The 55,761-nt window shown below is 64.9% G+C and carries 54 protein-coding genes, 1 tRNA gene and 2 pseudogenes (2 of these 57 cut by a window edge); 39 read left to right on the forward strand and 18 right to left on the reverse strand.

Features of this window, described 5'->3' with window-relative positions; genetic code table 11:
- The 13 genes from NDN01_RS15480 to NDN01_RS15540 form a co-directional block, all read left to right on the forward strand.
- Positions 1-1,413, forward strand: partial view of a GGDEF domain-containing protein gene (locus NDN01_RS15480; RefSeq protein ID WP_272622637.1) — the 3' portion only. It extends 288 nt beyond the left edge of the window; only the last 1,413 of its 1,701 coding nucleotides appear in the window; its start codon lies beyond the left edge, outside the window; it ends in the stop codon at positions 1,411-1,413.
- 55 nt (positions 1,414-1,468) lie between these two features.
- The gene (locus NDN01_RS15485) at positions 1,469-1,666 is read left to right on the forward strand and encodes a hypothetical protein (RefSeq protein ID WP_272622639.1); all 198 of its coding nucleotides are present in this window, start codon (positions 1,469-1,471) and stop codon (positions 1,664-1,666) included.
- Positions 1,667-1,706: 40 nt separating this feature from the next.
- Positions 1,707-3,413 carry a long-chain-fatty-acid--CoA ligase gene (locus NDN01_RS15490; protein ID WP_272622641.1) on the forward strand — a complete coding sequence of 569 codons (1,707 nt, stop codon included), beginning with the start codon at positions 1,707-1,709 and terminating at the stop codon, positions 3,411-3,413.
- A gap of 137 nt (positions 3,414-3,550) precedes the next feature.
- Positions 3,551-3,790 (forward strand): exodeoxyribonuclease VII small subunit, encoded by a 240-nt coding sequence (locus NDN01_RS15495; protein ID WP_272628239.1) that lies wholly within the window; start codon positions 3,551-3,553, stop codon positions 3,788-3,790.
- 4 nt (positions 3,791-3,794) lie between these two features.
- Positions 3,795-4,694, forward strand: a complete 900-nt coding sequence (locus tag NDN01_RS15500; protein ID WP_272622643.1) for a polyprenyl synthetase family protein — start codon at positions 3,795-3,797, stop codon at positions 4,692-4,694.
- Positions 4,695-4,822: 128 nt separating this feature from the next.
- Complete coding sequence (locus tag NDN01_RS15505; protein WP_272622645.1) at positions 4,823-5,374, forward strand: GH25 family lysozyme; 552 nt, start codon at positions 4,823-4,825, stop codon at positions 5,372-5,374.
- 64 nt (positions 5,375-5,438) lie between these two features.
- Complete coding sequence (gene coaD / locus NDN01_RS15510; protein ID WP_272628240.1) at positions 5,439-5,939, forward strand: pantetheine-phosphate adenylyltransferase; 501 nt, start codon at positions 5,439-5,441, stop codon at positions 5,937-5,939.
- Positions 5,940-6,117: 178 nt separating this feature from the next.
- Positions 6,118-6,858: a peptidylprolyl isomerase gene (locus tag NDN01_RS15515; RefSeq protein ID WP_272628242.1), complete on the forward strand. Its 741-nt coding sequence runs from the start codon at positions 6,118-6,120 to the stop codon at positions 6,856-6,858.
- Positions 6,859-6,895: 37 nt separating this feature from the next.
- Complete coding sequence (queA, locus tag NDN01_RS15520; RefSeq protein ID WP_272622647.1) at positions 6,896-7,921, forward strand: tRNA preQ1(34) S-adenosylmethionine ribosyltransferase-isomerase QueA; 1,026 nt, start codon at positions 6,896-6,898, stop codon at positions 7,919-7,921.
- Positions 7,922-8,130: 209 nt separating this feature from the next.
- The gene (locus NDN01_RS15525; protein WP_443025126.1) at positions 8,131-8,664 is read left to right on the forward strand and encodes an EF-hand domain-containing protein; all 534 of its coding nucleotides are present in this window, start codon (positions 8,131-8,133) and stop codon (positions 8,662-8,664) included.
- A 13-nt stretch (positions 8,665-8,677) separates the two neighbouring features.
- A complete protein-coding gene (locus NDN01_RS15530; RefSeq protein WP_272622649.1) occupies positions 8,678-9,388 on the forward strand; it encodes an HAD hydrolase-like protein in 711 nt (236 codons plus the stop codon).
- A 3-nt stretch (positions 9,389-9,391) separates the two neighbouring features.
- Positions 9,392-10,195: a nucleotidyltransferase domain-containing protein gene (locus NDN01_RS15535; protein ID WP_272622651.1), complete on the forward strand. Its 804-nt coding sequence runs from the start codon at positions 9,392-9,394 to the stop codon at positions 10,193-10,195.
- A 42-nt stretch (positions 10,196-10,237) separates the two neighbouring features.
- Entirely contained in the window at positions 10,238-11,143 is a 906-nt protein-coding gene (locus NDN01_RS15540) for a bifunctional helix-turn-helix transcriptional regulator/GNAT family N-acetyltransferase (protein WP_272622653.1), read from the forward strand.
- A gap of 141 nt (positions 11,144-11,284) precedes the next feature.
- On the opposite strand, the pseudogene NDN01_RS15550 reads toward NDN01_RS15540, so the two are convergent.
- A pseudogene (locus tag NDN01_RS15550) lies at positions 11,285-11,431 on the reverse strand (IS630 family transposase); the annotation flags it as partial.
- Positions 11,432-11,450: 19 nt separating this feature from the next.
- Between NDN01_RS15550 and NDN01_RS15555 the strand changes: the two are divergent.
- The 3 genes from NDN01_RS15555 (at position 11,451) to NDN01_RS15565 (ending at position 12,745) form a co-directional block, all read left to right on the forward strand.
- A complete protein-coding gene (locus NDN01_RS15555) occupies positions 11,451-11,666 on the forward strand; it encodes a hypothetical protein (RefSeq protein ID WP_272622655.1) in 216 nt (71 codons plus the stop codon).
- A 314-nt stretch (positions 11,667-11,980) separates the two neighbouring features.
- Positions 11,981-12,298, forward strand: a complete 318-nt coding sequence (locus NDN01_RS15560) for a hypothetical protein (RefSeq protein ID WP_272622657.1) — start codon at positions 11,981-11,983, stop codon at positions 12,296-12,298.
- 48 nt (positions 12,299-12,346) lie between these two features.
- Positions 12,347-12,745, forward strand: a complete 399-nt coding sequence (locus NDN01_RS15565; RefSeq protein ID WP_272622659.1) for a hypothetical protein — start codon at positions 12,347-12,349, stop codon at positions 12,743-12,745.
- Positions 12,746-12,802: 57 nt separating this feature from the next.
- On the opposite strand, the gene NDN01_RS15570 is transcribed toward NDN01_RS15565, so the two are convergent.
- Complete coding sequence (locus tag NDN01_RS15570; protein WP_272622661.1) at positions 12,803-13,306, reverse strand: winged helix-turn-helix transcriptional regulator; 504 nt, start codon at positions 13,304-13,306, stop codon at positions 12,803-12,805.
- A 48-nt stretch (positions 13,307-13,354) separates the two neighbouring features.
- A complete protein-coding gene (locus tag NDN01_RS15575; RefSeq protein ID WP_336298304.1) occupies positions 13,355-13,621 on the reverse strand; it encodes a hypothetical protein in 267 nt (88 codons plus the stop codon).
- Positions 13,622-13,837: 216 nt separating this feature from the next.
- Between NDN01_RS15575 and NDN01_RS15580 the strand changes: the two genes are divergently transcribed.
- Together NDN01_RS15580 and NDN01_RS15585 are read left to right on the forward strand one after the other, a co-directional pair.
- Positions 13,838-15,106, forward strand: coding sequence for a hypothetical protein (locus NDN01_RS15580; RefSeq protein ID WP_272622663.1), 1,269 nt, complete (start codon positions 13,838-13,840; stop codon positions 15,104-15,106).
- 59 nt (positions 15,107-15,165) lie between these two features.
- A pseudogene (locus NDN01_RS15585) lies at positions 15,166-15,258 on the forward strand (IS5/IS1182 family transposase); the annotation flags it as partial.
- 173 nt (positions 15,259-15,431) lie between these two features.
- Here the strand turns inward: NDN01_RS15585 and NDN01_RS15590 are convergent.
- A complete protein-coding gene (locus NDN01_RS15590; protein ID WP_272622665.1) occupies positions 15,432-16,079 on the reverse strand; it encodes a hypothetical protein in 648 nt (215 codons plus the stop codon).
- A gap of 72 nt (positions 16,080-16,151) precedes the next feature.
- On the opposite strand from NDN01_RS15590, the gene tgt reads away from it, so the two are divergent.
- Positions 16,152-17,291 (forward strand): tRNA guanosine(34) transglycosylase Tgt, encoded by a 1,140-nt coding sequence (gene tgt / locus NDN01_RS15595; RefSeq protein WP_272622666.1) that lies wholly within the window; start codon positions 16,152-16,154, stop codon positions 17,289-17,291.
- A gap of 1 nt (position 17,292) precedes the next feature.
- Complete coding sequence (locus NDN01_RS15600; protein WP_272622668.1) at positions 17,293-17,493, forward strand: hypothetical protein; 201 nt, start codon at positions 17,293-17,295, stop codon at positions 17,491-17,493.
- A gap of 16 nt (positions 17,494-17,509) precedes the next feature.
- Here the strand turns inward: NDN01_RS15600 and NDN01_RS15605 are convergent, their stop codons facing one another.
- Both NDN01_RS15605 and NDN01_RS15610 read right to left on the reverse strand, forming a co-directional pair.
- Positions 17,510-18,331 (reverse strand): TIGR04222 domain-containing membrane protein, encoded by an 822-nt coding sequence (locus NDN01_RS15605; RefSeq protein ID WP_272622669.1) that lies wholly within the window; start codon positions 18,329-18,331, stop codon positions 17,510-17,512.
- 12 nt (positions 18,332-18,343) lie between these two features.
- Positions 18,344-18,922: a glycine-rich domain-containing protein gene (locus NDN01_RS15610; RefSeq protein ID WP_272622671.1), complete on the reverse strand. Its 579-nt coding sequence runs from the start codon at positions 18,920-18,922 to the stop codon at positions 18,344-18,346.
- Between the two features lie 169 nt (positions 18,923-19,091).
- Between NDN01_RS15610 and NDN01_RS15615 the strand changes: the two genes are divergently transcribed.
- The 4 genes from NDN01_RS15615 to NDN01_RS15630 all read left to right on the forward strand — a co-directional run bounded on the left by NDN01_RS15615 (position 19,092) and on the right by NDN01_RS15630 (position 24,576).
- Positions 19,092-19,595 carry an EF-hand domain-containing protein gene (locus NDN01_RS15615; RefSeq protein WP_272622673.1) on the forward strand — a complete coding sequence of 168 codons (504 nt, stop codon included), beginning with the start codon at positions 19,092-19,094 and terminating at the stop codon, positions 19,593-19,595.
- 72 nt (positions 19,596-19,667) lie between these two features.
- Positions 19,668-20,342: a hypothetical protein gene (locus NDN01_RS15620; protein ID WP_272622675.1), complete on the forward strand. Its 675-nt coding sequence runs from the start codon at positions 19,668-19,670 to the stop codon at positions 20,340-20,342.
- A 120-nt stretch (positions 20,343-20,462) separates the two neighbouring features.
- Entirely contained in the window at positions 20,463-23,300 is a 2,838-nt protein-coding gene (locus tag NDN01_RS15625; protein ID WP_272622677.1) for a M16 family metallopeptidase, read from the forward strand.
- A 253-nt stretch (positions 23,301-23,553) separates the two neighbouring features.
- The gene (locus tag NDN01_RS15630) at positions 23,554-24,576 is read left to right on the forward strand and encodes a cell wall hydrolase (protein WP_272622678.1); all 1,023 of its coding nucleotides are present in this window, start codon (positions 23,554-23,556) and stop codon (positions 24,574-24,576) included.
- A 33-nt stretch (positions 24,577-24,609) separates the two neighbouring features.
- On the opposite strand, the gene NDN01_RS15635 is transcribed toward NDN01_RS15630, so the two are convergent.
- Complete coding sequence (locus NDN01_RS15635; RefSeq protein ID WP_443025127.1) at positions 24,610-26,523, reverse strand: prolyl oligopeptidase family serine peptidase; 1,914 nt, start codon at positions 26,521-26,523, stop codon at positions 24,610-24,612.
- A 175-nt stretch (positions 26,524-26,698) separates the two neighbouring features.
- On the opposite strand from NDN01_RS15635, the gene NDN01_RS15640 reads away from it, so the two are divergent.
- The gene (locus tag NDN01_RS15640) at positions 26,699-27,883 is read left to right on the forward strand and encodes a Yip1 family protein (RefSeq protein ID WP_272622680.1); all 1,185 of its coding nucleotides are present in this window, start codon (positions 26,699-26,701) and stop codon (positions 27,881-27,883) included.
- A 78-nt stretch (positions 27,884-27,961) separates the two neighbouring features.
- On the opposite strand, the gene NDN01_RS15645 is transcribed toward NDN01_RS15640, so the two are convergent.
- Positions 27,962-28,954 carry a cupin domain-containing protein gene (locus tag NDN01_RS15645; RefSeq protein WP_272622682.1) on the reverse strand — a complete coding sequence of 331 codons (993 nt, stop codon included), beginning with the start codon at positions 28,952-28,954 and terminating at the stop codon, positions 27,962-27,964.
- A 224-nt stretch (positions 28,955-29,178) separates the two neighbouring features.
- On the opposite strand from NDN01_RS15645, the gene NDN01_RS15650 reads away from it, so the two are divergent.
- Together NDN01_RS15650 and NDN01_RS15655 are read left to right on the forward strand one after the other, a co-directional pair.
- Positions 29,179-29,622, forward strand: coding sequence for a hypothetical protein (locus NDN01_RS15650; RefSeq protein WP_272622683.1), 444 nt, complete (start codon positions 29,179-29,181; stop codon positions 29,620-29,622).
- A gap of 57 nt (positions 29,623-29,679) precedes the next feature.
- The gene (locus NDN01_RS15655) at positions 29,680-30,084 is read left to right on the forward strand and encodes a nuclear transport factor 2 family protein (RefSeq protein WP_272622685.1); all 405 of its coding nucleotides are present in this window, start codon (positions 29,680-29,682) and stop codon (positions 30,082-30,084) included.
- A gap of 144 nt (positions 30,085-30,228) precedes the next feature.
- Here NDN01_RS15655 and NDN01_RS15660 read toward each other — a convergent pair whose 3' ends face one another.
- From NDN01_RS15660 to NDN01_RS15685, 6 genes are all read right to left on the reverse strand, one after another.
- Positions 30,229-31,356, reverse strand: coding sequence for a DNA adenine methylase (locus NDN01_RS15660; protein ID WP_272628248.1), 1,128 nt, complete (start codon positions 31,354-31,356; stop codon positions 30,229-30,231).
- A 5-nt stretch (positions 31,357-31,361) separates the two neighbouring features.
- Complete coding sequence (locus NDN01_RS15665) at positions 31,362-32,576, reverse strand: hypothetical protein (RefSeq protein WP_272622687.1); 1,215 nt, start codon at positions 32,574-32,576, stop codon at positions 31,362-31,364.
- 46 nt (positions 32,577-32,622) lie between these two features.
- Positions 32,623-34,134 carry a DGQHR domain-containing protein gene (locus NDN01_RS15670; RefSeq protein ID WP_272622689.1) on the reverse strand — a complete coding sequence of 504 codons (1,512 nt, stop codon included), beginning with the start codon at positions 34,132-34,134 and terminating at the stop codon, positions 32,623-32,625.
- Positions 34,135-34,562: 428 nt separating this feature from the next.
- Positions 34,563-34,639, reverse strand: a tRNA-Pro gene (locus NDN01_RS15675).
- A gap of 608 nt (positions 34,640-35,247) precedes the next feature.
- On the reverse strand, positions 35,248-35,922 hold the full coding sequence (locus NDN01_RS15680) for a hypothetical protein (protein WP_272622692.1): 675 nt from the start codon (positions 35,920-35,922) through the stop codon (positions 35,248-35,250).
- Between the two features lie 72 nt (positions 35,923-35,994).
- Positions 35,995-36,306, reverse strand: a complete 312-nt coding sequence (locus NDN01_RS15685; protein ID WP_272622693.1) for a putative quinol monooxygenase — start codon at positions 36,304-36,306, stop codon at positions 35,995-35,997.
- Positions 36,307-36,450: 144 nt separating this feature from the next.
- On the opposite strand from NDN01_RS15685, the gene yajC reads away from it, so the two are divergent.
- The 5 genes from yajC (at position 36,451) to NDN01_RS15710 (ending at position 41,028) form a co-directional block, all read left to right on the forward strand.
- A complete protein-coding gene (gene yajC, locus NDN01_RS15690; protein WP_272622694.1) occupies positions 36,451-36,780 on the forward strand; it encodes a preprotein translocase subunit YajC in 330 nt (109 codons plus the stop codon).
- 4 nt (positions 36,781-36,784) lie between these two features.
- Positions 36,785-38,383, forward strand: a complete 1,599-nt coding sequence (gene secD / locus NDN01_RS15695; protein WP_272622695.1) for a protein translocase subunit SecD — start codon at positions 36,785-36,787, stop codon at positions 38,381-38,383.
- Positions 38,384-38,397: 14 nt separating this feature from the next.
- Positions 38,398-39,366 carry a protein translocase subunit SecF gene (gene secF / locus NDN01_RS15700; protein WP_272622696.1) on the forward strand — a complete coding sequence of 323 codons (969 nt, stop codon included), beginning with the start codon at positions 38,398-38,400 and terminating at the stop codon, positions 39,364-39,366.
- Between the two features lie 32 nt (positions 39,367-39,398).
- Positions 39,399-39,770 (forward strand): MTH938/NDUFAF3 family protein, encoded by a 372-nt coding sequence (locus NDN01_RS15705; protein ID WP_272622697.1) that lies wholly within the window; start codon positions 39,399-39,401, stop codon positions 39,768-39,770.
- Between the two features lie 70 nt (positions 39,771-39,840).
- Positions 39,841-41,028, forward strand: a complete 1,188-nt coding sequence (locus tag NDN01_RS15710) for a DUF3089 domain-containing protein (protein WP_272622698.1) — start codon at positions 39,841-39,843, stop codon at positions 41,026-41,028.
- Here NDN01_RS15710 and NDN01_RS15715 read toward each other — a convergent pair.
- Positions 41,007-42,188 carry a glycosyltransferase gene (locus NDN01_RS15715; protein WP_272622699.1) on the reverse strand — a complete coding sequence of 394 codons (1,182 nt, stop codon included), beginning with the start codon at positions 42,186-42,188 and terminating at the stop codon, positions 41,007-41,009. The genes NDN01_RS15710 and NDN01_RS15715 overlap by 22 nt on opposite strands.
- Positions 42,189-42,241: 53 nt before the next feature.
- Positions 42,242-43,066: a class I mannose-6-phosphate isomerase gene (locus tag NDN01_RS15720; protein ID WP_272622700.1), complete on the reverse strand. Its 825-nt coding sequence runs from the start codon at positions 43,064-43,066 to the stop codon at positions 42,242-42,244.
- Between the two features lie 121 nt (positions 43,067-43,187).
- Here NDN01_RS15720 and NDN01_RS15725 point away from each other — a divergent pair, with 121 nt between their 5' ends.
- A complete protein-coding gene (locus NDN01_RS15725; RefSeq protein ID WP_272622702.1) occupies positions 43,188-44,012 on the forward strand; it encodes an outer membrane protein assembly factor BamD in 825 nt (274 codons plus the stop codon).
- Between the two features lie 33 nt (positions 44,013-44,045).
- The gene (gene recN, locus NDN01_RS15730) at positions 44,046-45,710 is read left to right on the forward strand and encodes a DNA repair protein RecN (RefSeq protein WP_272622704.1); all 1,665 of its coding nucleotides are present in this window, start codon (positions 44,046-44,048) and stop codon (positions 45,708-45,710) included.
- Between the two features lie 7 nt (positions 45,711-45,717).
- On the opposite strand, the gene NDN01_RS15735 is transcribed toward recN, so the two are convergent.
- The gene (locus tag NDN01_RS15735; RefSeq protein WP_272622705.1) at positions 45,718-46,029 is read right to left on the reverse strand and encodes a hypothetical protein; all 312 of its coding nucleotides are present in this window, start codon (positions 46,027-46,029) and stop codon (positions 45,718-45,720) included.
- 352 nt (positions 46,030-46,381) lie between these two features.
- On the opposite strand from NDN01_RS15735, the gene NDN01_RS15740 reads away from it, so the two are divergent.
- From NDN01_RS15740 to NDN01_RS15750, 3 genes are all read left to right on the forward strand, one after another.
- On the forward strand, positions 46,382-46,588 hold the full coding sequence (locus NDN01_RS15740; RefSeq protein ID WP_034159288.1) for a cold-shock protein: 207 nt from the start codon (positions 46,382-46,384) through the stop codon (positions 46,586-46,588).
- Between the two features lie 612 nt (positions 46,589-47,200).
- On the forward strand, positions 47,201-49,297 hold the full coding sequence (gene ligA, locus NDN01_RS15745) for an NAD-dependent DNA ligase LigA (RefSeq protein ID WP_272622706.1): 2,097 nt from the start codon (positions 47,201-47,203) through the stop codon (positions 49,295-49,297).
- A gap of 142 nt (positions 49,298-49,439) precedes the next feature.
- Complete coding sequence (locus NDN01_RS15750; RefSeq protein WP_272622707.1) at positions 49,440-52,820, forward strand: TonB-dependent receptor; 3,381 nt, start codon at positions 49,440-49,442, stop codon at positions 52,818-52,820.
- Positions 52,821-53,612: 792 nt separating this feature from the next.
- On the opposite strand, the gene NDN01_RS15755 is transcribed toward NDN01_RS15750, so the two are convergent.
- Positions 53,613-54,203 carry an HD domain-containing protein gene (locus NDN01_RS15755; protein WP_272622708.1) on the reverse strand — a complete coding sequence of 197 codons (591 nt, stop codon included), beginning with the start codon at positions 54,201-54,203 and terminating at the stop codon, positions 53,613-53,615.
- Positions 54,204-54,563: 360 nt separating this feature from the next.
- Here NDN01_RS15755 and NDN01_RS15760 point away from each other — a divergent pair, with 360 nt between their 5' ends.
- Together NDN01_RS15760 and NDN01_RS15765 are read left to right on the forward strand one after the other, a co-directional pair.
- A complete protein-coding gene (locus NDN01_RS15760) occupies positions 54,564-55,670 on the forward strand; it encodes a sensor histidine kinase (RefSeq protein ID WP_272622709.1) in 1,107 nt (368 codons plus the stop codon).
- Positions 55,667-55,761, forward strand: the 5' portion of a protein-coding gene (locus NDN01_RS15765; protein ID WP_272622710.1) for a LytR/AlgR family response regulator transcription factor. The gene runs 706 nt beyond the window's last position; only the first 95 of its 801 coding nucleotides appear in the window; it begins with the start codon at positions 55,667-55,669; its stop codon lies beyond the right edge, outside the window. Before NDN01_RS15760 ends, NDN01_RS15765 begins: the two co-directional genes overlap by 4 nt.

The following is a 55,761-nucleotide window of genomic DNA, read 5'->3' on the forward strand; positions in this document are numbered from 1 at the left end:
CAGGAGCGGGTGACGCTCCATGCGCTCTACGCGGACGGCGCGATCCTGTCCGCGGTGACCGACGGCCGGTCGGCGACCCGCCACCTGCAGCTCGGCGCTATCATCGAACGCGGGCTGCCCGAACGCAGCGCCCCGCTGGTCAGGCTGCTATGGCATGTGGAGGGCGCCGCAAATCTGCGCGGCATCCTGGTCGGCGCGCGGATCGCGACGCCGGCGGAAAGCGCCAGGGCCAATCTGCTGATGGGCGCGGTCTATGCCGGATTCGCCGGGCTGTGCATCGCCCTGTTCATCTACAATCTCGCGTTGTGGGGCGCGCTGCGCCATCGCTTCCAGCTCGCTTATTGCGCCATGCTGCTGGCGCTGATGGTCTATGCGACCTCCTCGTCGGGTGCGCTGGCCTGGGCCTGGCCGGACATCCTCAACAACGACCGCCTGCGGATCAACTATGTGTCCGTCGGCCTGGCGGCGGCGGCGGCGATGCTGTTCGCGCGCAGCTTCTTCGAGCCACGCGTGTTCGCCGGGTGGCTGGCAAAGGCGAGCAACGGGGTCTGCGGGCTGATGCTGGTGACCGTTGCCCTGCTGGCGACGCTGGCCCCGTGGCAGATCACGCTGCTCGACCGGTTCTTCTCGTTCGTGTTCATTGCCCAGCTCGGTATCGTGGTGCCGATTCTGTGGCGCGGCTGGCGCGCGCGCAGCAACTATCTGTGGATGTTCGCGATCGCCTGGGCCTCCCCGATCGTGCTCGCCTGTCTGCGCGTCGCGAGTTCGCTCAACCTGATCGGCTGGAATTTCTGGCTCGACAATTCGACGATCCTGACGATGACGGTCGAGGCGCTCTTCTCCAGCCTTGCCATCGCCTATCGCATCCGCCTGCTCAGCCGCGAGCGCGACGAGGCCCGCGAGCAGGAGATCGCGGCGCGGCTGCTGGCCGATACCGATCCGCTGACCGGCCTGTTCAACCGCCGCGCCTTCCTGCGACACGCGATCGGACGCGAGGAAGACCAGATCCTGCTGCTGGCCGACATCGACCATTTCAAGCGAGTCAACGAGACGATCGGCCATGACGGCGGCGACGAGGTGCTGCGCGTCTTCGCCCGCACGCTGCGCCTGTCGGTGCCGCCGGAAGCGCTGGTCGCGCGGATCGGCGGCGAGGAGTTCGCGATCGTCACGCCTGCTGGCCTGGCGGTCGAGGCCGAGGACATATTGGCGCGGCTTCGCGCCGCACGGATGCCCTATGACTTGTCGGTCACGGCAAGCATTGGCACCTGCACTGGCCCGCTGGCCAGGGAAACCGACTGGAAAGCTTTGTATCGCGGTGCCGATCGCGCCCTGTTCGAGGCAAAGGCAGCGGGCCGCGACCGGGTGCGCCGTACCCACGCCGAAACCCAGATCAGGGGCCGAATCGCGGCCTGACCTCGCTTGCCCCGCCCGCACCCCGCGCTTATGGTGCCCGGCACGGGAGTAACCAATGCGTCGTCGTCGAACAGGGCTGATCATTGCGGGCGCTGCCCTGCTGATCATGGCCGCGCGGCATCCATCCGCCGATCTGCGCATCCTCACGCATGACCGGACCGACAGGGCGCCACAGAGCTTCCAGGCAGCGATCGATTTCGGCCTGGTGGCGATATCGGTGCTTGTTACCTGGACCGCGAAACGCATCGCCTGACCGCTTGCACCTTGCGCGGCCGTTGCTTACACCCTTGTCAATGAGCGATCCCGAGAGCGCCTGGCGCGATTCCTATCGTCACCCAACGCGCTGGGACAGCGCCTATCCGCCGCAATCCATGGTCGACTTCTTCGACGAGGCGGCGACGCGCGGCGGCGGAGCGCCGCTGATCGATTTCCTCGGACGGCACTACAGCTATGCCGAGACGCTTGACGGGGCGAATCGGGTGGCCGCCGGCCTGAAGGCGCTTGGCTACGGCCCGGGCGACCGGATCGGCCTGTTCCTGCCCAATGTGCCGCACTATCTCGCGGCCTATTACGGCATCCTCAAGCTGGGCGCGACGGTGGTGAATTTCTCGCCGCTCTACACGCCCGCCGAGCTAGAGCATCAGGTCGCCGATTCGGGCACGAAACTGCTGTTCACCCTGTCGGCCAGCGCGCTGTTGCCGACGGCGCTCAAGGTGCTTGACGGCAGCAGCCTCGAACGGCTGATCGTCGGATCGGTCGCGGGCGCACTGCCGGCGACGAAGTCGGTGCTCTACCGGCTGTTCAAGCGCGGCGAAGTGACGAAACGGCCGGACGATCCCAGGATCATGGCCTTTTCGAAGCTGATCGCGAACGACGGCGTCCATTCGCCCGCAGCGATCGACCCGGTCAACGACGTCGCGCTGATCCAATATACCGGCGGCACCACCGGCACGCCGAAGGGCGCAATGCTGACTCACCAGAATCTGAGCGCCAATGCGCGCCAGGTGATGGGTCTGGACCCCCATCCCAAGATGCACGACCGGATCCTCGGCGTGCTGCCGCTGTTCCACGTCTTCGCCAATACCTGCGTGCTCAACCGCACCGTGCTCAACGGCGGATGCATCGTGATGCTGCCGCGCTTCGAGGCCGGCCAGGTGCTGGCGGCGATCGACCGGACCAAGGCGACCGCCCTGCCCGGCGTGCCGACCATGTACCAGGCGCTGCTCGACCATCCGAAGCTGGCCTCGACCGATTTCTCGTCGCTCCGCGTCTGCATTTCGGGCGGGGCACCGCTGCCGGCCACGCTGAAGGCCAAGTTCGAGGCAGCGACCGGTTCAGCCGTGGTCGAGGGCTATGGCCTGTCCGAAAGCTCGGGCGTGATCTCCGCCAATCCTTATGAAGGCGAAGGCAAGTCAGGCACGATCGGGCAGCCGATCCCGGGCACGCATGTGAAGCTGGTCGACAAGGGCGATCCGGCCCAGCCTGCCCCGGAGGGCGAACCGGGCGAGATCGTCGCGGCGGGCCCGCAGATCATGAAGGGCTATTGGAATCGCCCCGACGCCGATGCCGATGTGTTCGTGGCCGATGCGGCCGGGCGGACATGGCTTCGCACCGGAGATGTCGGCACGATCGATTCGGACGGTTTCATCAAGATCGTCGACCGGCTCAAGGACATGATCGCGGTCTCGGGCTTCAAGGTGTTCCCGAGCCAGATCGAGGCGGTGCTGCATCGCCATCCGGCGGTGAAGGAGGCGATGGTGATCGGCCTGCCCGATCCCTATCGCGGCGAGCATCCCCGCGCCTATGTCACGCTGAACGACGGCGCCGTCATCAGCGGCGAGGACCTGCGCGACTGGTTGAACCCGCAGATTGGACGCCACGAGCGGGTGGACCAGGTCGTCATCCGGCTGACCATGCCGAAGACGATGATCGGCAAGCTCAGCCGCAAGGACCTTGTGGCGGAAGTGATGGCGGAGACCAATTCCTCCCCAGCCGTTTAGCGGGATAGGTCGGGAAAGGGCCGTCAATATCACTGCGTCCTGAAAGACACATTCTCTCCTGCCCTACTCGCAAGCAGGAGGGGAATCGCCTCACCCTGTCCTTGACCCTCATCGCCCGCCTGCCGCATAGCGGCGTGATGGAGAAACCGATCGAAGAGCTGTCGTTCGAGGACGCGCTGAAAGAGCTTGAGACGATCGTCTCGAGGCTCGAAACCGGCGAGGCCCCACTCGACCAGGCAATCAGCCTGTACGAACGCGGCGACAAGCTGCGGCGCCGCTGCGCCAACCGGCTCGATGCGGCGCAGGCCCGGATCGAATCGATCCGGCTCGACAGCGAGGGCCGGGCCGCCGGCACCCAGCCCTTTGCCGCCGGCTGAACCGATGTCCGCCACGCCCCTGTCGCTGCAGGCAGCGCTCACCCAGGTCGGCGCCGATGTGGACCGGCGACTCGATGTCCTGCTCGCCCTCCCGGACGATCCGCGCCACGATCTCTATCGGGCGATGCGGCATGCCGCGATCGGCGGGGGCAAGAGATTGCGGCCGCTGCTGGTGTTCGCCACCGCGCGCCTGTTCGGGGTCGACCGCGATTGCGCCGGGCGTGCCGCGACCGCGATCGAATGCATCCATGTCTATTCGCTGATCCATGACGATCTGCCGGCGATGGATGATGACGACATGCGCCGCGGCAAGCCCACCGTGCACAAGATGTTCGGCGAGGCGACCGCGATTCTCGCCGGCGACTGCCTGCATGCGCTGGCGTTCGAAATCCTTGGCGACCCCGCGACTCACCCCGATCCCTTTGTCCGCAGCGAGCTTGTCCTCGATCTCGCCCGCGCGGCCGGCCCCTCGGGCATGGCAGGCGGCCAGATGATGGACCTAGAGGCGGAGAAGGCCAGCTTCGACCTGCCGACCGTCACCCGGCTGCAGGCAATGAAGACCGGCGCGCTGATCGCCTGCTCGGTCGAGGCGGGGGCGATCCTCGGCCGTATCCCGCCCGAAGGACGCACCTCGCTGCGCGGCTATGCGCGCGACCTCGGCCTTGCCTTCCAGATCGCCGACGACCTGCTCGACGTCGAGGGCGACGAGGCGGCCGCCGGCAAGAAGCTGCGCAAGGACGGCGAGGCGGGCAAGGAGACCTTCCTGTCGCTGCTCGGCATCGCCCGCGCGCGCGAACAGGCCCGCATGCTGGTCGATCAGGCAGTGCAGCATCTCCAGGGCTTCGGCCCCGAGGCCGACCTGCTGCGCGCGATCGCCCGCTTCACGCTGGAGCGCGATCGATAGCGGCCCTGCGCCGGCTCGCCTGGACGGCGATCGCGCTCACGGGGGTCGCGGCGATCGGCATCGGCGGCTGGCATTATGCGCTGCACTGGCGGCCATCGACGCTGGACTATCCCCGCCAGGGCATCGACGTGTCACACCACCAAGGCGCGATCGACTGGTCCGTGCTGCCGGCGCAGGGCGTGGACTTCGCCTATATCAAGGCAACCGAGGGCGGCGATCGTCGCGACAGCCGGTTCGCCGAGAACTGGGCCGGTGCCGGTCGCGCCGGGCTAGCGCGCGGGGCCTATCACTTCTTCACCCTCTGCCGCCCCGGGGCTGACCAGGCGGACAATTTCATCGCCACCGTGCCGCCCGATCCCGCGATGCTGCCGCCCGTCATCGACCTGGAATTCGGCGGCAACTGCGCCGCGCGTCCATCGTCGCAGGCGCTGATCGCCGAGCTCGCCGCTTTCATCCACCCGGTCGAGGCACGGTTCGGCAAGCCGGTGACGCTCTACCTCACCCGCGAATTCGACATCGCCTACGCGCTCAGCGCGCAGGTACACCGTCCGCTCTGGCTGCGCCGTCTGGTACTTGAACCACATTGGGGCGCCCGCCCCTGGTCGATCTGGCAGGCGTCGAGCTTTCGCCGCGTTCGCGGCATCACTGGCCGGGTCGACTGGAACGTGATGCGGCCTTGACACCCGCGCGCCGCGCCAGCAGTCCCCAATTCTTGCGTGCTTGGCAGAGGCAGTCGACATGACCATCCGTACCGGCGTCTATCCCGGCACTTTCGATCCCGTCACGCTCGGGCACATGGACATCATCCGGCGCGGCGCGAAGCTGGTCGACCGGCTCGTCATCGGCGTGACCACCAATCCTTCCAAGTCGCCGATGTTCGACCTCGACGAGCGGATGGCGATGGTCCAGCGCGAGGTGGCGGGGATCGGCGGCGAGATCCATGTCGTCAGCTTCGATTCGCTGCTGATGGATTTTGCGGAGCGCGAGGGCGCGAAGGTCATCGTGCGCGGCCTGCGTGCCGTCGCCGATTTCGAATATGAATATCAGATGGCGGGGATGAACCAGCAGATCAATCCGCGCGTCGAGACGGTATTCCTGATGGCCGACGTCTCGCTTCAGCCGATCGCGAGCCGCCTGGTCAAGGAGATCGCGCTGTATGGCGGGCCGATCGACCGGTTCGTGTCGCCCGCCGTCGCCCGCGATGTCGCGGCCCGGGTCGAGAAGATCGGGCGGAAGGGCAGCTGACGCGATTTCCTGCGACAGCCGCCACACGAGCGCCACGGTTGCATCGGATGAAGGCGGTTTGCAGCGGTTCAGATTGGCGCAAGCAGGGATTTGCTCTAAGCGCGCTGCAAGGCCCGAGACCAGCGGGTGAACGCCTTACGGGTCGAGAGTACAAGGCCCAGGATGTTACGGGGATATGATGCGTTTTATTGCCAGCCTGATCGCGTGTGTATCCGCCCTTCTCCTCGCGGGTACGGCGACCGCCCAGCAGACCATTGATACGCCGATTGCCGGGCGCCCGGCGCTCCCGACCAAGGACCCGGCGAATCTGTGGTATCTCGACCTGTCGACCGGCGGCCGTGTGGTCATCTGGTTGCGGCCCGATGCCGCCCCGAAGATGGTCGACCGGATCAAGGAACTCACGCGCGCCCATTTCTATGACGGGCTGGCCTTCCATCGCGTGATCGACGGCTTCATGGCGCAGGGCGGCGATCCGAAAGGCGACGGCAGCAGCGGATCGAAGCTGCCGGACATGAAGGCCGAGTTCAATTTCCTCCCGCATGTGCGCGGCGCGGTGTCGGCGGCCCGTACCGCCGACAATGAGGACAGCGCGAACAGCCAGTTCTTCATCGTCTTCCAGCCGCGCCTGACGCTCGACCACAAATATACGGTGTTCGGCCGGGTGATCGAAGGCATGGAATATGTCGACGCGATCCAGCGCGGCGAGCCGCCGGTGAACCCGACAAGGATCTTCCACGCCTATATCGGCTCGGACAATCCTCCGCCTTACTCCGCACCGCCGCCGGCGCCGGTGGTAGCGGCGCCGAGCCTGACGCTGCCGCCCGACGCCCCCGTAGCGCCCACGGGAGCGAAGGCGCCGATGGCACCCGCGAAGAAGCCAGCGCCGACGGCCCCCGCACCAAAGGCCAAAGCCAAATAAGCAGCGCCGGTACCGGGCGGGCAACGAGGCCGCTCCCATGAAGGTCGACCTGTTCGATTTCGATCTGCCGCCCGAGCGGATCGCACTGCGGCCGGCCAGCCCGCGCGATTCGTCGCGCCTGCTCGTGCTCGACGGCGAGGCAACGCGCGACCTGGCCGTGACCGACCTGCCCGGGCAGCTTCGCGCCGGCGACCTGCTCGTCTTCAACGACACGCGCGTGATCCCGGCCCAGTTGCAGGGCACCAGGGGCGACGCCCGAATCGGCGCCACGCTGCACAAACGCGAGGGACCGCGCCGCTGGCGGGCCTTCATCCGCAACGCACGACGACTACGCGAGGGCGACAGCATCGATTTCGGCGCCGGCGTCAGCGCGATCGCGAGCGACCGTGCGGAGGATGGCAGCCTCGCGCTGACCTTTGCCGGGGACGAGCCGGTCGAGTTGCTGCTCGAGCGCGCCGGGCGGATGCCGCTGCCGCCCTATATCGCCGCGCGCCGCGCCGCCGACGCCCGCGATGCCGAGGACTACCAGACGATGTTCGCGGCGGAGAAGGGCGCGGTCGCCGCGCCGACCGCGGCGCTTCACTTCACGCCCGAATTGATGGCGCACTTCGCCGAAGCCGGCATCGGCCATGCCACGCTGACGCTGCATGTCGGCGCGGGCACCTTCCTGCCGGTCAAGGCGGAGGATACGGACGCGCACAGGATGCACGCCGAATGGGGCCGCATCGACGCGCCGACGGCCGACCGGCTCAACCAGGTGCGCCGCGACGGCGGTCGGGTGATCGCGGTGGGCACGACGAGCCTGCGCCTGATCGAGAGCGCGACGGGCGAGGACAAGGTGATCCGCCCGTTCGAGGGCGACACCGCGATCTTCATCACCCCCGGCTATCGCTTCAGGGGCGTTGACGGTCTCGTCACCAATTTCCATTTGCCCAGATCGACGCTGTTCATGCTGGTGTCGGCGCTGATGGGGCGGGATCGGATGCAGGCGGCCTATGCCCATGCCATCGAGAAGGGCTACCGCTTCTACTCTTACGGGGATTCTTCGCTGCTTCTGCCATAGGCGATGGCCCCATCGGTATTCGGCGGGCGATGATCAAACGGTCGGCCGCAGGCGGGCTCGAGTCATTCCTGAACTTCCTGGCCGGATCTTTCCGGACCGGGAACGCGCGAAAGCACTCGCACGGCCTATCGCCACGCGACCGAATCCGGCTATCGGTTCTGTCACCATGGTTGCGACAGCCCGTTGATTCCGTGAAAGGCCTTCCCGAAATGCGCCTGCAGATCGTTGCCATCGCGCTTGCCGCCTTGGGTGTTCAGGGCGCATCCGCTTCGGCGCAGCAGGCGGCACCTGTCGTCCCGACACTCCCAGGCGGCGGGCCGAACGGCCAGCCGCCGGCAACGATCGTCGCCGAACCGGTGGCACTGATGATCGCGGCCTGCGACGCCGATGGCGACGCGAAGGTGACTCGCGCCGAGCTGGACGCGTGCGTGAAACGGAGCTTCGCCAGCGTCGATCCGGGCGGCGCCGGATCGATCGGCTATATCGGTTACAGCGACTGGGCGCTTCAATGGCTGGGGGATCGCAACGCCCTGCCCAGCCCCTTCACCGTCGACGCCAATGGCGACAACCGAATCACGCTGGCCGAGCTTGAGGCGCAGTTCGCGACGCTGTTCGCCCGCTTCGACACGAACAAGGATGGAATACTCACCCGCGCAGAGTTGCTGACGATCAGGGCCAGGGCCGTCGACGACCGCCCGGCGGACGCGCGTGGACGACGCGGCGGAAAATCCGCGAAACCGTGACGAGGCCTTCCACATGAGCCCCGCCGATCGCGACATGACCACCACCGGACCCGGGTGGCCGCGACGCTATCGGCTCGTCATCTTCGATTTCGACGGCACCCTGGCCGACAGCGGCGACTGGTTCCTGTCGATTGCCGACCATCTCGCCGAACGCTTCGGCTTTCGCCGGGTGACGCCGGAAGAGGTCGAGACGCTGCGAGGGCACACCACGCGCGAGGTGCTGCGCTATCTGCGCATCCCGCGTTGGAAGCTCCCGGCGATCGGGCGCTATCTTCATGCGCTGCTGGCCGAACAGACCAGCCGCATCATGCTGTTCGACGGTGTCGATTCGCTGATCGGGGACCTTGCCGATGCGGGAATGAAGATCGCGCTCGTCACCTCGAATTCGGAGGCGAACGCGCGGGCCATATTGGGGCCGGCCAATGTCGCCCGGATCGACTGGTTCGAATGCGGCGCCTCTTTGCTCGGCAAGGCGCCACGCTATCGCCGGGTGCTGCGCCGCAGCTATATCGAGGCCTATGAGGCGATCGCGATCGGCGACGAGACGCGCGATATCGCCGCCGCCCGCAAGGCAGGGGTGACGGCCGGAGCCGTCATGTGGGGCTATGCCCACCGCGACGCGCTGATCCGGGCGGCGCCCGACAAGGTCTTCGAGCATCCCGACGAGATTGCCCGGCTCCTGCTCGGCGAATCACACGAACGCGACGAGCGGCGGCGGGCCTGAGACATGCGATCGATTCCGGCCGATTTCGACGCCGCGACCGTCGAGGCGATCGACGCCCGTCTCGAGGCGATCACAAAGGACGATCGCGTCGCGATGCCGCTCGCGATCGAAAGCGGCAGCCGCGCCTGGGGCTTTGCCTCGCCGGACAGCGACTATGACTGCCGTTTTCTCTTCGTCCGGCGGCGGCAGGATTACCTGACCCTCTGGCCACGGCGCGACGTGATCGAGACACCGCTCGACGGGCTGCTCGACGTCAACGGATGGGATGTTGCCAAGGCCTTGCGATTGATCGTCAAGGGCAATGCGGTCGCCATCGAATGGCTGCGCTCGCCGATCGTCTATCGCGGCGACCCCGCCTTTCGCGATGCCCTGTCCGCCTTTGCCGACGCCCATGCGCCGCTTGCGCTGATCCGTCGCCACTATCTTCATCTCGGCATGCAGCAACGCGACCGCGCGAATGAAGGGGAAGGCATCGCGATCAAGCGGCTGTTCTACATCCTGCGCCCCGCCGCGGTGCTGCGCTGGATGCGGTATCATCCAGGCGCCACGCCGCCGATGCACTTCCCCACATTGATCGCCGAATGCGATCCGCCGCCGCAGGTTCGGGCGGCCATCGCCGAGTTGATCGCCCGGAAGGCGGAGACGCGCGAGCTTGGCCTGGCCCCGATGCCCACCGAGATCGAGACGTTCGTCCAGGCTGAATATGCCATCGTCGCGGTCGAGCCGAAGGGCATGGTCGATGACCGGTCGCACGCTGCGGCTGACGCGGCATTCCACGAAATGCTGGAACGCTTCGCGCCGCGCTGACCATTAGTTGACATCGTCAAGTAATCCACGCATTCTGCCGCCATGGACTCGACCATCCCCGCGCTGCGCGCCTTCAACCGCTTTCACACGAAATTCTCCGGCGCCCTCGATCAGCATTTCCTCGGCAGTGCCCTGTCGCTGGCCGAGGGACGCCTGCTTTACGAGATCGCGACGCGCGACCAGCCCGTTGCGATCGACCTGCAACAGGTGATCGGGCTCGATGCGGGCTATGCCAGCCGGATGCTGCGCAAGTTCGAGGCGAATGGATGGATCGAGCGCGGACGCGGCGAGGACGCCAGGCGCCGCCCGATCGCCCTGACGGCAGCCGGGCGGGAGATGTTCGCCGATCTCGACAAGCGCCAGCGCGACCTGCTTGAGCAGCGTATCGCGCCACTGCCCGAGGCCGACCGCCGCGTGCTGGTCACCGCGCTCGACACGGCGCGCGGGCTGCTCTCCGCGGGGGAGGCCGCCGGCTATACCGTCCGCACCTTCGGCCCGGGCGACATGGGCATGATCACCGCACGCCAGGCGATTCTCTACAACGAGAGCCATGGCTGGGCGGCACCGATGGAGGTGCTGCTCGGGGACGTCACCTCGGCTTTCCTGCGCGATTATCAGGCTGGCCGCGAGCAATGCTGGGTCGCCGAAAGCGGTGGCGTGATGGCGGGATCGATCTTCGTGGTCGATGCCGGCGACGGCGTCGCCCAGTTGCGATTGCTCTATGTCGAGCCATGGGCGCGCGGCATGGGCATCGGCGGCGACCTGGTCGGCCGGTGCGTCGCCTTTGCGCGGGAAGCGGGCTATTCGATGCTTCGGCTATGGACCCACAGCGTGCTGCTGAGCGCGCGGCGGATCTATGCGGCCGAGGGCTTCGTGATCGTGAAGACCGAAATCCACCATGAATTCGGCAAACCGGAACAGGGCGAGATCTGGGAACTGGCGCTCTAGGGTCAGGACCTTGATCACAGCCAGAAGATGACGGTGGCCGCGGGAGCGATGCCGGGGAAGAAGGCGGCAGGGCATCGGTCATGGCGGGTGTCGACGCGGGGCCAGTCTTTGAGGTTCATGCCATCCTAGAGTCGGATGACATCAGCTTGATCCATAGCCGGCGTTGAGCAGGTAATTGCGGCATTCGGCGGGGCTGAAGGTATCGAGCAGGGAACCGATGCGTCGCCATGTTGCGTCGTGGGTGCGCTCGGCGGCCTTGCGCATCAGATGCTTGAGTTTGGCGAAGATGCACGACTTGCGGCGCACCATGGCCACGGGATGCGCTGAGCTGAAGATTCCGCTCGAGCATTCCGAGGCAGTACTCAACCACATATCTGGAACGCAGGGCGGGATCGCGGGAACCTACCACCTCTACCGCTACGCCAAGGAGAAGCGCGTGGCGCTGCAGCGTTGGGCGGACCGTGTAGAAGCAATCTGCGGCGGCATCCCGCTCTTCGGACCGCAGAAGAGTGAGTTGGCTTAGGGTAGGCGGCAATATCGAAGCGCCGCACGCTTCAGACCTCGCAAGGCGAGTTATGGCTGACCGACAGTTTCGCACTGGCACCCGCCCGGCCGACCGGACGGTTCGCTTTCGCTGGCGTTAGGGGCACTTCAATCGTGGCACAGTTCGCCCGGTGCGATTTCAAGGGCGTGGTCCGAGAGCCGCATCGAAACGAGCCGACGCCGTCGTTCGATAGCCCGAGCACTTAAGGCACGTAGGCCAACTGGTTGCATCATTGAACCAAGTAGCCTACCAATGTCAGTGCGACCGATCGGGTCGCTGCGAAGGAGACTTCCGTGACAACATGCAGGTGCCTGGTCCAGGAAGGCCAGATTTCCCCGGAACAGCGAGCGGGCCTCGAGGCCAAGCTGAAGGACTTCTCGACGAAGCTGGGCGCACCAGCTGAAGTCCGGTGGGGCGAGATCGCGAGCGGCAGTGGATACACTGCGACGAAGCCGTCGACGACGTCGGTCGTCGTGCTGACGGCTGACGCCGCGCTTGAGCAGCCCGCCCGCGTAGAACTGCTCCACGAACTGGTCGATTTCTGGACCAAGGGCTCTGGCTGCACGGTCGACGAGATCACGGCCGTGATCGGAGATCCGGTCCCCGCCTGAGCTTGCTGATCCCCCCTTCTAGAAACGGAGAGCGTTATGCCCCTCTACATGACGAACGGCGCCGCTGGCGCACTGACTGACGATGCGAAGAAGAAGATCGCCGACGACATCACTCGCATCCATTGCGACATCACCGGCGCGCCGCCGATCTTCGTGCATGCCTTTTTCGGCGAAGGCATCCCGGACATGCCGCTCGGTGACAAGTCCGTGCTCACGTTCGGGAACATTCGCTCGGGCCGCACCGATGCGCAGAAGGACGATATCAAGGGTCAGGTCCGCGAGGCGATCAGCGGCCACACCGGACTGCCCCTCGATGCGGTCGGCGTGATGATCTTCGATACCCCCGCCCACTGGGCCATGGAAGGTGGCGAGATCATGCCGGAGCCTGGTCAGGAAGCCGCCTGGTTGGCGGCGCACTCGCACAAGTCAGACGCTCCAGTCGCCTAGGCGACTGCAGGCCGCGAAGCGCATTCCCCTCGCTTCGCGGCCGACTTCCTTCAATCCTCAATCCCATTTCAACGGGGGCGCGTCGTCTGCCCGACGCATGCTGATCTGACGGAGGGGCAATTTCTCGCCATCGAGGGCCCTCGGCCAGATCTGCGAAAGAGGCTTGCCACTCCGGACGTCGATGATCTCGGTCGATGACCCCTTCGCATGCGGTACCCACTTGTCGCCCCACTGCGACAGCGCGATCATCACCGGAGCAAGCTCACGGCCCTGCTCGGTCAGGACGTACTCATCGAAGGCGGAGCCGTCCGAGCCCGCGACACGATCGAGGATTCCGGCATCGATCAGGTCGTTGAGGCGACTCGTCAGAGTGTTTTTGGAAATCCCCAGCGACTTCTCGAAATGCTTGAAGCGGCGCGCGCCCATCATGGCGTCGCGGATGATCAACAGCGCCCACCACGAGCCCACCAGTTCGAGTGTGCGGGCGATCGAACAACGCATGTCCGAGAACGATTTCGGCTTCATCGCCGACGCATAGCCGATTCCTGCCGCCGACGTCATACCCGAGTTGGCGGCTTCTCATCGGCCCCCCGAGCGAGACCGAGAGCCTCAAGCTACCAATGATCCGCCCTTCTGAGTCAGGCCGGCCAAGCGGTCGTGTATGATCATGTCGGCCTGCTCCATGATCCCCGCGATCAGATCGGCAACAGTCGGGATGTCGCTGATCAGGCCGGCCACCATTCCGCAACTCCACGCGCCGGCCTCCATGTCGCCGTCCTTCATGACCCGGGAATAGACGCCCGCCACTTCCTCCATGATGTCCTCGAACCTGATCGAATTCCCTATGTCGCGTTCCTTCGCGAGCAGCCGTTCCACGCCCGCGTTGTTCAGGACTCTCTCCGTATTCCGCAGCGGTCGCATGACTATAGGCGCGCCCGATCAGCCGTCCGCCCCTCCCTTTACCCGCAGACTCGACGCCGTCCGGTGCGCGGGGCGCTGGATTGCGAATCAGGAGGAGACTTGTGACCACGATTTAACTTGTAGCTTTCAGAGATCGCCGCCAGTTCGCTTCACATAACGGGGGTGGTTTACATGATTCTGAAATCGATTGCGGCGGCCTTGGCGCTCGCAAACCTGTGCGCGGCTTCCGCGCACGCCGAGACAATTGCACCGCTTACGCTTGCTGACCGCATTGCGCAGGCCGGGGCGCCGCTGACTGTCCGGCCGGAAGGCTTCTCGGGTCCGGGAGCCGCGATACTGGCGGAAGCGATAGACGCCAGCCGGTACGTCCTCGTCGGCGAGAGCCATTTTTCGCGCGAGATTCCGGCCTTCACCACGAACATCTGTCGATTGATGGCGGCGGGCGGCCTGACGGCCATGGCCGTCGAGATGGGGCCGGAGGCCGCTGGAGCGGTCAATGCACGGCTGAGGGCGCCGAACCGGGAACAGCAGATTTCTGACTTCATGAGCGCCCATCCCGACGCCATGGCCTTCCTCAACTTCCGCGACGAGGGGCAGACGGCGGCCGATTGCGCGGGTGTCGCCGGGCCGGATTTCAAGCTTTGGGGGCTGGACCAGGAGTTCTTCGGCGCGAGCGGCTATTTGCTCGAACAGATGCTGGCGGCCGGTCCAGGACCGCTCGCCCGCGCCCGGATCGAAGCGCTGGCCGAACAGGAGCGGACGGCGATGAAGGTCGCGCTCACCTCCCATTCGCCCGAGGACCTGTTTCTGTTCAAGGCCACCGATGCGACGCTGGATCAGGCGGGGGCAGCCATCGACCAGGACGGCGGCGACCGGGCCAAGGCGCTGTTCGCCGCCTTGCGCGAAACACGCGCTATCTATCAGGCGTCGCAGTCCCGCCGTGGCGATCCGAACGGGCGCAGGGCGCGGCTGATGAAGCGAACGCTGGCCACGCATTTCGCCAAGGCGCCGCAGGCGCGCGTGCTGATGAAGTTCGGCGCCTGGCATCTCTACAAGGGCTACAATCCACTCGGCCAGCGCGACCTGGGCAATTTCGTCGCCGAGCATGCCGACGGAGAGGGCGTGAAATCACTCAACCTCATCGTCGTTGGCGCGAAAGGCGTGGAAGCCAGATACAACGGGGTCGGCCGCCAAGTTGCCGTGCGCGACTTCGATGCGACGACAGGCAAGGGCAGCGGCTGGCGCAAGGATGTGATGCTGGCCCGCCCCTCGGACACGCCGCCGGGCGCTTGGTTCCTGGTGGATCTGCGCCGTTTGCGCAGCGACGATCTGGAAGCCCTGACGCCTGAATGGCGCGCGCTCATCCGCGGCTACGACCTCGCCGTTGTCGCGCCGGAACTGTCTACGTCCACCGTGTTGGGGGTTCATGACGCCCCCTAGGGTCAGGACCATTGATATGAGAGGCTTGATTTGATTCAGGCTCCGCAAGGAGGCTGGGTATGAGCGACCCGTACTGGTTGACGGACGAGCAGATGGCGCAGCGTGAGCCGTATTTCCCCAAGAGCCACGGCAAGCCCCGGGTGGACGATCGGGCGCGCCAAGGATGGCATGAATCCCAAAGGCTGGTCCCGCGTCGCCGCCCGCTAAGACCGATGCCCAACCGCCTTCTTCTCCGCCACCGCTCTCGCGGCCTCCGTCATCTTCTGGCTGTGATCAATGGATTCCGACCCCAGACATCTGCCTTCCGGGGAAGGAAGAGCGGCGCTCAGCCGATATGCACCGCGAGCCACACGGTCGGCTCATCCCTGGCAGTGTAGGTCACCCAGTGTCGCTGGCCGCCCGCGATCGTCAGATGGTCGCCCGGCCGGAGTGTCACCGCCGCGGAATCCTCGATCCTGATCCCCGCCTCGCCCATCAGCAGCACAACCCATTCGTCCTGCTCCTGCACCATTGGTTCATCCTCGGGCGTCGCCTGGCCGTTCGACACGATCCGTTCGATCCGCACGCCGGGCCGGTCGAGCAGCCCGGTAAAGGCCTCGGCCCGTCGCGCCGCCGGGAGCTTCGCGAACAGATTGGCGACCGCCACCTTGAGTTTCGGTTTCGGTTTCGGCTTGGGCTTCGGCGCCGGTTCGGGTCGAGCCTCAGCCTCAGGCTCAGGCACAACCTTTCGCGCCTTGACCGTCCCCGCGGAGCTTTTCCAGGTCGCGCGCATCGCATCGCGCAGGAAGGTCTCGACTTCCTCGGCGCTTGCCTCGAGCCCCGCGGCGCCGATGCCAAGCACCGGCTTGCCCGCCGCATCGACCAGGCCGTAGCGGCCGAAATCGCCGCCCGGCTGGCGCCGCCGCGACGTCTTGAGCGTCAATCCCCGATGCCGCGCCATCTCGCGCAGCGCCTTGTTCTTCTCGTCGGCCATGATGAGCCAATGTCTAGGCCGGCGATGCGTTGCGTGTCGACATTAGCCGACTTCCGCCGCTAGAGGCACATCATGTCCCCGCGTTTCGAGTTCACCATCAACGCCACCGATGGCAAGGCCCGCACCGGCGAGATCGCCATGCGGCGCGGCACGATCCGCACCCCGGCCTTCATGCCGGTGGGCACCGCCGCGACAGTCAAGGCGGTGAAGCCAGCCGATGTGCGCGCGGCGGGCGCCGACATCATCCTGGGCAACACCTATCACCTGATGCTCCGCCCCGGCGCCGAGCGAGTCGCGCGACTCGGCGGGCTGCACGGCTTCATGGGCTGGGACCGGCCGATCCTGACCGACAGCGGCGGTTATCAGGTGATGAGCCTGAGCGACCTGACCACCCGGTCCGAAGACGGCGTGACCTTCAAGAGCCATCTCGACGGATCGCGCCACACCCTCTCGCCGGAGCGCTCGATCGAGATCCAGCGGCTGCTCGGCTCCGATATCGTCATGGCGTTCGACGAGCTGGTGCCGACCACCTCGACGAAAGAGGTTCAGGCCGCCGCCATGGCGCGGTCGATGCGCTGGGCGAAACGCAGCCGCGCCGCGTTCGACGGCGGCGGCGCGCATGCCGAGGGCGCCGCGATCTTCGGCATCCAGCAGGGCGCGCTCGACGAGACGCTGCGCGGCGAGAGCGCGCGGGCACTGACCGATATCGGTTTCGACGGCTATGCGGTCGGCGGGCTCGCGGTCGGCGAAGGACAGGAGGCGATGTTCGGCTGCCTCGATTTCGCGCCGGGCCAGCTTCCCGCCGACAAGCCGCGCTACCTGATGGGCGTCGGCAAGCCCGACGACATCGTCGGCGCGGTCGAGCGCGGTATCGACATGTTCGACTGCGTGCTGCCGACCCGGTCCGGCCGCACCGGCCAGGCCTTCACCCGGGGCGGTCCGATCAACATCCGCAACGCGAAATTCGCCGAGGATCAGGGGCCGCTCGACCCTTCCTGCCCCTGCCCGGTCTGCGGCACCTGGAGCCGTGCCTATCTCCATCATCTGGTCCGCGCCGGCGAGATTCTCGGCGCGATGCTGATGACCGAGCATAATCTGTGGTTTTATCAGGTCTTGATGGCCGATCTTCGCGGCGCGATAGCAAGCGGACGGATCGCCGCCTTTGCCGATGCGTTCAGACGGGATTATGCAGGCCCGCCCAAGGGAGAGTAACTTGGCTACCGACGACCAAGACGACACCAACGAGATCATCGCCGCCACCCGCGCTGCCAAGAAGCAGCGCGAGGCGGCTGCCGCGACCGGCGACACCGCCAAGGCGAAACGCTGGCCGCTCACGACGATCGGACTGGGCATCGGCTCCGCCGCGGTCGTCGCCGCCCTGCTCTACGCCAACCGGTCGCGCCAGAAGCGCTGATCAACGCGGCGGGCGGTCAGCCACCGCATCCGCCACAGCCCCCACCACCGCACCCGCCGCCACCGCCGTCGCTTGAACCGCTGCCGCTGTCGCCCGAACTTGCGGTGCGAAGCATGTGGAAGTCGGACCAGCCGGAACCCACCAGCACGCTCGTCCCGAACAGGGCGACCGCAAGGTCGGTCTCGGTCGTGGTCGGGGCGCGGCGCAGCCGGTCGGCATCCATCCTCGCCCGTTTCAGCGCGGCATGCCCGCCTTGCGTCCGCCGGTCGACCGCGATCCAACGGATCAGCGCGAAGATGGCGGTCAGGATCAGCAGCAGCGTCAGATAGCCGACCGGCCGCCCGCGCTCGATGCCGATCAGCAGCTTGGTGCCGCCGAAGAGCAACAGCAGGAAATAGGGCAGCGTCTGCCAGAAACGCATCTGCAGGGTCAGGCCGTCATCCATCATAAGACCGGCGGCAACCAGCTTGCTCCGCACCGGCGATGAATAGGGTTTCAGCGCCCGTTCGATCAGCGGCCAGCGGAGTTCTCCCGGCAAGGCGAGCACGCTGCGCTCCGCCGGCGTCCTGCCCTCGTTGCGCAGCGCGGCGTGGAAGCCCTTCTTGCCGATCATCACGAGCGCCCGCACCGCGAGCAGCCGCATCACCACGGCATCGGCAAAGCGCGACGCGCCGCCCGCCAGATAGGCAAGCTGGCCCGTCTCCTGGGCGCGTGCCGACCGCCCCTCCGGGCGCAGCCAGCGCGGGATGACGAAGCCGGCGATGATGGTGAGAACCAGGAAGAGCCCGTAAAGCTGGAGAAAGGGTCCGCCGGTCAGATCGAAGGGTCCGAGAGACATGGTCATGCTCCTCTACCGTGACACCGCAAACGCAAGGAGCGCCGCCGCTGCAATCAGCGTCGCCAGCAGCACCGACAGCGCCCTGCGCCTGGGGATGATGAAGGCGTCGCGCGGGTGAACCCGGCGCGCCTGGGGATCGTCGATCAGTCGCCGTGCCCCGCCCGGCCAGATGTCCGCCGGCGGCGCCTCGCCGAAAACCTGTTCATAGCGTTTCAACGTGTCGGCATATTGCTCGAAGAAGCGGCCGCGCTCTCCCGCCCCGCCCGCGGTCGGGCCGTGATGGAGCGGCCGGCCGAGGATTTCGGGGCAGAAGCGCTCCCAATAGTCCCGGCTGTAGGTCAGGTGCAGATGCCAGGCCTGATCGACCGCGTCTGAGGGGGTGGCTTCGCGGTCACCCGTGACGGCGAGGAAACAGAATTTCCTGTATTCATCGACCACCTGCGCGGCATGAGCCGTGCTCCACCCATTCTCTCGCGCGAGCCGTGCCGTGAAGGACAGCGCGGTGTCCTCGGGGCCGATGATATAGTGGGAAAGCGAGGCCCACACCGCGTGATCGCGATATGCTGCCGGCAGACGATTCGTCTCGCTCATCTGAATATCATACTAATATAGTATACTTTAAAGATCAAGAGCCACCACACACCGGACCCGCGCCTCGCCCCGGCCCGTTCACCTCGCAGATAGCTTGTCCCGCCTATCGCTTGTTCCGAAGCGATGCTGCGCGCCGGCCGCAGCCCGTGCGCCCGCGAAAGGTTCTTCGATGCTCCGTACCAACTCTCCGACTCTGGGCGCGATCCTCGCCCTGACATTTGCGACGCCGCTGCTTGCGCAGACAAGGACGCCTGCTGCACCGGCCGGCAACGTCACGCGCGCACAGGTCGAGGCACAGGTGAAGCAGGTGTTCGATCTTGCCGACACCAACAAGGACGGCTTCATGAGCCGCGCCGAATTCGCCAAGCGCATGGCCGCGGTGCTGAACCGGACCCCGCCAGGCACGGCCGGCGCGCCGTCACGGGAGCAGGCGCAGAAAATGCTCAATGCCGCCGACGCGGCCTTCAACGCAGTCGACACCAATCACGACGGGAAGCTCAGCCGCAAGGAAGCGGGCGCACGCGCCCTGGCGGCATTCGACCTGATGGATACCAATCACGACGGCATCGTCACGCCCGCCGAGAAGCGCGCGGCGCGCAACGGCGCCGTGCCGATCGGTCCGGTCGGGCCGAACGGGCCGTCCGACGAGAGCAAGCCGCGCCGCGGCGGATGATTCCGCCGCCTGGACTCAGGCCATGACGCGTGCTCGCTATCCCAGCGCGCTCCCGCCTGTTACCTCTCGTCCATGAACATCCTCCTCTTCGGTGCGACTGGCATGGTCGGGCAGGGCGTCCTGCGCGAATGCCTGATTGATCCGGGCGTCGACCGGGTGGTCACGGTCGGCCGTGCTACGTCCGGACGGACTGACCCGAAACTCCGCGAAATCCTGCTGCCCGATCTGTTCGACATTGGCGGCGAGGCAGCTGAGCTGAGCGGCTTCGATGCCTGCTTCTTCTGCCTGGGCGTCTCGGCGGTCGGCATGTCCGAGGCCGATTATACGCGCATCACCCACGACCTGACGGTGACGGCCGCCACGCTGCTCGCCGGACTCAATCCCGGCATGACCTTCATCTATGTGACGGGCACCGGTACGGACAGCAGCGAGCGCGGCCGGATCATGTGGGCGCGGGTCAAGGGCCGGACCGAGAATGCCCTGTTCGCCCTGCCGTTCGCCGCCGCCTATATGTTCAGGCCGGGCTTCATCCAGCCACTCCACGGCATCGTCTCGAAAACGGGCTGGTATCGCGCCGCTTATGCCGTGACCGGGCCACTCGCCTCGGTGCTGGGCGCGCTATCCCCCGCGCTGGCGACCACAACCGAGAAGGTCGGGCGCGCCATGATCGCGGTCGCCCGGGGCGGCTATGCGAAGACGATCCTCGGCACCGCCGATATCAACCGGGCCGCCGATCCGAAGTGCTGATGCCCGGGTATCCGGCATCAGGCACCGCGCAGCCGGTGTCCCGCAGAATTGACACAACCCGACCCCGGCGCGACACCAACCCGCAACCAGCCTCCTCCCGCAACACCGGAGTCATCGTTCATGCGCCTTTCCCGTGCCGCCCTCCTGTTGGGCGCAGCTCTGCTCCCGCTCTCGGCCCAGGCGCAGAAGGCGGCAGCGCCGGCCGCCGCGGTGAAGCCGCTCGACTTCACTGAACGCACGCTGGCCAATGGCCTGCGCGTCTATGCGATCCGCGATACGGGCACGTCGAACGTCGCGGTGCAGGTCTGGTACGATGTCGGGTCGAAGGACGATCCCGCCGGCCGATCCGGCTTCGCGCACATGTTCGAGCATCTGATGTTCAAGGCGACGCGCAACCTCGTCGCGGAACAGATGGACCGGCTGACCGAGGATGTCGGCGGCTACAACAACGCTTCCACCAATGACGACTATACCAATTATTACGAGGTGGTGCCGGCCAATCATCTGCAACGGCTGCTGTTCGCCGAGGCCGACCGGATGGCGAGCCTGGTGGTCGAGCCCAAGAGCTTCGCGTCCGAACGCGACGTGGTGAAGGAGGAACTGCGCCTGCGCACCCTCGCCCAGCCCTACGGCAAGCTCTTTTCGATCTACTTCCCCGAGATTTCCTACACGAAGCACCCCTATGCCCGGCCCGGGATCGGCAGCCTGGAGAATCTGGAAAGCGCGACGATCGACGATGTCCGCGCCTTTCACGCGACCTATTACCGGCCCGACAACGCCATCCTCGTCGTGTCGGGCAATTTCGATCCGAAGCAGCTCGATGCCTGGGTCGACCAGTATTTCGCCGGCATCAGGAAGCCCGACCGCCCGATCCCGCGCGTGACGGTGACCGAGCCCGAGCGCACCAGGGCGACTCACGTCACCGTCTATGAGCAGAACACGCCCCTGCCCGCGGTGATGATCAGCTATCCGTTGCCGCCCGACAATGATACCGACATCCCGGCGCTCACCGTGCTCAACGCAGTGCTGTCACAGGGCGAAAGCTCGCGGCTGTACGAAACCCTGGTCTACCGCGACCAGCTCGCCCAGTCCGCCGAGACCTATCTCGACACCAAGCAGGGCCCGGGCAATCTCGGCGTCTTCGCGATCCTGGCTGGCGGCAAGACCGCCGATGCCGGCGAGGCCGCGCTGCGGCGCGAAGTGGCGCGGCTGCGCGACGCGCCCGTCACCGCCGCCGAACTGGCCGAGGCGAAGAACGAGATCCTGACCAGCGTGCTCCGCGGCCGGGAGACGGCCGAGGGCAAGGCCTCGACGCTCGCCGCCTCGGTGATCATCAACGGCGATCCGCGCGCTTCCGACCGGCAGCTTGCCGAGATCGCCCGGGTCACGGCCGCCGATATCCAGCGGGTCGCGCGGAAATATCTCCGCGATGAACGCTCGGCCGCGATCCACTATCTCCCCGCCGAAAGCGCCCCGGCGGGCGCTAAAGGCGATACGGTGGCGGTCGCCTCGACGGTCCAGGTCGCGCCGCTGGCCGCGCCCGCCAATGTGGAGATCGTGACGCCGGCACCGGAGGCGGAGCGGGTGGCGCCGCCAGCGCCGGGCGCGCCCGTCGTCGCGGCCATTCCGGCACCGCAGGAGATCAGGCTCGCCAACGGCCTGCGCGTGCTCGTCGTCGAGAAGCACGATCTGCCGCTGCTCACCGCCGCGCTGGTGGCGACCGGCGGCGGCGCCGCCGACCCGTCCGACCGCGCCGGCGTGGGCAGCCTGACCGCCGACCTGCTGCCGAAGGGCACCCGTACCCGCTCCGCCACGCAGATCGCCGCCCAGATCGAGGCGCTCGGCGGATCGATCGGCAGCGATGCGAGCTGGGACGGCTCGTCCATCTCGGTGACGGTGAAGTCGGATCAGGCAGCCCCCGCGCTCGGCATCCTTGCCGATGTCGCGCAGAATCCGGCCTTTGCGGACGAGGAGATCGAGCGCGCCCGCGCCCAGGCGATCGACGGCGTCACCGTCACGATCAAGGATCCCTCGCAGCTTGCCGGGCTGGTCGCGGGCCGGGCAGTGTTCGGCAACCAGCCCTATGGCCATGCGCTGTCGGGCACGCCCGAATCGCTCAAGGCGATCAAGGCGGCGGATATCCGCAGCGCCTATGCGAGGACATGGCAGCCGAACCAGGCGACGCTCGTGCTGGTCGGCGACATCGCGCCCGCGGCGGCAAAAGCGCTCGCCGAGAAGAATTTCGCCGGCTGGCGGTCCATCGCCCGGCGGCCGGCAGCCGGCACCGCACCCGCCAGCCAGCCCCTGCCCGAGCCCCGGGTGATCGTGGTCGACATGCCCGGCGCCGGCCAGGCCGGTGTCGTGGTCGCCCGGCCGGGCATCGCCCGCCGCGATCCCAGCTTCTATCCGGCGAGCGTCGCCAACACCGTGCTGGGTGGCGGTTTCTCGTCGCGACTCAACCAGGAGATCCGGATCAAGCGCGGGCTTGCCTATGGCGCGGGCAGTTCCCTTTCGGCGCGGCGCGAGCCCGGCTCGATCTCGGCCCGGACCCAGACCAAGAACCCGACCGCACCGGAAACCGTGGCGATCATGGTCGCCGAGATGAAGCGGCTCGGCACAGAGCCAGTGCCGGCGAACGAGCTCGAGCCGCGCAAGGCAACGCTGATCGGCGATTTCGGCCGCGGCGTCGAGACGACCGACGGCATCGCGGGCGTGCTCGGCGCCTATGTCGTTCAGGACGTGCCGTTGAGCGAGCTCAAGGCCTTCACGTCGAAGGTCTCGGCGGTGGATCCGGCAGCGGTACAGGCAGCCGCGGCGCGCCTGCTCGATCCGGATCGGGCGAGCATCATCGTGGTCGGCGATGCGAAGGACTTCATCGAGGCGCTGCGCAAGGCCTATCCGAAGCTGGAACTGATCCCGGCGAGCGCGCTCAAGCTGGATACGGCCGCGCTGAAATAGCTCCTTCTCCCCTTGTGGGAGAAGGATACGGAGACTTGCGAACGAAGAGAGTTAGTCGCAGTTGGATGAGGGGGAGTGACGCTCGAACTTCGAGTGTCCCCCCTCACCCTTCCCAAGCTTCGCCTGGGCCCCTTTCCTCTCCCACCAGGGGAGAGAGAGTTTTCGAAAATTACGTTAACCACCAAGTGTTTCGCTGCGACACACCCTGAAATGGAGGGCAGCGCGGCCGCGATCGATCGGCTATGGCGCAGCCATGGCCTGGGGCGCGATCAAAGACTGGTTCAGGATGCGGCGGCTGGGCAAGCTCGGCATCGTCGGGATCATCGCGCTGATCTGTGCGGGCGTTTCCGCGCATGCCGCCCTCCGCGCGATCGTCGACCAGCAGGCCAAGGCCGAAGCCAGGGCGGCGAAGCCCGTCGGCTATGAGGCCGAGGATCATTTCCCCGGCGCCGCCTGGTTCTATATCGCCGAGGAGAGCCCGACCCCGGGCGCCGGCACGACCGGAACGACCAGGCTGCCCGACATGCCGCTGCCGCCCGAGGCTGCGTCGCTGGCGACCGATGCCTCGATTCGCCCGGCCCAGCCCTTCTCGATGAAGAATGCCAGCCCGACCGATCGCGCGCGGGCGCTGCAATGCCTGACCACCGCGATCTATTACGAGGCGGCGACCGAGCCCGATGCCGGCCAGCAGGCGGTGGCGCAGGTGATCCTCAACCGGATGCGCCATCCCGCCTTCCCCGCGACGGTGTGCGGCGTCGTCTATCAGGGGTCGGAGCGCGGCACCGGCTGCCAGTTCAGCTTCGCCTGCGACGGATCGATGGCACGGGTGCCATCGCGCCTTTACTGGCTCCGGGCGATGAAGGTCGCCGCGGCGGCGCTGAACGGCCATGTGTTCGCGCCCGTCGGCCTCGCGACCCATTACCACACCTATGCGGTCACCCCGTCCTGGAACCGCAGCCTGGTGATGACCGCCGCGCTCGGCGCCCATTTCTTCCACCGCTGGCAGGGCTGGTGGGGCACGCCCGCCGCGTTCAGCCAGCATTATGCCGGGGGCGAGCCCTTGCCCGGGCCGCATGCCCGCCCCGCCACGCCCGATCTGGTCCTGGCATCCGCCGCGACCGCCGCGCCGACATCCACTCCCCCGACCGCGCCGGCTTCTATTCAGCCAGCCTATGCGCAGAGCGGCACACTGAAACCCGCGGTCGCGCCAGCCGATACGACCGGAGAGTCCCAGATCCTCGACCGCTGGAAAGACTCAGGCAAGCCGCTCAGATAATTTCCCTCCCCCTGCGGAAGAGGGAAAATACGCCTAGTTCGACCCCGCCAGATATGTGTCGAACCACGCGATCGTGCGCTTCTGCACATCGGCCATGTTCCCCGGCGCTCGGATCCGATGTCCCTCGTCGGGATAGATCACCAGGCTGGTGGGCACGCCCTGATCCTTCAGCCCATGCCAATATTCGATCGACTGGGTCGGCGGCACCTCGATGTCGCGTTCGCCGACATAGATGAAGGTCGGGGTCCTGGCTTGCTTCATGAAATAGACGGCTGATACCGCCTCATAGGCCTTCGGGTCGTCGTACAGGGTCTTGCCGAAGAAAGGCAGCATCCACTGGTCGATGCCGTTGGTGCCGTAATAGCTGATCCAGTTGGACAGCCCCGCCCCCGCCACGATCGCCTTGAAGCGCTTGGTCTGCGTGTTCGCCCACATCGACATGAAGCCGCCATAGCTGCCGCCCGTCAGGCCCAGCCGGGCCTCGTCGATCGGCGCGATCTTCTCGACGGCATCGATGCCGGCCAGGATATCGCGCAGGTCGCCACCGCCGAAATCGCGCTTGTTCGCCGCGGTGAAGGCCTCGCCCTGGCCATAGCTGCCACGGGGATTGGGCAGGAAGACATAATAGCCGGCGCGGGCCAGGCCCGCCGACAGGCCGTTCGCCGGTAGGAAATTGGGCGTCGACGCCGCCGCCGGCCCACCGTGCACGACGGTGACCATCGGCGCCTTCTTCGCCGGGTCGGCACCGGCGGGCGCGAGCAGCCAGCCCTGCACGTCGAAGCCGTCATTCTTCCACGTCACGCTGCGCGCGGTGACGAGCGCCGGCTGCGCATCATTGTCGTGCGTGATCTGCGCTGGCCTCGCCACCGGACCGGCGAAGATCGCGGGCGCGTGCGTATAATCCTGCACGACCATCGCGACGGCCCGGCCATCGGCGCTATAGGCGACCCTGCCGTCGCCCGCCTCGAAGCTCGAAGGGCGGCTCCACCCGACGGCCGGCTGCGCGCCAAGCTCGAACAGACCAGCATCGCTGCCCTTCAGCACCGTTCCGCGAAAACGGCTGCCGGTCGATAGCAGCGAGGTGACGGTAAAGGGCGCTCCCTCGGTCATGTTCCGCGGCACGCCCCCGGCGAAGGGCACCGTCCACACATCGCCGCCGACTGATCCGAAATCGCTCATCAACCCGCCGACATAGGCGACCGTCCTGCCATCGGCCGAGATGCGAGGGAAATTGATCTGGGTCGCCGGCTTCGCGATCCCGCGCACCGCGCCGGTTCGCGCATCGATCGCGTCGAGCGTCGCGACCCACCAGTTATTGTCGCCATTGCCGGGCGCCGAGGATGCCACGAAGCCGCTGCCGTCGGGCGTCCAGTCATATTCATAGACATAGCGGCCGGCCGGCGACAGCGGCTTCACTTCGGCCGGGGCAACGGGAGCGCCCGCCACGTCGAAGACGGCAAGGCGCTGTTCGTCGCTATGCTCGCCGATCTCGCCGATCTGCCTGACGCCGGCCTGAGTCGCGCCGGCTTCCTTCGCCGCGCCGATCGTGACGAGCAGCGCGATCCGCCTGCCGTCGGGCGAGAAGCGCGGGGTCTGGGCGATCCCGCCGACCGTCGCGATGGCGCGCGGCGTGCCGCCATCGATCATCAGCGCGACGGTCCCCGCCTTCCGGTCGCGCTGCAGAAAGGCGAGCGTACCGTCGGGCGCAAAGGTCAGGCCCGAATAGCTGCAGGCGGCGCAGGGATCGATCGTGCGAACGATCCGCCCGTCCTTCGCTGACCGGATGGCGATGGCCGAGTGGGACGTTTCCTCGTCTCCCTCGACGCTGGCGATCAGGTCCCCCTTCGCCGACAGGACCAGCCCGGCATATTGATGGACGGGCGCGGCCATCGTCGGCGTCGCGACGGCGACGGCGGCGGAAAAGAAGAGGGCGAGTTTGGCGCGCACGTGACTCTCCGAAACGGATGCCGTGGCGGGATAGCATGACGGCGCTGCCACGCAATTGCGAACCATGCTACGGCCGGCGCGGGCGAAACTGTCGCGCATGTCGCCTTGATCCTATCCTTCGGGACGCCGGGGCCTAGGGTCGCGCAGTCGGGGGACGAGCAACAGGGAGCAGGCCATGGCCACGCATATTCCAGGCGACCAACCCACGAACATGGTGGAACGGATCAAGCGACTGCTGACTGCGCCGGCGCAGGAATGGCCGCGGATCGACGCCGAACCGATGACGATCAAGGGCATCTATACGGGGTGGGTCGTGCCGCTGGCGGCGATCGGCCCGGTCGCCGGCCTGATCGGCGCGCTGGTCTTCGGCTACAGCTTGCTTGGCGTCACCTATCGCCCATCGATCGGTGTCGCTGTCAGCAGCGCACTCGTCGGCTACGTCCTTGCCCTGATCAGCGTCTATATCCTGTCGCTGATCATCAACGCCCTTGCGCCCAGCTTCGGCGGCACCAAGAATCCGGTTTCAGCGTTCAAGGTCGCCGCGTTCACCGGCACCGCCGGCTGGCTTGCCGGCGTCTTCCAGATCATCCCGGTGCTGAGCTGGCTGGCGCTCCTCGGCCTGTACGGCCTGTACCTCCTCTGGGTCGGCCTGCCGATCCTGATGAAGGTGCCCGAGGGACGCGCCACGCCCTATGTCGTGGTGACGATGCTTGTCTCGATCGTGGTGTTCCTGGTCTGCGGCGCCGTGGCGACCCAGGTTGGCTCGTCGTTCTCGCGCCCGATGTTCAACGCCGCGACCGATGCCGGAACCGTGAACGGATCGTTGAACCTGCCCGGCATGGGCACGGTCGATCTGGACAAGGCCAACGCAGCCGTCGCCAGCATGAAGGCAGCGACCGACAAGATGCAGAATGGCACCGCGACCCCGATCGCCGCCGCCGCGCTGCAGGCGATGCTGCCCGCCACGATCGGCGGCTTCGCGCGCGGCGACGTCGAGTCCCAGAGCGGCGGGGTCGGCGGGATCGCGGGCAGCCATGCCCAGGGCCACTATACCTCGGGCGACCAGAGCTTCGACCTGTCGGTCACTGACATGGCGGCGGCCGGCGCGCTTGCCTCGCTCGGCGGCGCGATGAACATGCAGTCGAGCAAGCAGACCGCGACCGGCTATGAAAAGACCGCGATGGTCGGCGGCGCGATGGTCACCGAGAAATGGGATAACCAGTTGAAGAGCGGCAGCTATGTCACGATGGTCGCGAGCCGCTTCATGGTGTCCGCCGAAGGCGCCGCGCCGACCGTCGACACGCTGAAACAGGCGGTCGCGTCAGTCGATACCGGCAAGCTCGCGGCGCTGGCGCGATAAAGTTATCAGTGTCGGAGAAAGAAGAACCCCGCCTGCTCTTGCGGACGGGAGTTCTCCGGGCCTGCCGTTTCGAACCCCTTATTGGCGGCCATTCGATTCGGGCGTGTAATTGTGCAGGCCGCGCGGGAACGGGTTGATCGCGACGCGTGTCGCCATCTGCCCGACCGGGCCGCCGAAGCTCGCCCGGTGCCAGCGCCCGACCTCCGCCGTCACGACATCGCCGGCGGAGGCGGTGAAGACCGGGACACCCTGGATCTGGTAATCGACATTGCCTTCCATCACGAACCAGAACTCGCTGTAATTGGTGTGGAAATGGCCGAGATTGGTCGGCGGCGGCGTTGGCGTGCCCTTGCCGCGGATATTGTTCACGAACATATGGTCGCTGGCGATGAAGGCCCCTGCCCGGCCGTTCGCGCCGACGACGTCCTTGTAATAATCGAGATAGGGCTTGTTGGCGCCATCATAGACGCCGTCCCCGCCCGACAGGATCGACCTCGTATAGGTCACCCCCTTGATGTCGGCCGGCCTGGTCGATGTGCCGGTATCCGGATAGATCGGGATATCGCCGGCCTCATGCACCTCCAGCCACAAAGCGGGCGCGGACCCCACCGTCTCCATCGTGAAAGGCAGGCGCAACGGCACGTTGATCTCGAAGCCCTTTGAGGCAACGAACGGTTCCTGGCCCTTGATGCTGACCCTGACCTGGCCGCTCCAGACGATCATCGCGACCCGGTTGTCGGCGTAAAGGACCTCGGGCTTCTTCGCGCCCGGGGCGAGCTGGTGCCAGTCGGCCATGAGATCCTTGTTGCGCACGATGGGTTGCGACCAACTCGCCTGGCCCTTGTGCAGCGCAAGCACGTCGGCGAGCTTCCACCATGGCTTGTTGGGGGCGACATAGGCCTGGACCGGGTTCTTCTTCGGCACCCAGCCATAGATTGGCGGCGGCGGCGCGGGACGCACGGCGGGCGCTGCCCCCGCCGGAGCGGGCACCGCCTGGGCGAACGCCTGATGCGCCAGCATCGCCGCGCCCGCCATCATTCCCGCGGCCAAACCGCTCTTCACAACACGCATCAGTCATCTCCCTCCAAAAGGACCGGCGCGCGCCGGATTGTTCGTTCTCCACATCACCGGCTCTTGCCGTGTATCAGCCCGTGGAGTCGGACGGAGCTATATCAAATATATGATATAGGAAAAGCGTTTTACGGGGCCGGTTCGGGCCTTGTCGGATGCGGCAGGTCGCTGGTGAACAGTACGTCGGCGCCTTATGCTGTGTGGGTGTTTTGGGGGAGTGGACCATGAGATACGTGATCGCATTCACCGCCACGATGCTGCTGGTTTCAGGCCTGCGCCTCGCAACCGGCCAGGAACCTCGCTTGCTGGATGCACTTACCGGTCTGGCCGTCGTGATTGTCGTCTTTATGGGCCGTCGCATAGGAAACCGCACGTCTGGAATGTCGCAAAGGGAAGGCCTGATTTGCGCGTCCTTTGGCTTGCTCTTTTCCCTCACCGTGCTGGTCATGGAAACCTATCGAATCTTTCAGGCATTCGCGACCGGAAAGCTGTTGGTTCCAACCAGTCCGGCCGAATACGTAGCTTGGCAGGACAAGCCGATCGGCTTTGTCGTGGCGGCGCTGACGCACCTTGCGATCATGGCGATTTTGGCGTTCCTGATCTGGGGGTGCAGTCATGAAATATTCCAGCGGCGCGGTTCGCGATCCGACCCGACCGGATCTTCCTGACACTCGCGGCGCACTCCACCAGACGGATGATGGCACCGTACGCGAAAGGGACCAGCGATGAATGACAGTGCAGACGACGACATTCGGACCGTCCTGACTCGCTATGCCTCGGCATGGTGCGCGGGCGACCTCCAGGCGATTACCTCCTGCTATCATGACGATTTCACGCTTCACTATTTCGGGACAAGCCCGCTGGCCGGCGTCCATCGCGGCAAGGGCGCGGCGCTGACCGCCCTGGCCGATTTCTCCCGCAGGTCACGGCGACGGCTGATCGAGATCAGCGACATAGCGGTGGGCGCCAAGCGCGGCGTGATCCTGGCGCGGGAGGAGATTTCGATTGGCGGGCGTGCGGTCGAGATCGAGCGGACGCTGATCTACACCGTCAGGGATTCGCTGCTGTTCGAATGCTGGGTGCTCGATGAGGATCAGCGCCTGATCGATGAGATGCTTCAAGAGGGCTGAGCATCGTTCAGTATATCGTAAAAGAGCGATATCCTACGCGAGATGGAATTGCAGGCGGCCCCACATTGACAGAAGCGCACAGATTTGTGGCATACCGAAGCTGGTGCGGACTGCCTGTGAAGTCATATGCCGGTAGAGTTTGGTTCAGTGCGAGACGGACAAGGTTAAGATCAACTCGTGAGCGTCCTGCCTCGCGGCACGATGCTTGGTATCGCCGCCGAGGGTTGAGAATCGCGACGAGACCTTTTCCTCCTCGATACGAAAATGTTCGGCAGCAAGCTCTTTCACGTCATCGCCCGAAATGCCGTTCGAAGCCTTATTGGCCGGGAAGGTAATTATAACGCTCGCACCCCGAAGGGCCAGTAAAGCTAGAAGCTCATCGAACGCCTTTTGCGCTGTCGTCTTCATGCTGAAAGAGGAAGAGGGTCGTTCTTCGATTGGCGGATAGCGGCCGATTCCGGCAACTTCACCAACCCGCCCCCGGGCAATTGTTTCCAGCACATGATAAAACCGGCTGTAGTGCACGCCCGAGTAGGGTGGATCCAAGAATGCCAGATCGCCGGGCTTTGCCTGATCAGCGATGGCGAGCGCGTCGGCGCAATGGGCTTGCCCCCGGATTTTCGCGAAACGCGGCGCAATATCTCTCAGCCGGGAAACAACTATGCTGGGAAGATCGCGCTGCCAAGCCTCGATTAGGAAGGGGCCAGCCGTATTGTTGGCCTTAAAGGGTTGGGCAGTATGACCGGGCGAAGCTGCACAGCGACTAGCCGCCTGAATCAGAGCAGCGAGCCCGACATAGTAGTAGGCCGGGTCCATAGGAAGGCTTGTGCGGAGCGCATCGATCCAAGCTGACTGCCAAGGCGAGAAATAATGAGCGCCGTAGGCTCTGCTAATTGGATAACGATCACCTAAATCGAACGTGCGCGCTTCCTCGGCAACATATGCTGGATCTGCATCGCCCAGACGGATCTGGTGATTCTTGAGGGCGTGCCAATCACGATGACCAGCGATCCGTGCCCGCGCGCTCCGGAACCAAGTATCGACCCAGGCGAAGTCAGTGATTGCTTCGGTACGTTCAATGACGGAGGCAGCGAGGACGGTCGAATACTGTTGCAAATCGCATGCGATAACCTCTTTGCCGTGCTTCTCGGCGACGTGCCAGGCAACTGCCGCTGAGCCCGTAAAAAGGTCGAGCACTCGGTTCGCGCTGAAGAGCGACCGGCCCAAAGCCTCGCCTAGCCCGTTGCCCAGCATGGCTCGCTTAGAGCCCATATATTTCACTGGAACAGTCCCCATAAAGCAGCGCGTTCCGTTTCGCAGACGCGCATCGCGCTACCTGCTAACGCCGAGACCCACCTGTGTCGATGCGTAGTTGGCGCACCTGCTACGTCCTCCAACGCCAGATCGACATCATCCCAGAGTTGGAAACTGGTTGCCGGCGCGGCCTCCGGCGCCCACAAACCGTGGTTTACTCCAAACTCTCTCCACCAAGTTTCGAATTGAACTGCCGGCTGGATGCCAGCTCCAACCAGATTTCTCTCAGCCATGCCTGTAGCCAGCCGCAGTAGCAGTGCGGCCCGGCAGATCATTGAATAGGGGTGAGCAGGCAGCGTGCGTCGGGATGCATGGATCAGAAAATCATGATCCAAGGCATCGGTAACGCGCGTCAAAAACTCAAAAGGAATGAGAGTCTTCAAGCCGTCATCAAGGCGATCATACGGATCCCGGTAAGCTGTGAGTTGCTCGTTATGAACTCTTGCCTCAACCTCTAAGAGGATGCGCAGTAGGTGCCGTTCGAGGGCGATCCCTCCTGGGCGCAGCGACTCCCAAAACATCGTCAGAAAGGCTGTATCGTCCGCCGGAGTCGTTATGATGTCCGCAAGAGCCGTTGGCTGATAGCTTGACCAGTTTCGCTCATCACGGTCCTCGCCGCCCTGTGCAAGATCGAAGCCCCATTCTGTCATCAAGTGGCTTGCCGCAACCGAGGCACCACTCGGGAAGAACTCGCGAAATGGATCGAGCAGCGACGTCCCGCCGAGGTGCAGTGAACTCACCATTTGGTCCAGACTAGCTGCCGAAAGTGCCCATTGTGAGATAGTCGCCCAGCACATGTTATGGGTCGCCCGCTCGGTAAGGCTATGAACTACGCCGGTCACATCGACCACAGCGTTACGTTTGTTGAAGATACCAATACCTGAGCTTGCCAGAATCGAAAGAGCGCCTCTCAGTTCGCCATAGTACGCGAGGTGCCGAGCCCCGTGTGGATCTCCGCTGATCAGCGCATTCAGAGCTCTAGCGACATAGCTCCAGCCATCTATCGCATGAAGAGGCCCCCTGACCGCTATGATCTCGACCAGATCCTGACCAGCGACAGCTATCTGGAGCGGCGGAAGGCTACCGTCCTGATAGGGATTAGTCGGGCCTAGCCATGGCGGAACGGGACGGGTCTTGAGTGCGCCCAGCGCATTGCGAATGGCCGTGACATCGGCCAAAGCGACAGCGGCCTTATCGTTAGCTCCTAGCGGGTCGATCGCCACCTTAGGAAAGCCGCGCGAGCGACTCAGCCGCAATCCTCGCAATGTCGTTTGGCGCCTTGGCGAGGTGCGAGAAGAGTTGCTCCCGCAAAGCAACGTAGCCGCTGCTGCCGCGAAATGCTCTTTTGACCAACCGCAGTTGCTCATCCAAGCCGGGTGCATCTGCCGAGCGCCAATCGAATGGAGCAATCGCCTGCGCGAAGCCGACGATCAGCATCTGGAGTTCCGTTCCACCCAATTCGGCTACTGCGGTTGTGACGTCCTCGGGGTTTGTCGCCACACCAGCGACGACGCGTGTCTTCAAATCGAAAAGCCCTGGTCTAAGTTGTGCCAACGAGAAGAAGATTTCGTTGGCCACCGCCAGTACGCCACGGACACCCTGTTCCTGATTCAGCATGGTACGAGAGCCAGTAAAGGCCAGTTCAGGGGACGGATCTAAGTTCTGTTGCCCATCGGGCTGCATCAACGGTACGACCCACTCAAGTTCTGGATTGCAGACCGCGTCCTCGATTGCCTTCCACAGCACTATGAGGAAGGCGGCCTGCTGCGGACGCGACCACGGAAGCGGTCCGGCCACAGGAGTGATGTCGGCCGCAAACAATCCCTTCGCCGACCGACCACTGCCAGTCGAAAGGAAGCTAGTGGTCATCGCTTGTACCCAACCTGCCTGGCTGACACCCGCCCCCGGCGGGGCCGTTTTAGATGATTCACCAAGCATGTTGATGCGGTTATAAAAAGGGCTCTCTGGTTGATTGTAGAGGATCTCGGTCAGTTCCTGCGCCCGCGCTTGGCGATAGATGCGCAGATCAGACAGCGTTTCCAGCCACTCGGCTGAACGCAGCAACGGAAACAAATCAAACGCATGACTGGGATTGATGCGCTTCGGAGACACGTTAATCGACCAAAACAAATAGGCCTGCCAGCCTACATCCAAACCTGTGAAGGCAACGACTGGCAACTCGAAATCGCCGGGCAAGGTGCCATCCGCGAGCGCCTCATCGAACGCCCAGAGCCTATGTTGACCATCAATGACCTCGAAGGGCTCCAGTGCCTTAGGGGTCCATTGCTCCAACTGGTCAGCATAAGGCATGGTAAGTTCGGCTCGAGCGCTGTCGTCATGCACGATCTTGACAAGATCTTCTGCCGCGACCCTACGTCCGCGCCTTTCATCATCGCCGTTCAGAATGTTCACAACGATCGCAGTCGGTAGCCAACCGGGCTTACGCATCGCCGCTGATCCCTCGTCGCGGGCTGCGCGAGGCAGACTGCTATAGGGATGACCAAAGCGAACGAAATCCCGGATTGCTGCAGAACGCTTGGGATCGTGGAGACGCTGGAGTCCTACCCCTTCCTTACGACGATAGACACCGCTTAAGGCACGCAACTGCACAGCTGGCATCGAGAAAAGAAGAATATGGTCTTCCGGCTTACGACGATGCTGATTAGGGTCGAAATCAAAGTCGTCCCATTCGGGTAGCCATTGCTTGAATCGGATCGCCTCTACTTTGCCTGCCATTCCAGTCCCCCTGTGATTTTGTGGCATGGCTCAGCGCCTGCTACAACCGGGTTAACGCATTGTCGATCGTGAGTTTCAACGGTCAGCATCAAACCTTCACTGGCTTTCGGATCGCGACTGCAGCGCACGCAAATCGGCGACTTTAGGAATTGGGCCACCGTTCGATCGCTTGATCGTGTAGCCAACACGAATTCCTGCGACGTGAGCATCTCAATCCAATTGAATATGCTCGCCACATTGCAGGGTGATAAGATACAATATCGCCGATCAAGCATGGACTGCATTCATAGCTCAAGCTAGCTGTAACGAACTGCAAATGTGGATTTTGAGGCCGCAACGGCTCTGTATTTTCTAAGACAGCGGCATAATTATGAGAAGACGGCAGCTCACGCTTCCTCCCGCAATCCACTGAAAATGCCGAAAATCTCTGGTCGGGGCGACAGGATTCGAACCTGCGACCCCCACACCCCCAGTGTGATGCGCTACCAGGCTGCGCTACGCCCCGACCGAGGGTGGGGCACATATGCGGGTGAGGCGCGGGATGCAAGCACGGAAGGCGCCGCGGCGAACGATCGACGGATGAGAGTCGGAAGCGCCCGGCCCGCATCGATCGATTCAACCCTGCCGAAGATCGGCTCAGGATGACGGCGAATGTGGCTCCGCCACCGGAGCTTCACCCTCGTAACGGAGGAACCTCGTCATTTCCCTGTTCCTCGCCAGCTTTTCCCTGTTCCGGGCGCGATTTTCCCTGTTATCACGCAACAGGGAATCTCGCCTTATCTTGTTGATACACAACAGAGAATCGTGCCCCACTCACCCCCGGATCGAAGGAATAAAAACAAATTCCTTGTTAATTTCCCTGTTATTCGCCCGGAACAGGGAATTTCGGGCGTCGCGGCGGACCGGCATGGATATCGCGAGTCGCGCCGTCATCCGGAGGGATTCACGCGAAGCCGCGAAGACGCAAAGAGAGATTGCGCGGGGAAAGGCCGGTCCGGCATTGGCCCGAACGGCACCTCCGCCGGAGACGGCCGCGTTCCCGCCGGACTATCTGCTTCGCGTCTTCGCGTCTTCGCGTCTTCGCGTGAACCCATTCCTGTCGTGCCGGCCCGCCTATTCCCTGATCTGCCCAAGCGGCAGCAGGCGCTTCGCCAGCGCCTGGATGAGACGCCGGTCGCCGCCCTTGAGCGCGGCGACCATCTCGACAGCGCGGCGCTGCATCATCCGGTCGAGCAGCGTAGGCGTCGTGCCCCGCGTCGCTGCGTCGGCCAGCACCGCCCCGCGCGAATCCGCCGGGTCGATCGACAGCCGGAGGAGGGCGGCGAGCCCGGTGAACAAGGCACGATCCCCGCCCAGCGCGACGGCGCGGTCGGTCGCTTCGTAGCCGGTCGTCTTCCGCGCGCCGAGTACCGCCCGCGCTGCCAGTCCGCCCAATGCCTCGACCGCGTCGATATGCCAGCCGCCCAGCGCCGCCTGCGCCTCCGGATCGCGCGGGTTCCTCGCGACGAGCGCCTCGAACTGCGCGCGGCATTCGAGCGCATCGTGCCGGCTCCTGCTGAGCTTCGCGCGATAGCCGATCGCCATCGCCCGCGTCAGCAGCGCGTCACCATCGCCCGGTGTACGGACGAGCGCGGCGTTGGCATCCGCCTCCACGCCGGCAAGCTGCGCAAGCGCCGACGCCTTGTCGCGAACGGTGAAGACGATCTGGGTCAGCGCATCGCGCGACGAACCGGGGACGGTCGCGGCAGGCACCGGCGAGAGGAGAAGAGCAAGAGCTGCGTTCAACATGATCCAGTCCACACGCCCTCGCCTGGAGGCGCGGCAAGCGCGAGTCGCATCACACGCGGCCTTCCCTCACGCTCATTCCCCGATCAGCGTCTGCCAGAACTCCCCGTCCCAGGCTTTCACGCTGATCTCCTTGATGCCGAAGGCGCCAAGGCTCTTGCCGAACGCCTTTTGATGATCGGCGATGCCATGCGCGCCGAGCGCCTCTTTGGAGGCCCAGCGTTCGGAGATACGGATGAGATCGGGGTCGCCGGCGTCATAGGCGAAATTGTAGAATTCGCAGCCGTCCTCCGCATTGGTCGCCGCCATATGTTCGACCAGCAGGTCGCGCAGCTTCGCCCCCTCGCCCTCCGCAACCCGGATATGTCCCAATACGATGATGGTCATTGCGCCTCTCCTGATGATCGGGCCGGCTCCGGCAACCAACCGATTGTTGCGTGGCCATCGGACAAGTGATAGCTCGCGGCGCTTATAGAGCGGGCCTTGCCCCTTTTCGATACCCAGCCTTCCCGGCCAAGCCTTCAGGATATCATGTTCGCAACTCCAGCCTATGCAGCCACCGCGGGCGCCGCCTCAAGTGGCGGTTCCTTCCTGGTGCTTATCCCGTACCTGCTGCTTATCCCGGTCTTCTACTTCCTGGTGCTGCGGCCGCAGCAGGTGAAGGCGAAGGCGCACCGGGCGACGCTTGAGGCGGTGAAGAAGGGCGATTCGGTCGTGACCTCCGGCGGCCTGGTCGGCAAGGTGACCAAGGTCGAGGAGCGTTTCGTCGAGGTCGAGATCGCGCCCACCGTCAAGGTGCGGGTGGTCAAGGCGATGCTGGCGGAGGTCACTCCGTTCGGCACCAAGCCGGCGAACGATTAATCCGATGCTTGATTTCCCGCGCTGGAAGATCACTTCGATCCTGGTGCTCCTCGCCGCGCTGATGGCGCTGGCGATCCCGAGCTTCTTTTCGGAAGACCAGACCAAGGCCTGGGGCTGGATCCCGCATCCGCGGATCAATCTCGGCCTCGATCTGGCCGGCGGCAGCTATCTGCTGCTCGAGGCGGACACTGCCGACCTGATCAACCAGCGCGTCGAGCAGAAGCGCGACGAGGTTGCCGCCGCCATGAAGCGGGCCAACCCCAAGATCGACATCGGCGACATCTCCACGCGTGACGGCAAGGTCAGCTTCATGGTGCGCGACGTGACCCAGGTCGACGCCGCGCGCGAGCAGCTCCAGGCGCTGACCACCGGCGCCGGCCTGACCGGCCAGCGCGACTGGAACGTCGAAGTCGTCGACAGCACGCGCTTCGTGATGACCCCGACCCAGGCCGGGATCGACCAGCAGATCAACCAGGCGATGGGCGACGCGACCGAAGTCGTGCGCAAGCGCATCGACGAACTCGGCACCAAGGAGCCGACCATCGTCCGCCAGGGCAACAGCCGCATCGTCGTCCAGGTGCCGGGCCTGCAGGACCCGCAGGCGCTGAAGCAGCTTCTCGGCAAGACAGCGAAGCTCGAGTTCAAGCTGGTCGACGAAACGGCGACCGACCCCGCCCAGCTCGCCCAGGGCATCGCGCCGGTCGGCAGCCAGGTCCTGCCATACCCGAGCAGCCCGAGCCGCTTCATCGCCGTGAAGCGCGCGGTGATGATCACCGGCGATCAGCTGATCAACGCGCAGCAGAGCAACAATCCGCAGACCAACCAGGCCGAGGTGGTGATCACCTTCGACAGCCAGGGCGGCAAGAAATTCGCGCGGGTGACCCAGGCGAACGTCAACCATCCGTTCGCGATCATCCTCGACGGCCAGGTGCTGTCGGCCCCAAATATCAACGAGCCGATCCTCGGCGGCACCGCCTCGATCTCGGGCAGCTTCACCGTCGCCAGCGCCAACGAACTCGCGATCGCCCTGCGCTCGGGCAAGCTGCCGGTCGCGCTGAAGGTGATCGAGGAGCGCACCGTCGGCCCCGATCTCGGCGCCGATTCGATCCATGCCGGCATCAAGGCCTCGATCATCGCGGTGATCCTGGTGATCGCCTTCATGCTGGTCACCTACGGCCGCTTCGGCATCTATGCGAACTTCGCCGTGGTCATCAACGTCGTGGTCATCATGGGCGTGCTGGCGGTGCTGAACGGCACGCTGACCCTGCCCGGCATCGCCGGCTTCGTGCTGACGATCGGCACCGCGGTGGACGCGAACGTGCTGATCAACGAACGAATCCGCGAAGAGCAGCGGCGCGGACGATCGGTGATCCAGTCGATCGAGCTCGGCTACAAGGAAGCCAGCCGGACCATCTTCGAGGCGAACGCGACTCATGCCATTTCCGGCATCATCATGCTGCTGCTCGGATCGGGCCCGGTTAAGGGCTTCGCGGTCGTGCTGCTGATCGGCATCGCCACCTCGGTGTTCACCGCCGTCACCTTCACCCGCATGCTCGTCGTGCTCTGGGTTCGCCGCACGCGTCCCAGCCACCTCAACATTTGATCGGCGACCGGCCCATGCGTCTCCTGAAACTCGTTCCCGATAACACGAACCTCCCCTTCGTCTCCCTGCGCAAATGGGCGTTCGGGCTGACGATCCTGCTGACCATCGCGGCGGTCGCCCTGGTATTCGCCCGGGGCCTCAATCTCGGCGTCGACTTTGTCGGCGGCCTGATGATCGAGGAGAAGTTCCAGACACCGCCGTCGACCGACAAGCTCCGTCAGGTCGTCGACCGCCTCCAGCTCGGCGAGGTGCGGCTTCAGTCGGTCGGCACCGACGGCAAGACCATCTCGATCAAGCTGCCGCCGCCCAAGAGCACCGAGGAAGACGCGACCAACAAGGTCGTCGCCGCGGTCCAGGCCGCCATCAACAAGGAGTTCCCGGACGCCCGCTTCTCGAAGCAGGATGCCGTCAGCGGCAAGGTTTCCGGCGAGCTGATCTGGAAGGGCATCCTCGCGGTCGTCCTGGCCGTGGTCGGCATCGGCCTGTTCGCGATCTTCCGCTTCGAATGGCAGTTCGGCGTCTCGACCATGGTCGCGATCGTCCACGACGTGCTGATGACGCTCGGCTTCTTCGCGCTGACCCAGTTCGAGTTCGACCTGAACATCGTCGCCGCGGTGCTGACCATCATCGGCTATTCGATCAACGACAAGATCGTGATCGACGACCGTATTCGCGAGAATATGCGCCGCTATCGCAAGATGGACATGCCGCAGATCGTCGACCTGTCGGTCAACGAGACGCTGCCGCGCACGGTGATGACCTCGGTCACGATCCTGCTCGCGCTGTTCGCGCTGCTGATCTTCGGCGGCCATGTGCTGCGCGGCTTCACCGCGGCGATGATCCTGGGCATCTTCGTCGGCACCTATTCGTCGATCTACGTTTCGTCGTCGCTGCTGATCTCGCTTGGCCTGCGCGCCGAGCCGAAGTCGGACGACACGCCCGGATCGAAGGCTGAGCGCGTTGCCTATAAGGACATGCCCTGACGCTTTTCTTCCGGCGACAGGGATAGACCGTTATGCGCATGGACAAGGGCCAGCAGACCGACGGCCCGATCATCTCGGCCTTTTCGGGTGGCGGGTTCAAGGTCGATGACGGCGTCTATCGCGCGCTGCTGATTACCCCGGTGCGCGCCGACGGCTGGACACCGCCGCCGATCGGGGTGCTGACCGCCGACGATATCGCGCCACTGCTCGCGCTCGACCCGTTTCCCGAATTCCTGCTGCTCGGCACCGGCCCGTCGCTGGTGCGGCCGCCCGCCTCCTTCGTCCGTGCGATCGAGGCGCGAGGGCTCGGCATCGAGGCGATGGACAGCCGCGCCGCCGCGCGGGCATGGGCGGTGCTGCGCGGCGAAGGCCGCTGGATCGCGGGCGCGCTCTACCCGCTTTGACCCCCGCTTTGACCGAAGCCGGGGCCGGCGCTATCATACCCCAAGCTCAAAAGCTGGGGGGAGAGATCGCATGAAGCTGCTGGCCGGACTGGCACTGCTCGCCATACCGCTCTGGACCGTTCCCGTCGCCGCGCAGACCGCGCCCACGGCAAGCCCCGCCGCCGCCCCTGACTATGCACAGGATTCGGCCTGGCTCTGCCGGCCCGGCCGCACCGACGCCTGTTCCGCCAACCAGGACGTCACCGTCATCCAGGCGAACGGCAAGCGGCGGATCGAGAAGTTCAAGGCGGCGCCCGCGCCGCAGTTCGACTGTTTCTACGTCTATCCGACCGTCTCCAACGACCCGACGCCCAACAGCGACATGACGGCCGGGCCGGAGGAACTGGCGGTCGCGGCGTCGCAGGCCGCCCGCTTCGCCTCGAAATGCCGGGTGTTCGCGCCGCTCTATCGCCAGGTCACGCTGACCGCGCTCCGCGCCTTCATCACCGGCCAGCCGGTCGCGATGGACCGCGCCATGCCGATCGCCGACATCACGGCGGCGTGGAACGACTATCTGGCGCGCGATAACAAGGGCCGCGGCGTGGTGCTGATCGGGCACAGCCAGGGATCGCTTGTGCTGAAGGAAGTGATCGCCAAGTCGATCGAGCCTGATGCGGTCCGGCGCAACATCATCTCGGCGATGCTGCTTGGTGCCAATGTCGCCGTGCCGGCCGGCAAGGATGTCGGCGGCGATTTCAAGCGGCTGCCGCTATGCCGCAAGGACGACCAGTTCAATTGCGTGATCAGCTATGTCTCCTTCCGCGCCGATTCGCCGCCACCGGCGAACAGCCGGTTCGGCAAGGTGCCTGAACCCGGCATGGTCGCTGCCTGCACCAACCCCGCGGCGCTCGCCGGCGGCAAGGCGGTGACCGACGCGATCCTGGGCGCCAAGGGTGCAGGCGCTGGCAGCGCACCGATGGGCCCCTGGACCAGCGACAATCTGCCGGTTACCACCCCGTTCGTGAAGGTCCCCGACCTGATCTCGGCCGAGTGCGTGTCGAAGGACGGGTTCGACTATCTTGCCGTCACGGTGAACGGCAATCCGGCCGATCCGCGCACCGACACGATCGTCGGCGACGTCTCGCTCGGCGGCGTCATCCTGAAGGACTGGGGTCTGCACCTGATCGACATGCCGGTGGAGATGGGCAATCTGGTCGAGCTTGCCGACCATCAGGCGGCGGCATGGCGGGGCACGCCTCACAAGGCCAGGCGGCGCTGATCGACCAGCCCGGCGAGATGATCGTGCAATGCGGCGCTGTTCGCTTCCCAGGTGAAGCGCTCGGCGCCGCGACGGACATCGGCCTGGACTGGCGGATGAGCGAGCAGATCACCAATGGCGTGAGCGAACGCGCCTGAATCACGCGCGGCGATTCGGCCATAGGCAGGATCAGTGACGACCTCGGCGGCACCTCCGGCCATAGTGATGACGATCGGCGTCCCGCAGGCGAGCGCCTCCACCCACGCATTGGCGAGGCCTTCCGATGCGGACGCAAGCGCCATCACGTCGGCGGCAGCAAGCAGCGCCGGCAGGTCGGCATGCGGAATGGCGCCGAGCAACCTCACCCGATCGCCGACACCCAGCGCGCCGATCTTCGCCTTGAGCCCGCCCCGTTCCGGCCCCTCCCCGGCAACGAACAGCGTGACGCCCGGCAGGGTTGCGACCGCCTCGATTGCGATGTCGTGCCCTTTGCGTGGGATCAGCGCACCAAGCGAGACGACGAGCGGGCCGGTCACGCCATAAGCCGCCTTCGCCGTTATCCGATCGCGTGGCGCGAATCGGTCCAGATCGACACCGGTGCGATGGACGCGGATTCGATCGGCCGGGATACCGATCGAGGCCATATCCGCCTTCATCGCCTCCGACACCGCGAGCAACCCGTCGGCACCCTGCCCGGCCGCGATCACCTGTCCCGCGGTAACCGGAGCTTGGCCCCAGTGATGGATGTCGGCGCCCCGCGCCTTGATCGACACCGGCACACCGAAATGGCGGCCGAGCACGACGGCGGCCGGGCCATCGGGAAAGAAGAATTCGGCATCGATCACATCGAACGCGAAGTCCCGGCGAATCGCGGTGAGCAACGGGATCAGGCGACGAACCAGGGCGCCGACATGGAAACGGCCTCCGGTACCAGGGATAGTGGTGAAGCGTGGGCGTCGGGTGTCGAGACCCTTCCACATTTCGCGATCGGGCAGCGATGCAAGCGATGCGTGGTGCGACAGCGCCCGGAGCGGCCAGGGCGGTAACCCGACGGGCGAGATCAATCGCAGATCGACATCGGGCCGCGCCGCGAGACCGAGCGTCTGCCGTTCGACGAACACCCCGAAATTGGGACGCGTCGCGTCGGGGAACAGGGTGGAGAGCGTGAGGACGCGGAGCATGGCGACCGCGAGTGTAGCGTGGGAAGGTTAATCCTCCCACGCACGCCGGATCGTCAGAGCCGCTTGTCCCCGGGATAGGCGAGCAGCAGGTCGCTCCCGACCGATGCCTCGATCTCGCACCGTCCCTCGAGCGTCAAACATTCGCCGGCCTTCCAGGCGACGCCGTCAACCGCTCCCTGCCCGGCGATCGGCACGAACCACCCCATGACGCCTTCCGGCAGCGTCACGACGCGATGACCGCCGGGCCAGCGCTCGATAACGAATTTCGGACCCTCCGCCAGGATCTCGCGGTCGTCCGACGCGGGAGCCGGTGACGGCAGCGGCACGAAGGGCACCGGATCGGCCACCGCGACACCGGCGTCCAGATGCAGTTCCCGGTCGCTGCCATAATCATAGAGTCGATAGGTCAGGTCGACATTCTGCTGGATCTCGATCAGCGTGATCCCGGCGCCGATCGCGTGAATGGTACCTGCCTTCGAATAATAGAAATCGCCTGCCTTCACCGGCTTCCAGTCGAGCAGATGCTCGATCGATCCGTCGAGCGAGGCGGCCCGGAGCTGATCCTTCGGCATCGGCGCCTTGGTGCCAAGCGCGATCGTTGCGTCGGGCTCTGCGGCCAGGATCACCCAGGCCTCGTCCTTGCCGCGCGGATAGCCAGCGGCGCGCGCGGCCGCGTCGTCCGGATGGACCTGGACCGACAGCTTCTGGCTGGTGAAGAGATATTTGATCAGCAGATCGGGCTCGGCCGCGTGCGGCGTCTGGAACCACACTTCCCCGATCGGATCGCCATCGGATGCGGGATCGGGGAAGCCCGGCCAAAGATTGTGTCGGCCCCACGGTTTTTCGACGCGCTTGGTGGCGAGCAAGGTTGCGGTCATGCTGGTCCTCTGGGGTCGGAATGATAACGCCAACGCGCCGGCCCGGTTATCCGATCCCACCGCGCCGCACCACGCGAAAAACATTGTTCGGGTGCGAGCGCTTGGGCTAAGGGTTGCCACGATGCGTATCCCCCTGTCCCGCTCGATCGCGCTTGCGCTTGTTGCCGCCTCGGCGTTTACCGTGTCCGGCTGTGCCGGCGGCCGTGCCAAGAGCGACATTCCCTATGTCGCCCGCGACGTCGGCACGCTCTACTCCACCGGCAAGGCAAGGCTCGACCGCAAGCAATATAAGCTCGCCGCTGCCCTGTTCGACGAAGTGGAGCGCCAGCACCCCTATTCGATCTGGGCCCGCCGGGCACAGTTGATGAGCGCATTCTCCTATTATCTCGACCGGGACTATACCAGTTCGATCCAGTCGGCCCAGCGCTTCATCTCGGTCCATCCGGGCAACCGCGATGCGCCCTATGCCTATTATCTCGTCGCGCTGGGTTATTACGAACAGATCAGCGACGTCACCCGCGACCAGAAGATCACCCAGCAGGCCCTCGATTCGCTCGGCGAACTGACCCGACGCTATCCGAACTCCAAATATGCCGCCGATGCCCGGCTGAAGATCGACCTTGTGCGCGACCATCTCGCCGGCAAGGAAATGGAGATCGGCCGCTTCTACGAGACGCGCGGCCAGTGGCTGGCGGCAACGCTGCGCTTCCGCCGCGTGGTCGACGAATATCAGACCACGACTCACGTGCCCGAGGCGCTGATGCGGCTGACCGAGACCTATCTCTCCCTGGGCGTGCCCGAGGAAGCGAAGAAGTCCGCCGCCGTGCTGGGCGCGAACTATCCCGGCACCGACTGGTATCAGCGCGCCTACAAGTTGATTCAGCAGCATCCCGGCACTCCGGCGAAGTCGGCCTCGGCTGACGCGCCGGCGAAGACGGGCGCCTGACTCGGCGCTCATGCCGCCCGAGGGGTTGCCTTTGTGCTGACATCCCTTTCCATCCGCGACGTGGTGCTGATCGAGGCTCTTGACCTCGACTTCGGCGAAGGCCTGGGCGTGCTGACCGGCGAGACGGGGGCGGGCAAGTCCATCCTGCTCGATGCGCTTGGGCTGGCGCTCGGTGCGCGCGGCGAGAGCGGCCTGGTGCGCCAGGGGGCGAATCAGGCTGTGGTGAGCGCAAGCTTCGACACGCCGCATGGCGACGGCCCGATCGCTTCCCTGCTCGACCAGAACGGGCTCGACGTCGAGCCGGGCGAACCGCTGATTATCCGCCGAATCGTCAAGTCCGATGGCGGCAGCCGCGCCTTCGTCAACGACCAGCCCGCCTCCGCGGGGCTGCTGCGCGAGCTTGCCGTCCATCTCGTCGAGATCCATGGCCAGCATGACGATCGCGGCATGCTGAACGCGCGTGGCCATCGCGCGCTGCTCGATGCGTTCGGGCGGATCGATACCGGCCCGGCCGCGCGCGCCCACCGCGCCTGGCGCGACGCCGAGGACGCACTAGCGGTCGCCCGCGCCGAACTCGACACGGTCGCACGCGACCAGGAATGGCTCGAACATGCCGTCGGCGAACTGAGCACCTTCGGCCCGGAGCCCGGCGAGGAGGAGATCCTGGCGACACGCCGCGCCGGCATGCAGCGCGGCGAAAAGATCGCTGGCGACCTGCAGGCGATCGCCGACCTGCTGGAGGGATCGGAGGGCGGCCTCGCGCGGCTGCGCCAGGCAGCGCGCTCGCTCGAACGCGTGGCCGAGGATCATGAAGCGCTCGGCGAGGCGCTCGAGGCGATCGACCGCGCGCTGGTCGAGGGCGGCCTGGCCCAGGAGAAGGTCGACGCGGCGGCCGAGGCGCTGGCGTTCGATCCGGCTCAGCTCGAAGCAGACGAGACGCGGCTGTTCGAGCTACGCGCGCTGGCCCGCAAACACCGGGTGCAGCCCGACGATCTTGCCGCGCTGGCCACCGACCTGGCCGGCAAGCTCGAGCGGATCGAGAGCGGCGGCGCCGGGATCGCCGCGCTCGAGCGCGCGGTTGCCGATACGGCGCGGCGCTACGAAGCCGAAGCCGATGCCATCACGGCCGCGCGCACCGAAGCGGCTGGGCGGCTGGATTCAGCGGTCAAGGGCGAACTGGCCCCGTTGAAGCTCGATGCAGCACGCTTCCGCACCATGATCGCCCCGCTCGGCAACGACCTCTGGAGCACGTCGGGCAAGGACCGGGTCGAGTTCGAGATATCGACCAATCCCGGCGCTCCCTTCGGCGCACTCGCCAAGATCGCCAGCGGCGGCGAGCTCTCGCGCTTCATCCTGGCGCTCAAGGTCGCGCTGGCCGAGCAGGGCAGCGCCGCGACCATGATCTTCGACGAGATCGATCGCGGCGTCGGCGGCGCGGTGGCGAGCGCGATCGGCGAGCGCCTCGCCCGGCTGGCGGCGAACACCCAGCTGCTGGTGGTGACTCACAGCCCGCAGGTCGCGGCGCGCGGCGCCCATCACCTGCTGATCGCCAAGAGCCATGACGGCCTCGTCACGCGCACCGGCGTGGTGCAGCTCCACGATGGCGCGCGGCGCGAGGAAATCGCCCGGATGCTTTCCGGCGCGACGATCACCGACGAAGCGCGGGCTCAGGCCGAACGGCTGCTCGAAGCCGCCTGATCCCCGTTCAGAACGGGAATTTGAGCGTCACCATGATCCGCTTGTCGGGCTTGCCGTCCGGGCTCTGCTGCGTGGCCGCATGGAGATTGCCCTGACCGCTGCCGACGCGGAAGCCGGTGCCGGGGCCACCGACCGGATCATAGCGACGGGTGAGTGGGCGAAGGCGGAACTGCTCCTGTGGCTCGGGACGGCCGCAGACGACGATGTCACCGTCTTCCACGGTCAGCTCGGGGCAGCGCGTCGGGCTGCGGCGCGGGGGTGGCGTGTCCGCAGCCGGACCGGCAGCGGCCTGGAGCGTCACCAACAATGCTGCGATCACCGGCCAATCCTCCCTGTCGGGAGGACGGAGAACATCATGACAAAAGGGCCGGAACATGGCTGCGGCATTACGATGCGACTTTTCCACAGACCTGTGCTATAGCCCTGTCATCTCGCGATTCCGCCCCACAAGCATCGCGTGACTGAGAGACCTTCGCGCTCCCGCTTGCAAAGCCGTTGGAACGCTCCCCTGGTCTTCTCCCCGACCTTCATTCGCACCGCTTCCGTGTCAACGGAGTAGCGCGCCCGTGCTCGGATGCGCCGGCCGGGGCCGGACGGTGCTCCGCTCTCTCTTCTCGGCCCCAAACCGGTGCGCGGCGATGCCGCCCGCCGGGCTACCCAAGGAAATAGTTATGCCGATCGGCACCGTAAAATTCTTCAACGCCGACAAGGGCTATGGCTTCATCGCGCCGGAAGGCGGCGGGAACGACGCCTTTGTCCACATCAGTGCCGTTGAGGCCGCCGGCATGCGCACGCTCGATAAGGAGCAGCGCGTGTCGTACGAGCTCGAGCAGGACCGTCGCGGCAAGATGTCAGCGGTCAACCTCGCCAGCGCGTAAGTGACGGGCGGGCGCCGGCCCAGGCCGGCGCCCCTTCCCTTCCGCCCCAACGAATTCGCGGAGAAGTCGTACGAACACCACCGCCCTGTTCTATCGCGATCGCGCCCGTCAGGCGGAAGCCGATGCGAATGCCGCAACCCTGGACAATGTCCGTTCCCGCTGGCTGCGCGCGGCAAAGGCCTGGGACGAGATGGCAAGCCGCGCCGAGAAGACCGCCGAGCGGCGATCGGTCAACGAAGAGGCCAAGATGGTCGCGGAGATGATGGAAGACGATTAGTCGTCCCCGAATATGACCTCCAGCCGCGACTCGGGCTTGCGCCGTTATCCGGCGCCTCTTTTTTCTTTCCCCTGTTAAATTGGATTCAGGGCGAAAATCATCTTTTCCTTTCAGTGGCCTGGGAAGGTTTCCCCTGTTATCGCATAACAGCGGAAAACTCCCCGTTACCAGCCGAAGAATAGCCTGTTTTCGCGCGAAACGCCGACGAAAAACCCTTCAGCAAAACCGGCCATGTGAAACAGCGGGCCGGATCGCGATCGGCAATCCGGCAACTCCTCGCTGCCATGACGATGCGGATCGTTGAATCGCCATCGAGCCTCCGCTAGCGCTTCGTCATGAGCACTCCCCTGGCCGACCCGCTCCCTGAGACCGATGAGGAAGCAGCCGCCGAACTGGCCCGGCTCGCCGGCGAGATCGCCCATCACAACAAGCTCTACCACAACGAGGACGCGCCGGAGATTTCCGATGCGGATTATGACGCGCTGGTCCGGCGCAACAACGCGATCGAGGCTGCCTTTCCGAGCCTGATCCGAACCGATTCGCCCAATGCCCAGGTCGGCGCCGCCCCGGCCAGCCATCTCGCCAAAGTGGCGCATGCCCGGCCGATGATGAGCCTGGACAACGGCTTTGCCGACGAGGACGCGACCGAGTTCGTCGCACGGGTGCGCCGGTTCCTCAATCTGGCGGAAGACGCGCCGGTCGCCCTGACGGCCGAGCCCAAGATCGACGGCCTGTCCTGCTCGCTGCGCTATGAGCGCGGAAAGCTGGTTCAGGCGCTCACCCGGGGGGACGGCCAGGTCGGCGAGGATGTGACCGCCAATGTGCGAACGATCGGCGACATCCCGCAGCAGTTGCACGGAGGGGCGCCGGACGTGTTCGAAGTGCGGGGCGAGGTCTATATGGCCAAGGGCGATTTCACCGCGCTCAACGCTCGGCTGCTCACCGAGGCCGAAGCAGCGGGTGACGCCGGCAAGGCCCGCCAGTTCGCCAACCCGCGCAACGCAGCAGCGGGATCGCTCCGCCAGAAGGACGCCACCGTCACCGCGAGCCGGCCGCTACGCTTCCTCGCCCATGGCTGGGGTGAGGTGTCGGCGGTACCGGCCGCAACTCAGTATGACATGATCCGGACGATCGCGGCCTGGGGCATCCCGGTCAGCGACATGTTCATACGGGTCGAGGACGTCGCCGGGGCATTGGAGCAGTATCGCAAGATCGAGGCGGCGCGCGCCGACCTGCCGTTCGACATCGACGGCGTTGTCTACAAGGTCGACCGGCTCGACTGGCAGGCGCGGCTTGGCGCGGTGGCCAAGGCGCCACGCTGGGCGCTGGCGCACAAGTTCCCGGCGGAACGCGCGCAGACCACGCTCGAGCGGATCGACATCCAGGTCGGCCGCACCGGCAAGCTGACCCCGGTGGCACGCCTTACCCCGGTCACGGTGGGCGGCGTGGTCGTCACCAACGCGACGCTGCACAACGAGCATGAGATCGCGCGGCTGAACGTGTGGCCCGGCGACCGGGTCGTGCTTCAGCGCGCCGGCGACGTCATCCCGCAGATCGTCGAGAATCTGTCGCGCGACGAAAGCCGCGGCGCCTGGCCCTTCCCCACCCTTTGCCCCGAATGCCAGTCCGACGCGGTACGCGAGGAAGGCGAGGTCGATGTGCGCTGCACCGGCGGGCTGATCTGCCCGGCACAACGGGTCGAGCGGCTACGCCATTTCGCCAGCCGGGGCGCGCTGGATATCGAGGGCCTTGGCGCGACCAGCATCGAATCCTTCTTCCGCGACGGCCTGCTCCACTCGCCTGCCGACATCTTCCGCCTGAGGGGCAAGCGCGACGACCTGATCGGGCGCGAGCGCTGGGCGGAGACATCGGTCGACAATCTGCTGGCGGCGATCGAGGCGAAGCGCAGCCCCGACCCGGCGCGGTTCCTGTTCGGGCTGGGCATCCGCCATATCGGCAGCGTCACCGCGCGCGACCTGGTCAAGGCGTTCGGCACGGTCGGGCAGGTCGCCGATGTCGCGATCCGCGCGGCGACCGACGACGAAGCTCGCGCCGAACTGACCGCGATCGATGGAATCGGGCCGGCCGTGACCGAGGCGCTGGTCGACTTTTTCGCCGAGGAGCACAATCGCGAGGCCTGGGCCGACCTGCTGAGCGAAGTCAGCCCGACGGCCTATGTCTCGACCATTCGCCAGTCCCAGGTGAGCGGCAAGACGCTGGTGTTCACCGGATCGATGGAGACGCTGAGCCGCGACGAGGCGAAGGCCCAGGCCGAGGCGCTGGGGGCCCGGGTATCGGGATCAGTCTCCGCCAAAACGGATCTTGTCATCGCCGGGCCGGGCGCGGGATCGAAGCTGAAAAAGGCCGCGGAACTGGGGGTTAGCGTGATCGACGAGGCCGGATGGGCGGAGATTGTCGCCGCCGCGCAGTGATGCTTTTTTGCAACGCAGCATAAGCGAATGCTGCGCCCCACTTGAAGAATCCCCTGTGTCATTTATCCGAAACGTTCGAGTCGCATGGGGCCAGCGACGGCGAAATGCCGCGCTTACTTGCGACGCCTCGAAGGGGAACATCATGCGAAACAATTTATTTCTGGGCGCAGCTATCGCCGCCCTGGTCATTCCGGCCGCGGCCAGCGCACAGGAAACGACGTCGACGATCCGCGGCACTGTGACGGCTGACGGCGCACCCGTCGCTGGCGCTACCGTGAACATCCTCAACGTCGGATCAGGCGGCCAGTCCACCGTCACCACGGACGCCAACGGCAGTTTCAACGCAAACGGCCTCCGCGCCGGTGGCCCTTACACCGTCAAGGTGAGCGCGCAGGGCTACAACGGAACCGAAATCACCGACATCAACACCATTGTCGCGCAGGCCTATGATCTTCCCGTCGAACTGACGGCCGAAACGGTCGGCGGCGACATTGTGGTCACCGCTGCGCGCCTGCCCAATGCACGTTCGGTGTCGCAGGGCCCGGCGACAGTCCTCAACGCACGCGAGATCGCGAACATCGCCACGGTCAACCGCGACATCCGAGACCTCGAACGCCGCGATCCGTTCGCTCGCCTGGACGACACCCCCACCGGCGGCCGCGCGGTTTCCTTCGCCGGCCAGAACGCGCGCTTCAACCGTTTCTCAGTCGATGGCGTATCGATCACGGACAATTTCGGCCTCAATACGGACGGTCTGCCGAGCCGCCGCTCCCCGATCCCGCTCGATGCGATCGGCCAGTTCCAGGCGCAGGTAGCGCCCTACGATGTCCGCCAGGGCAATTTCCAGGGCGGCGCCATCAACATCGTATTGAAGTCGGGTACCAACGAGTTCCACGGAACCGGCTTCTATGCCTTTTCCGGCGATGATTTCGTCGGCAGCCAGACGAAGAGCCTGAAAGTCAACATTCCGAACTTCAAGATTCAGAATTACGGCGCAGAAATCAGCGGGCCGATCATCAAGGACAAGCTGTTCTTCATGGTGGCCGGCGAACGGCTGCGGGGCGGTCGCCCGATCGCGGAAGGCCCGACGGACAATAATGCCGGAACCGCCATCCCGAACCTGACCCAGGCGCAAGTCGATCAGGTGTCCGCGATTGCGAAGAGTGTCTATAATTACAACACCGGCGGCGTGCTGCGCGACCTGGGCGACAAGGATGACCGCCTCGTCGCCAAGATCGATGCCAATATCTCGGACACGCAGCGTCTTTCGCTGACATACACCTACGCGAACGATGCGATCAACCTGCTCAACAACACCTTCTCGTCGATCGCGACGGGCAGCCCGGGCCTCGGCCTGGCCTCCGACGCCTATATTCAGGGCAATCGACTGCACACCGGCGTGGCGCAGTTGAATTCGGACTGGTCTGACACCTTCTCGACCGAAGTTCGGGGCTTCTACAAGAACTACACCCGCATCCAGGATCCGCTGCTTGGTCGTGGTTTCGCGCAGATGCGTGTGTGCACCAACGCGACTTCGGTCGGATCGTTGACGGGCTGCGAGGCAAGCACCACCACACAGTCCGGCACCGATGCGGTCGTCTCCTTCGGCCCGGATTCGTCGCGTCAGACCAACCAGCTCAAGACCGAAACCTGGGGCGGTCTCGTTCAGGCCCGCCTCACCATGAACGACCATGACCTTCGCATCTTCACTGAAGTGCAAGACGTCAAGATCTTCAATTCCTTCCTGCAAAACAGCGCGGGCAATTATTATTTCGACTCGATTGCGGACTTCCAGGCCCGCAAAGCAAGCTCGTTCGCCTATGGCAACGCGGTCCCGTCGCTGGTGCCGGACAATGCTGCGGCGAAGTTCAGATATCAGAGCTACGTGTTTGGCGTCATGGACAGCTGGAAGGTCACGCCGACGCTGAACGTGTCGTATGGCATGCGCTATGACTTGTACGGCATGCATGATAACCCCGCGCTCAGCCCCTATTACACCGCACGCTACGCCGGTGGGGCGGTCGTGAACGGCCAGATGAAGACGATCGGCTCGAATACGACGAATATCTCGGGCTTCGGCCTGTTTCAGCCACGCGTCGGCTTCGACTGGAAGCCCGCCCCCCGGATCAGCATCCGCGGCGGCGGCGGCATCTTCGGCGGCGGCACTCCTGACGTCTATGTATCGAACAGCTTCTCCAATACCGGCGTGCTGACCAATTCCTTCTCGTCCAACCGGACGACGACGGGCATCGGCTGCACCAACCTGCCATCGGCCGCGGTTTGCAGCGACGCCCTGAACAACGTGACGGGCACGAGCATTCCGAACTCGGTGAACAACTATCTCGCCGGCACCACCGCGTCGACAGCATCGACGGTCAACGCGCTCGATCCCAACTTCAAGATACCGTCGCAGTGGCGCGCCACCCTGTCGGGCGAATATACCGCCAACCTCGGCCCGCTCGGCGACAACTGGGTGTTCGGTGCGGACTTCCTCTACTCGAAGGTCCGCAATCAGGTCTATTTCACCGACATCCGTTCGCAGCCGCTGGCCGGCTCGCTCACTCCAGACGGCCGTCAGCGTTACTATAACTTCGCCGACAAGAATCTGGCTAGCACTGACACCAACACCGACATTCTGCTGACGAACACCACCAAGGGACGGTCCTATATCGCCGTCGCCCGGCTGGATAAGACCTGGGATTTCGGTCTGAACATCAACGGCAGCTTCACCTATCAGGATGTCAAGGACCAAGCTCCGGCGACCTCGTCGACCGCAGGTTCGAACTATTCGAACGGCGCGTTCGTCGATCCGAACAATGTCGCCTATGGAATCTCGAACGATCAAGTTAAGTACTTCTTCAAATATGGCCTGACCTATGATCACGCCTTCTTCGGGGACTACAAGACCACATTCTCGCTCTTCGGCGAATCGCGGATCGGCCATCCGTTCAGCTATACGTTCCAGGACTTTGGCGCGGGTCGCTCAGCTGTGTTCGGGACAACCGGGCGTAGCACTGCCACGGGTACCGCCGGTAACCGCTATCTGATCTACGTGCCGACCGCCAACGATCCCAAGGTCACGTACAGCGACCCTGCTTTCAAGGCTGCGTTCGAGAACTTCCTGAAGACGTCGGGTCTGAGCAAATATGCCGGGCAGATTGCGCCGCGCAACGCCTTCAACTCGAAGTGGTTTACGCGCCTGGATCTGCACGTTGCACAGGAAATTCCGACCTTCGTAGGAAAGTCGCGGATCACCCTGTTCGCGGACATCGAGAACTTCACGAACCTGATCAACAAAAACTGGGGCCAGACTCGCGAATACGTCTTCCCCTACAACGTTGCCGCAGCACAGGTGCAGTGCCTCACTTCTGCTGGTGCCGTAGTCACCAATGTGAGCCAGGCATGCGCGCAGTATAAATACTCGCCAGTGAACAACGGTTCGAGCTTCACGACCCCGACTGACCAGATTTACGCTAATCAGTCGCTCTACTCGATTCGGATCGGCGCGAAGTTCACTTTCTAATAGCGCGAAAAACCGGAACCATGGCCGCCGTCCCCGAAAGGGGGCGGCGGTTTTCTTTCGTGTGACGAACCAGGCCACACTCCCGACTGTTTTATTCCAAAGCGTCGCAAATTCGTCATCAAATAAATATACTTATTTATATATGTACTTCGAATCCTTGACGCAGATTTGCCGAGATTCCGTTCCAGATTAAGACCCGCAATAAAAGCAACGGATCTTGTTGTACTGGTAATAATGAGCAATTAGCGATTGATCCTTGTCGGCAAAATACACAATATCAGCCTGCCTGGCGACGTACCAGGTGCCCCATAAGGCCCTCGGGAGATCATATATGAGGAAATCGGCGCTAGCTATCATCGCCACAATCGTAGCCATTACGACGCCGTACAGTGGCGCCCTGGCTCAATCAGCAGCATTGGAGCAGTGCCTTCAACGGGCTGATGACGTATATAATCATGAAATGGAGCGGTGCATGACGTATCCGTTTCACGATAGCGCGGAACGAGACTATTGCGCATATGGTGCGGGCCTGAGTCATGATGCAGAACGTCAGTCTTGCTTTCAGTCTTATCCAGAAGGAATTTCCAGTTCGAATCGCCAGGATCAGCGATTTCGACCGGTTGCGATAAGGACAGTAAAGACCTTCGCCTGAGGCAATTTGCCCCACCGATTCGGTCCGATTGACTTAACCCGCGCCCCTCATGGCAGAAATCGGCTGCCGCTCCCGGAAAGGAGCGGCGGTCTTCGTTTGGGCGATTGAACAATGAAGGGACGCCTCGGGACGGCCACCGATCAGGCCGCCTCAGCCGCCTTCGCATAGACCGAGTTGAGCGGCCGCGAGAACACCCGTCCCACCATCGGCTCGAAGAAGTTCAGCGGTGCGCTTTCATATGCCGGGTCGAAGGCCGACTGGTCGTATTTCTCGCAGAATTCTGCGCAGGCCTCGAAATGTTGGTGGCCGCGGTAATTCTCGCGCAGGTCGCGATCCATCCCGAGATAGTGGAAGAAATAATAGCCCTGGAACACGCCGTGGGTGTTGGCGATCCAGTGCACTTCTTCCGACACGAAGGGACGGAGCATCGCCGCGCCGATCTCCGGATGGTTGAACGTCCCGAGCGTGTCGCCGATGTCGTGGAGCAGCGCCATCACCACATAGGCCTCGTCCCGCCCGTCGCGGTGGGCGCGGGTCGCGGTCTGGAGGGAATGTTCGAGCCGGTCGACCGGAAAGCCGCCGAAATCGCCCTCAAGCAGCTTGAGGTGAGTCAGCACACGGGCGGGCAGTTCCTTCGCGAAATCGCGGAAATGGCCGCCGATGATGTTCCAGTCCTGCTGGGTGCCCTCCACCATCGCGGTGAACTGGGCGCGGTCCTGATGCTGGGTCATGGCCTTCTCTCTCCTCAGTTCTGCCGGGCTTTTGCATCCCGTGCACGCTTCTTCCTTCTCCCCTTGCGGGAGTTTTGTCGAGCCTCGGGTCGACATGCCCCCCGGGCATTTCTAAAATATGCTGAGAGCATATTTTACCTGAGGCTCGTCAAAACTGGTGGCCCGAAGGGCCGGATGAGGTGAGGTTCGGGACATTCGCGAGTGTCCCCCTCACCCTTCCCACTGCCTTCGGCAGCGGGCCCCTTCCCTCTCCCACAGGGGGAGAGGGAGAAGTGCACGTCGAGATATCCTGATCCGACGGCCTACCCTCACCCTACCGCACTTTGCGCATCGGTCCCAGTCGGGTTAAGACCCCCGCCCATGCCGCTGTTCACCAAGCCCGCGATCTTCTCGCGGCCCTTTTTCGAAGACAAGAGCCGTGCCTTCTGGCGGCTCCAGGCGGCGGGCTGGACCGGCTATCTGATCCTGCGCAGCGTCTCCAGCATCTCCAACGGGCTCGATCTGACGGCGACGCTGCTCGTCGTCGTCGAATCGATCATCGGCTATTGCATCACGCTGCTGCTCTCGACGCTCTATCACTATTACCGGCGCCAGCCGCGCATCGCGGCGGTGATCCTGACGATCCTGACGCTGGGCGCGGCGACCGTGCTCTACGCGGTGCTCGACGCCTTCTCCTTTTCGTTCATCAAGATGGCCAATCCGGGCCTGAACGTCAGCCTGGTGCTGGGCACGGTGTTCCTCAACTTCACCGTGCTGGCGGGCTGGTCGGCGCTGTATTTCGGAATCAATTTCTACCTGATCGTCGAAGAGCAGATCGACCAGCTCGCGGCGCTGGAGAATACGGCGAGCTCGGCGCAGCTCGCGATGCTGCGCTATCAGCTCAACCCGCATTTCCTGTTCAACACGCTCAATTCCATCTCGACGCTGGTCCTGCTGAAGCAGACCGAGCGCGCGAACGCGATGTTGAGCCGGCTGTCCTCCTTCCTGCGCTACACGCTGGCCAACGAGCCGACCGCGCATGTCACGATCGCGCAGGAGGTCGAGACGCTGAAGCTCTATCTAGAGATCGAGAAGATGCGGTTCGAGGACAGGCTGCGCCCGAGTTTCGAGGTCGATCCGCGAGTCACCAAGGCAAGATTGCCGTCGCTGCTGCTTCAGCCGCTGGTCGAGAACGCCATCAAATATGCCGTCACGCCCAAGGAGGAAGGCGCCGAAATCGCCGTCACCGCGCGGCTCGCCGGGGATCGGGTGCAGATCGCCGTATCCGACACCGGACCGGGCTTGAATGAAATGAAAGCACGGCCAAGCCTTTCAACCGGGGTCGGGCTTGCCAATATAAGGGAGCGGCTCGCTCAGGCATATGGGCCCGACCACCGCTTCGAGACCCGCTCCATTCCCGGGGGCGGCTTCGGGGTCGAGATTGAGATTCCGTTCCAGCTCGGGGAACCGGTTAGAGAGGTAGCATGACGATCCGTACGATATTGGTGGATGACGAACCGCTGGCGATCCAGGGGCTCGAGCTTCGCCTCCAGGCGCACGAGGATGTCGAGATCATCGA

The organism is Sphingomonas sp. QA11, from assembly GCF_028473665.1.
Classification (GTDB): domain Bacteria; phylum Pseudomonadota; class Alphaproteobacteria; order Sphingomonadales; family Sphingomonadaceae; genus Sphingomonas; species Sphingomonas phytovorans.

Excerpts from the sequence above, each read along its gene's own strand:
- NDN01_RS15590 (WP_272622665.1), bottom strand. The coding sequence starts at position 16,079 with ATGGCCGACGAGAAGAACAAGGCGCTGCGCGAGATGGCGCGGCATCGG.
- yajC (WP_272622694.1), top strand. The coding sequence starts at position 36,451 with ATGTTCGCAACTCCAGCCTATGCAGCCACCGCGGGCGCCGCCTCAAGT.
- NDN01_RS15755 (WP_272622708.1), bottom strand. The coding sequence starts at position 54,203 with ATGACCCAGCATCAGGACCGCGCCCAGTTCACCGCGATGGTGGAGGGC.
- NDN01_RS15710 (WP_272622698.1), top strand. The coding sequence starts at position 39,841 with ATGAAGCTGCTGGCCGGACTGGCACTGCTCGCCATACCGCTCTGGACC.
- NDN01_RS15610 (WP_272622671.1), bottom strand. The coding sequence starts at position 18,922 with ATGAGCGAGACGAATCGTCTGCCGGCAGCATATCGCGATCACGCGGTG.
- NDN01_RS15720 (WP_272622700.1), bottom strand. The coding sequence starts at position 43,066 with ATGACCGCAACCTTGCTCGCCACCAAGCGCGTCGAAAAACCGTGGGGC.
- queA (WP_272622647.1), top strand. The coding sequence starts at position 6,896 with ATGAAGGTCGACCTGTTCGATTTCGATCTGCCGCCCGAGCGGATCGCA.
- NDN01_RS15565 (WP_272622659.1), top strand. The coding sequence starts at position 12,347 with ATGACGAACGGCGCCGCTGGCGCACTGACTGACGATGCGAAGAAGAAG.
- NDN01_RS15570 (WP_272622661.1), bottom strand. The coding sequence starts at position 13,306 with ATGACGTCGGCGGCAGGAATCGGCTATGCGTCGGCGATGAAGCCGAAA.
- NDN01_RS15490 (WP_272622641.1), top strand. The coding sequence starts at position 1,707 with ATGAGCGATCCCGAGAGCGCCTGGCGCGATTCCTATCGTCACCCAACG.
- NDN01_RS15715 (WP_272622699.1), bottom strand. The coding sequence starts at position 42,188 with ATGCTCCGCGTCCTCACGCTCTCCACCCTGTTCCCCGACGCGACGCGT.
- NDN01_RS15525 (WP_443025126.1), top strand. The coding sequence starts at position 8,131 with ATGCGCCTGCAGATCGTTGCCATCGCGCTTGCCGCCTTGGGTGTTCAG.
- NDN01_RS15660 (WP_272628248.1), bottom strand. The coding sequence starts at position 31,356 with ATGGGCTCTAAGCGAGCCATGCTGGGCAACGGGCTAGGCGAGGCTTTG.
- NDN01_RS15625 (WP_272622677.1), top strand. The coding sequence starts at position 20,463 with ATGCGCCTTTCCCGTGCCGCCCTCCTGTTGGGCGCAGCTCTGCTCCCG.
- NDN01_RS15605 (WP_272622669.1), bottom strand. The coding sequence starts at position 18,331 with ATGTCTCTCGGACCCTTCGATCTGACCGGCGGACCCTTTCTCCAGCTT.
- NDN01_RS15485 (WP_272622639.1), top strand. The coding sequence starts at position 1,469 with ATGCGTCGTCGTCGAACAGGGCTGATCATTGCGGGCGCTGCCCTGCTG.
- NDN01_RS15540 (WP_272622653.1), top strand. The coding sequence starts at position 10,238 with ATGGACTCGACCATCCCCGCGCTGCGCGCCTTCAACCGCTTTCACACG.
- NDN01_RS15725 (WP_272622702.1), top strand. The coding sequence starts at position 43,188 with ATGCGTATCCCCCTGTCCCGCTCGATCGCGCTTGCGCTTGTTGCCGCC.
- NDN01_RS15645 (WP_272622682.1), bottom strand. The coding sequence starts at position 28,954 with ATGCGTGTTGTGAAGAGCGGTTTGGCCGCGGGAATGATGGCGGGCGCG.
- NDN01_RS15615 (WP_272622673.1), top strand. The coding sequence starts at position 19,092 with ATGCTCCGTACCAACTCTCCGACTCTGGGCGCGATCCTCGCCCTGACA.
- NDN01_RS15500 (WP_272622643.1), top strand. The coding sequence starts at position 3,795 with ATGTCCGCCACGCCCCTGTCGCTGCAGGCAGCGCTCACCCAGGTCGGC.
- NDN01_RS15670 (WP_272622689.1), bottom strand. The coding sequence starts at position 34,134 with ATGGCAGGCAAAGTAGAGGCGATCCGATTCAAGCAATGGCTACCCGAA.
- secD (WP_272622695.1), top strand. The coding sequence starts at position 36,785 with ATGCTTGATTTCCCGCGCTGGAAGATCACTTCGATCCTGGTGCTCCTC.
- NDN01_RS15680 (WP_272622692.1), bottom strand. The coding sequence starts at position 35,922 with ATGTTGAACGCAGCTCTTGCTCTTCTCCTCTCGCCGGTGCCTGCCGCG.
- NDN01_RS15655 (WP_272622685.1), top strand. The coding sequence starts at position 29,680 with ATGAATGACAGTGCAGACGACGACATTCGGACCGTCCTGACTCGCTAT.
- NDN01_RS15760 (WP_272622709.1), top strand. The coding sequence starts at position 54,564 with ATGCCGCTGTTCACCAAGCCCGCGATCTTCTCGCGGCCCTTTTTCGAA.
- NDN01_RS15630 (WP_272622678.1), top strand. The coding sequence starts at position 23,554 with ATGGCCTGGGGCGCGATCAAAGACTGGTTCAGGATGCGGCGGCTGGGC.
- NDN01_RS15705 (WP_272622697.1), top strand. The coding sequence starts at position 39,399 with ATGCGCATGGACAAGGGCCAGCAGACCGACGGCCCGATCATCTCGGCC.
- NDN01_RS15580 (WP_272622663.1), top strand. The coding sequence starts at position 13,838 with ATGATTCTGAAATCGATTGCGGCGGCCTTGGCGCTCGCAAACCTGTGC.
- NDN01_RS15620 (WP_272622675.1), top strand. The coding sequence starts at position 19,668 with ATGAACATCCTCCTCTTCGGTGCGACTGGCATGGTCGGGCAGGGCGTC.
- NDN01_RS15530 (WP_272622649.1), top strand. The coding sequence starts at position 8,678 with ATGAGCCCCGCCGATCGCGACATGACCACCACCGGACCCGGGTGGCCG.
- NDN01_RS15555 (WP_272622655.1), top strand. The coding sequence starts at position 11,451 with ATGGCCACGGGATGCGCTGAGCTGAAGATTCCGCTCGAGCATTCCGAG.
- NDN01_RS15650 (WP_272622683.1), top strand. The coding sequence starts at position 29,179 with ATGAGATACGTGATCGCATTCACCGCCACGATGCTGCTGGTTTCAGGC.
- NDN01_RS15640 (WP_272622680.1), top strand. The coding sequence starts at position 26,699 with ATGGCCACGCATATTCCAGGCGACCAACCCACGAACATGGTGGAACGG.
- secF (WP_272622696.1), top strand. The coding sequence starts at position 38,398 with ATGCGTCTCCTGAAACTCGTTCCCGATAACACGAACCTCCCCTTCGTC.
- tgt (WP_272622666.1), top strand. The coding sequence starts at position 16,152 with ATGTCCCCGCGTTTCGAGTTCACCATCAACGCCACCGATGGCAAGGCC.
- NDN01_RS15685 (WP_272622693.1), bottom strand. The coding sequence starts at position 36,306 with ATGACCATCATCGTATTGGGACATATCCGGGTTGCGGAGGGCGAGGGG.
- NDN01_RS15535 (WP_272622651.1), top strand. The coding sequence starts at position 9,392 with ATGCGATCGATTCCGGCCGATTTCGACGCCGCGACCGTCGAGGCGATC.
- NDN01_RS15515 (WP_272628242.1), top strand. The coding sequence starts at position 6,118 with ATGCGTTTTATTGCCAGCCTGATCGCGTGTGTATCCGCCCTTCTCCTC.
- NDN01_RS15740 (WP_034159288.1), top strand. The coding sequence starts at position 46,382 with ATGCCGATCGGCACCGTAAAATTCTTCAACGCCGACAAGGGCTATGGC.
- NDN01_RS15495 (WP_272628239.1), top strand. The coding sequence starts at position 3,551 with ATGGAGAAACCGATCGAAGAGCTGTCGTTCGAGGACGCGCTGAAAGAG.
- NDN01_RS15750 (WP_272622707.1), top strand. The coding sequence starts at position 49,440 with ATGCGAAACAATTTATTTCTGGGCGCAGCTATCGCCGCCCTGGTCATT.
- ligA (WP_272622706.1), top strand. The coding sequence starts at position 47,201 with ATGAGCACTCCCCTGGCCGACCCGCTCCCTGAGACCGATGAGGAAGCA.